Origin of the sequence: Piscicoccus intestinalis NBRC 104926 (assembly GCF_001515525.1) — a bacterium.
GTDB classification, from domain to species: domain Bacteria; phylum Actinomycetota; class Actinomycetes; order Actinomycetales; family Dermatophilaceae; genus Kineosphaera; species Kineosphaera intestinalis.
The window spans coordinates 1-57,134 of sequence record NZ_BCNQ01000010.1 but is presented as its reverse complement, the minus strand read 5'-3'; the positions used below and the strand labels follow the sequence as shown (position 1 = coordinate 57,134).

Sequence of the window (57,134 nt, the reverse complement as noted above, 5' to 3'; positions counted from 1 at the left end):
CTGGGTGAGGGCATCACCGTTGAGGGCCGCATCGACCTCATCCGGAGGCTCGATACAGACGAAGTTTCCGTCGTCGACTTCAAATCCACCGGCCGTGCCCAGGTCGAGGACGTCACCCGGGACCAGCTGCACATCTACGCCGTCGGCTACGAAGAACTCAGCGGCGAGAACGCTGACCTCATCGAAGTTCTCAATCTCGATGAAGAAGGAAAGACCACGCGCGAGACCGTCGATGCTGAACTATTGGCGGCCACGCGGAAGAGCGTCCTGGCAGCCGGCGACGCGCTCCGCACTAATCATTTGCCCAGGCATAAATCCTGGTGCGACGCTTGCGCGAGCTGTGACTTCGTCGCCCTCTGCGCAACGGCTGACACAAGACCATGACTCATCCTCGGGCTTAGTGCCCGGTCAATCGGCCAAGTGACTCAGGCTGAGGTCCGAGCGGGAGGGTGCTGAATAGCCAGGTGTTGAGGAGCGGCATCCCACGCGTCATGGGCGGGGATGCATCGGCCCGGATCCTGTGCAGTCACCGTGGCGTACAAGAGAATCTCTCCCCGCCGCGCCTTCAGCTCCTCCAAGCGGCGCGCTGCCTGCGTGGCATCATCGGTTCCTCGAGATCAAGGCCGTCGAGAATGCCGGCAGCGAGACCCAGAGCAGGGAGAGAAGACAAGTTCTGACTCTACAGGCCGACGCGCCAGATGCTTGCTTCGGGTCACGCGGAATGGTCTCAAATCAGCTACATGATCTATGCGATTGTTTATGCGAAGCCCGCTACATCTCGACGCGAGCTGCCGGAATTTACGATCCTTTGCGTGCCTCCGTGCGGTGCACTTTACATCAGAGGTCTCCTACGGGAGGTCGTGCAAGGCTGGCCGGTTCCGGGTGTCAATTTGGTACGGTTAAGGATCGCGAGCTTCGGATGCCCCACTAATGCTGCACCTGGCACCGCCACCACGAAAGTCAGTGGAGTCTATGCAACGAAGGCATTGCATTTATGTTCGCAACATCTCCGAACAGGTCTTTACGCGTTCGTGGAGGAGCTGAATGCGCTCAACGCCGCCGCCCGCCGGACGGGCGCGGAGATACCTGCCGATGTCTCTTACGTCATGTTTATCGCGTTTCAGTGGGTCATTGACCTCGCCCGCGAGGCCGAAACCCTGGTCTCTAGCTTTGGCTCGGCACGCCTCATTGAACCTGGTCCCACTCCCGTCCGAGCCGTGGGCCAAAACGTTCCTCAGTGCGGTAAGAAGCCGCAGAAACGACGTCGCCTCGGTAGACTCGGCAAGTCGCATAGCAGCCTGTTTATATGGGTCGCTTAAGTGGGCGACGGCAGAAGCGCGCCATGCATCGAAATCTTTAAATGTGATGTTGTATCCATTTGGGTCGAGGAATGTTTCGATATCAGCCATGCGCAGATTACCCTTTACTTCGGGTGCGCCGCCCATGAACAGATCGATAGCGGTCCTGATATTGCTCGGCAAACCCGTCATGGCGCACCTGACCTCGTCCTCGCGGTTCTGGATAAAGCGATTCGGCGCTTTCGAAACGGCCGCGATGAACCAACGCCCCTGAAACATTTCCCATAGTGCGCCCAGATGGAAGGCCGAATCCTCCGCGGTCTGTTTGAGGAGCCGGGCGTGGGCGCCAGCTGTTGTCAGGGCGGTTTCGACCTCCAAGTACTGCCCAAGAGATTCGTTCAACTGTAGCTGAAAAGCTGACAGTACTTTATCAGGATCACCGCGTCGGGCCATGATTCTCGTCTCTGGTCACAGGCGACGGCTGCCGCCTGTGTTTCTGATCGTCTCGAACTCGCTTGTTGTGAGGCATACGAGGCGGCCTTGCTGTGGCGTCGGCGGCAGTGCTCCCGCGTGGCCGCTGCGGTAATGAGATCCTCACCCCCCAGGAGGCGGAGGCCTAACGGGGCTCTTCCCAGATGAGGGTGTAGCGCACGTCGCGCGGCGGGCCGGCGCGTCGGTGGCCGGATAGAGGTCGAGGTCTCCCGAGGATGAGAGCTCCTACACACTCAGCCCGAAAGACCTCGACGTGCACGACGCTACCGTCGGCGGGCGCGCTGATGCGTTCGCCAGCCCCGACCTGACTGCCTTCTGCCGCCTCGACGAACTCGGCCTCGTTGTCACCGGGCAGCGACTCGAGCCGGATCGTGCCGTATTGGCCTGCCAGGTGGTCGAGCCCGACCAGTGGTGCCGGCGCTGCGGCTGCGAAGGGAGACCACGTGACACCGTGGTCCGACGGCTTGCCCACGAACCACTGGGCTGGCGGCCCACGACGCTGGAGGTCGTCGTGCGCCGTTACCGCTGCAGCGGCTGCGGGTATGTGTGGCGCCAGGACACCACCGCCGCGGCCGAGCCCCGGGCCAAGTTGTCTCGGCGCGCTCTGCGGTGGGCGCTGGAAGGGATCGTGGTCCAGCACCTCTGACCGTGGCTCGGGTCGCCGAGGGGCTCGGGGTGGCCTGGGACACCGCCAACGACGCCGTTCTGGCCGAGGGCAAGCGGGTGCTGATCGACGAGGAGCACCGCTTCGAGGGGGTGAAGGTCGTCGGGGTCGATGAGCACGTGTGGAGGCACACCCGTCGCGGCGACAGGTACGTCACCGTGATCATCGACCTCACCCCAGTGCGAGATGGCACCGGCCCGGCACGGCTGCTGGACATGGTCGAAGGACGCTCCAAGCAGGCGTTCAAGACCTGGCTGGCCGACCGCCCGCAGGAGTGGCGCGACGGCGTGGAGGTGGTCGCGATGGACGGCTTCACCGGGTTCAAGACCGCCGCCGTCGAGGAACTGCCCGACGTGGTGACCGTGCTAGATCCCTTCCACGTCACGCGCCTCGCTGGCGAGGCGCTCGATGAGTGCCGACGGCGAGTTCAGCAGGCCATCTGTGGGCACCGCGGCCGCAAGGGCGACCCGCTCTATGCCGCCCGCCGGACCCTGTCCACCGGCGCCGACCTGCTCAACGACAAGCAGAAGGACCGACTGGACACCCTGTTCGCCGACGACGCCCACGTCGAGGTCGAGGTCACCTGGAGCGTCTACCAGCGCATGATCGCCGCCTACCGCCACGAGAACCGGCGCCACGGCCGCGAGCTGATGGCCCGGCTCATCGACTCGATCAGCACCGGCGTCCCCAAGGCCCTGGTCGAGATCACCAAGCTCGGCAGGACGCTGAAGAAGCGCGCCGCCGACGTCCTGGCCTACTTCGACCGGCCCAGCACCTCCAACGGGCCCACCGAGGCGATCAACGGCAGGCTCGAGCACCTGCGCGGCTCGGCGCTGGGGTTCCGCAACCTGACCAACTACATCGCCAGATCCCTGCTCGAGACCGGCGGGTTCAGACCCCGACTACACCCTGGATTCGGATGAGCCCCTAACGGTCGACAAGACTTCCGCTCGCCCTAGTGAAGCACTGTCGCCCGGACCGAGGTCCCCAGAGCGGCCTGGTCGAGCCCGCCGTCCCCGCCTTTCCCCGGCCGAAAGAACTGCCGCTTGTTTGATGCGGAACGCCCAGACCGCTTCAGAGACAGGGTCGTTCGCCGAAGAGGAGGCGCGCCGCCTCCGTCGTCACGGTCACCGGGTAATTCGGTCGTTCTTAGTTCGCGGCGAGGCTATCGTTCCTGGCTGTGGCCGACCTCTACGTGATTCGCCCCGGCGGGGACGACGAGCGCGCTCGCCGTCTCGCGGAGCGCGAGGCCGGTCGCGCCCGCGTCCGGGCGCGCTACGCGGCGCACCTGGCGGACCACGCCGGCCTTGATGACGCGACGGCCGACCTCGTGATGGCCGTCCTCTTCGACCATGTCGACGAGGACGGTGAGCCGTGCCGGCTTGGCAATCACCCCACGCTGCCCGACGACGGCGAGCACAGCCACGACGCGGGCTTCGACTGCCCGTGCACCTGGGACGCGCAGCGGCGCGAGCAGGAGCGGATCCGGCGGCGGAGGGTCTGGGACGAGTGGCTGTCCAGTCCGGCGGCGCAGGCGCTGCACGACGGGCAGGAGCGGGAGATGGACGCCGTGGACGACTGGATCGCCGCGCATCCCGGCGTCGAGGCGAAGCGGACCGTCATGGCGGCCCCTGAGGTGTGGGAGGGCACGATCGACGGCCGTTCGTTCTACTTCCGCGAGCGGCATGACACGTGGCACATCGAGATCGACCTCGTGCCCGACGGGACGTTCGCCGAACGCTACGTCGGCCGCTCCGACGACGGCGAGATGATCACCGAACCGGTCGAACTGACCTCCGGTGTCACCATCGCCGAGGGGAGCGAGACCGCTCTGGGAGAGCGCCCCGTCGAGCACCTGAACTTCATCGTCGACACCGTTCGAGCCCACCTGCAGCGCACGACGTGTGCGCACCCGAGGGCCGAGCAGTATCGCCCCGCCTGCGGAGCGCGCATCGAGAGGGCCCAAGAGCCAGAGCGCCGATAACGCGAAGGTCGGTAAGCGCGACGCCGACCGACATGCGCTTCTCTGGAAATAGCATTTGCAGTATTGATGGCGTGGAGCAAGAACTGGCAGAGATCGCGGCGAAGAGCGACCGAGACGTGCACGCTGCGCGTGCCCGCCTGGTCGCGGCTGTTCGACAGGTGGCGGCCGGCGGCGTGACCCAACAACAGATCGCGGCGCAGATCGGCCGGAGCTAACCCGAGGTGTCGCGTCTGCTGCGCTTCCACGCCGCGACTCTGCTGGGGCGGCGCCTGCGCGCAGCGCGGACGCCCATGTTGCGCGCCATCGCCGACGCAGGAGGATCCCAGGTTCGCGTGTTCGGTTCGGTCGCCACTGAGCAAGAGGGCCCGCACTCGGACATCGACCTGGTGTTCACGATGGGCACCCCCTGGAGCCTCATGGAACTCGAACGCCTGCAGCGCCGGCTCAGCGACATCCTCGGCGCCGACGTCGACCTCGTGCCCGACACCGCCGTGCGTCCCGACCTTCGTGACCGGGTGCGCGGAGGCGATGCCCTTGTGACGGACGCCCGGCGCCGCGGAACCCCGCTGCGGACTTGCTCACCAGCCACGACGAACGATTCTTCGCGAGCCGAGCCGCGCCGCCTCCGTAGCATGGTCGCCATGTCTGCCGTGCAGACCGCGTTGGCGCGCCTCCGGTCGGCCGAGGCCGACGGGTCGCTGCGGCGTCTCTGCGACGAGCTGGGCGTCGACCTCCTGACGATCTTCGGCAGCGCCGTGCGGGATCCGGCGACGGCCCGAGACCTCGACGTCGCGTACTCGCGACCGATCGCGGGAGCCCGTCTCCCACCTAGGCGTCGTCAACGCTCTGGGGGAGCGTTTCGGCGACGCTCTCGATGTCATGGACCTCGACGCCGCCGGTTCCGTGGCCCGGTACGCGGGTTTGCACGGGGTGGAGTTGCTCGTCGAGGGTGCGCCGGGGCGCTATGCGAACGCGCAGATCGCGGCGTTCGGCGCCTTCTGCGACACCCAACGATTCCGCGACCGCGTCCTGGAGGTGCTGGCCCAATGAGCCCGCGCGCGTTCTCCGCCCAGGTCGTGTCCACCCGTCTCACGCTCATGCGGGAGTTGCTCGAAGACCTCGATGCCGTCGGTCCGGTGGATGCCGACCGGCTCCTGCGGGACCGGCTGACGCGGCGCGCGGTCGAACGCGTACTGACTCAACTCATCGACCTGGCCGTCGACATCAACATCCACGTCGCCACCAGCCTCGGCGGCGCGATGGTGACGGAGTATCGGGAGTCGTTCGACGAGGCGGCGAGGGCCGGGTTGGTGAGCACGACGTTGGCGGACGGGCTCAAGGCGTCCGTGGGTCTTCGTGACGTGCTGATCCACGAGTACGTGAAGACCGATCTGGCGCTCGTCGCGACGGCGGTGCCGTTGGCGCGCGTCGAATACGGCGAGTACGTCCGCGACGTTGCGCGGTGGCTGCGCGATCGGGCCTGACGCTGAAGCGCTGTCCCCTCAGCCCGAAGGCCGTTGGCGACGAGACGCAGGACGCGCAACATGGAAACCGTGTAGCGCAACCGCGCCCGAGCACACCAGCAGCAGCGTGCTGAGCACGGTGGACACCCCGAGGTCGGGCGCGGCCGACCACAGTTGGTGCAGCGGCAGCCCGGCGGCCTGGGCGGGTGCGAGGACGTAGCCGAAGCACGCTGCCGCCGCGCCGAGCAGCAGCGCTGCGGCGGCGCCGATCCCGGCGCGACGTCGCGACGCCCGGATGGCGAAGAGTTGCGCGACCAGTGCCGCCAGTTGCAGCAGCGGCAGGCCGACGAGCAGCGTGGGCGCGACCCGGGTCAGCAGGGGACGGGTGGCGTCGAGGGGCTGCGTCCCGAGGGCGGCGTGCACCAGGCCGCTGCGAAAGTGCCACCACAACACCGGGTCCGGGCCCTCGCCGCTGTTGGCCAGGGCGACCACACCGAAGCCCGTGGCGGGGCAGAACAGCAGGTAGCTGCGGGAGCGGTCTGTGGAGCCGTCGTGCTCCAGGCACCTCGGCAGGCCCGAATTGTCGGGGTCCTCGTTGCGGTCGTGAAGCTCCCACAAGCGCCGGATGAACCAGCCGCTGGCCGAGTCCGCGGACTCGCTCTGCCGGGCCAGCGGCTCACGGAAGGCCGTCAGCGTCGCGGCCAGCGGCGTCCCCTGCGCCGACAGGTGAGCCTGCAGCACCCGGGTGAGGTCGTCGGCGGTGGACACGATCATCGCACCGCACCCTGGCCGAGCTGCGACGCGTTGCGCGCGGGGTCCATCCGCTCGCCCTCGGTCACGACGGGCTCGCCGGGGCGCTCGCCGCGCTACCGGACACCTGGCCGCAGGTCAGCGTCGACGTCGACGGGCTGGACGACGCGGACCTCGACGACGCCGCGCGCACGACCGCCTACCTGCTCGCCGCCGAGTCGGTCGTCAACGCCCCGGCCTGTCCGCCGCGATCGCCGCCGATGCACTGCACGTGCTCGTCTCGCCACACACGTTCCATGTGTTGCGACGTGTTCTGGGGTGGAGTGCGGAACAGTACCGCCGCTGGCTGCACGAGATCGCGAAACAACAACTGTTGCGTGCACGAGTATCTGGCTGACCCAGTTCATGCCGAAAGGTGAACGGGAGTAGATGTCCATCAACGACGCTGGCCGTCTCGGCGCAGGGCAGCCCGTCACATCGCATCTGTCAGGCCCGCCATCACGCCGCGCAACCGCAGCAGCATGTGTGTCTCGACGGCCGGTCCGGGCTGCCGCCACTGCGCGCTGATCAACCGGTCAATTGTGTCAATGCGTTGGTACACGGTGTTGACGTGCACCCCGAGCGCCCCGGCCGCGGCGCGGGGGCTGCGGCCGTGGTCGAGGAAGACCCGCATCGTCTCCAGCAGCGGTACGCCGCTGCGCCGCTGCGCGTCGGTGACCGGCCCGAGCGTGCGCGTGAACGCCGCCTCGACGTCGGTGCGGCCCGCGTGGCTGAGCAGCACGCGGTACACCCCGAGACGATCGGAGGTGAGCACCCGGTCGGAGGCGTCCCAGGAGGTCGCCACGCCGAGCGTGTCGACGGCCTCTCGCAGGCACGCCCGCAGGGAGCCCGTGATCGCCACCGGCCCTGCGACACCGCCGGCGAGATCGGACTCCCGACGCAGCAGGCCCGCGGCCTCATCGGGGCTGTCGTGCGGAGCCAGCACGACGACCCGACCCTCGTGCACGACGACCCCGGCGCTCCGCGGCCACGGCAGCGCGGCGACCCGGGCCCGCGTCGCCGCCACGTCCTCGCCCGCCGAGGCGACCACCGCCAGGCAGTAGACCCTGCTCGGGTCGAGGCCGGCCAGCCGCGCCTGGCGACGCCGCTGCGCGTCATCCGTCGCCGTCGTCGTGAGCAGTTCGAGCAGGCCGAGGTGGCGGGCCCGGGCGCTCGCCTCGGCCTCCGCACGCTCGGCCAGCACCGCGAGCGCGACCACCGGGGCCGCCCGGTCGAGCACGAGCAGGTCCGCCGGTCCTGGGCGGTGGTCTGCGCTCATCGTCAGCGTCCCCAGCCGCCGGCTCCCGGCGGCCACCGGCGCTGCGGGTCCGTCATGCGCGGGCGCATCCCCGGCGGCGAACCGCACGTCGCCTCCGACCGCCGAGGAGGCCTCGGCGAGGATGTCGTCGACGCTGCCTCCGGCCAGCACGACGTCGGTCAGCCGCCGGTCCCACTCGAGGATCTGTTCCAACTCCGCTGTCCGGTGGGCCAGCTCGTCTTTCGCCGACTCCAGGGACGCGAGCCGGTCGGCGTTGTCGAGGGCGATCCCCGCGTGTGCCGCGAAGGCACACAACAGTGTGACTTCATCCTCTTCGAACTCCCGCGGAGACCGTTCCGAGGCGAACAGCGCGCCCAACATCCGCCCGCGCACCGTCAACGGCGCCGCCAGCAGCCCGTGCATGTTCTCGGCGGTCGCCGCCGCGTCCGCGACCCCGTCGTGCCGGAACGTCGAATCGGTGAGGTAGTCGGTGCACCACAACGGCTTGGCCTGCGTGAGCACCACGCCGGCCAGGCCGCGGTCCATCGGCACCCGCAGCCCGACCAGGTCCGGTGTCAGCGCACCGCTGGTCACCTCCAGCCGTAACACCTGCCCCACCTGCGGGTCGTCGTACACCAGACCCAGATAGGCCAGGTCTACGCGCAGCAGATGCCGCACCTGATCGACGATCTCGGGCAGCAGGTCGCCGGGCGAGCGAAGCGACAGCAGCCGGCCCGCAATTCCGTTGAGCGACGTGAGTGCCCGGGCACGTTGCGCGCGCTGCGCGAGCATCGCCTTGATGCGCAGCGCCTGCACCAGCTCCTCCGGATCCTGCTCGGAACGGCTCGCTCCGAACGCCGTGAGCTCCTCGATCGAGGCGTCGCGCAGGAGTAGCTCCAGCCATCCCACACGGGCCTCCTCGGCCTCCGGTCGCGTCAGACTCATGGCTGGATCATCCATAAGCCGCGGCCAGATGTGGGTGGTCCGACCGTTGTGATCGCGACGGCCGGAACCGTACATTTCCGCAATCGAGCCCGATCGGGCGGACCCAAAGGAGTGTCATGGCCCACCTCTCCGACGCGACGTCGCGCCCGGACCACAGCGCGACGCCGGACCTCGAGCGGCGCACCATGCGCAAGGTGACGTGGCGGCTCATGCCGTTTCTCATCGCGCTCTACTTCGTCAACTACCTCGACCGCACGAACATCGGCTTCGCCGGGCCCTACGGCCTCAACGACGAACTCGGCCTGACGGCAACGATGTTCGGGCTCGCCTCCGGCGTCTTCTTCATCGGCTACCTGCTGCTGGAGGTGCCGAGCAACCTCGCGCTGCACAAGTTCGGCGGCCGCCGCTGGCTGGCCCGGATCATCTTCTCGTGGGGCATCGTCGCCTCACTCATGGCGTTCGTGCCCAACGCCACCTGGCTCTACATCGCCCGGTTCTTCCTCGGCGTCGCGGAGGCAGGTTTCTTTCCCGGCATCATCCTGTACCTGACCTACTGGTTCCCCAAGCGCGAGCGTGCCAAGGCCACCGCGCTGTTCCTGCTGGCCATCCCCCTGTCGACCGTCATCGGCGCCCCGTTCTCGGCCTGGCTCATCGGCATTGGAGACGGTCACATCGGCGCGATGTCCGGCTGGCGGTTCATGTTCCTGGCCCAGGGTCTGCCGGCGATCGCGCTCGGCGTCATCTGCTGGTTCTACCTCACCGACCGCCCGCAGCAGGCGTCGTGGCTCAGCGACGAGGAACGCGCCTGGCTCGTCGACGAAATGGATCACGAGCACGGACAGACCGCCCAGCGCTACCACTACCCGCTCAAGCGCGCGCTGACCAACCCCCGCGTGCTCGCCCTGTCGTTCGTCTACTTCGGCACCGTCTACGGCCTGTACGCGCTGAGCTTCTTCCTGCCGACGATCATCCGCGGCTTCGCGACGACCTTCGAGACCACCTACTCCGTCATGCAGGTCGGGCTCATCACCGCGATCCCGTTCGCGTTCGGTGCCGCCGCGATGGTGCTGTGGTCGCGGCACAGCGACCGCACTCGCGAGCGGGTCTGGCACGTGGCGCTGCCGCTGTTCGTCGGCGGAGTGACCATCCCGATCGCCCTGTATCTCGGCTCGCCGTTCCTGACGATGGCCGCGGTCACGGTGTGCTGCATGTGCATCTGCTCGACGTTGCCGACCTTCTGGCCGCTGCCGACGATGTTCCTCTCCGGCGCCGCGGCGGCCGGCGGGATCGCGCTCGTCAACACGATCGGCAACTCCGCGGGCTTCGCCGCGCCGTACATCACCGGCTGGCTCAAGGACCTCACCGGCAGCCAGAACGCCGGCATGTGGGTGATCGGCGTGATCATGGTGCTCGCCGGGTTCACGGTGCTCGCGCTCAAGGCGGCGCCGGTGCCGGACGACGCCGAGGCCGTCGAGACCGACCACGTGCGCCGATGACCCACGACCCCGCCTTCGACGCCGCTGACGAGTCGCGGCCGCTCGATCACGCGCCGCCGGAGCTCGCGCAGGTGCCCGTCGATCTGGACCGGCTCCGCCACCTCGTGGAGACCGACCTGGCCCCGACCCTCACCGCCGGTGCAGTGACGCTGGACCCCGACATCGTGGCGACGTACTCCAGTGACCAGGCCCTCTTCTGCCCGGCCGCGGGTGCGGTCGCGCTCGTGCGGGCCGCGTGCGTCGAGGACGTGCAGGCCACGATGCGGTTCGCCACCACCCACCGCGTGCCGGTCGTCCCGCAGGGCGCCCGGTCGGGAATCTCGGGTGGCGCCAACGCGATTCCCGGCTGTCTCCTGCTGTCGGTGGAGCGGATGGCGCGAATCCTGTCGATCGATCCGGGGGAGCGGACCGTCACCGTCGAGCCCGGCATCCTCAACCAGGACCTCAAGGACGCCCTGCGTGAGCACGGCTTGGCGTACCCACCCGACCCGGGTTCGGTGGCGATCTCCTCGATCGGCGGCAACGTCGCGACCAACGCCGGGGGGCTGTGCTGCGTCAAGTACGGCGTGACCAAGGACTACGTGCGGCGCCTCGAAGTCGTCCTCGCCGACGGCACCCGCGCCACGCTGGGCACGGGCACCGCCAAGGGTGTGGCCGGGCTCGACCTGCGGGGCCTGTTCGTCGGTTCCGAGGGAACCCTGGGCGTCATCGTCGAGGTGACGTTGCGGCTCGTGCCGGCGCTCCCGCCTCCGCTGACGGCCGTGGCGACCTTTCCGGACGAGCGAGCGGCGGCCGCGACCGTCTCCGACTTCATGGCCGCAGGGGCGCAGCCCTCGATGCTTGAGTCACTCGACGCGGTGTCGCTGCGCCTGCTCAACGAGTTCGGCGACTTCGGCCTCGACGACGCCGCCGGGGCGATGCTGCTCGTGCAGTCCGACGGCTCTGGCAACGCCGACGCGGCTCTCGCCGAGGTGGAGGCGTTCACGGCGTGCGCGCAGACGAACGGGGCTCTCGACGTGGGTCTGAGCGACGACGCCGCCGACAGCGAGGCCCTGGTCGCGACCCGGCGCATGGCCCAGCCCGCCTACGAGCGCTACGCCCAACGGCACGGAGGCGGTCAGCTGCTCGACGACATCTGCCTGCCCCGCACGCGGATGGCCGAGTTCTACGAGCGGCTCGCGCAGGTGCGCGCGACCTCGGGGCTGACCATCGCCGTGGTGGCGCACGCGGGAGACGGGAACATCCACCCCTCGGTGTTCTTCGACGCCGGCGACCCTGCGGACGTGGCCCGGGCGGAGCGGGCGTTCGAGGAGATCATGCAGCTCGGCCTGGAACTCGGCGGCACCATCACCGGCGAGCACGGCGTCGGGTTTCTCAAGCGCGCCTGGCTCGCGCGGGAACTCGACGAAGGGAGCAAGCACATTCACCGCGTCGTCAAACACGCCCTTGATCCGCTGGGCATCCTCAACCCCGGGAAGATGTTCGCCGAGTTGTGAGGGGGCGGGGTGCCACGCCCGTCCCGCCGCCCGATCGGGGTTCGTTGCGACCTGGGCGCGGCAGGTCGGCCAAGCGAGCGTCGATGGCGGCGACCTCCGCGGGCGTCAGGGGCTCTCGAACGACAGCCCTTCACCTCGTGGAGCCACGGAGTGGGGAGTGACCCTAATCGGCTTGGGTTTCTTCCTCCTGTTCTTCGATGCAGGCGAAGACGTGGTCCGTCAGGTGGAAGTCGTGGAAGCGCGCGAACATGCCGCTGCCCTTGCGCATGAGGCCCATCGCGAAGCGGCGAGCGGCCGCGAGCACGGCGGGCTCTGCGAGGAGGTCGGGCACCACGTGTGGGTCGTCGAAGTAGAGGCGACGCACGGGGCCGGTGGCTTTGTAACCGCGTTCGATCTCCACATCGACTCCGAAATCCTCCGGCACATCGACATCGCCAGTCGTCGCGAGATTGAGAAAGCCGCCAGAGTGGCGTTGGCCATCGTTGGTCTCGTCGTCGAAGAAGACCAAGACCTCCACGTTGTTGATGCTGATGGCTGCGAGCCGCTGATGCTGCTTCGACCTATTCGTGGACGGCATGCTCGTCATCGACCAGTAGATCTGCTCGGTCTCGTGAGCGGCGGGGATGACGAAGTAGACGTAGTGCGCCAGCGCCTCGCGGATGTCCTCGTAGGCGGGGTGGGCGGCCAGCTTCTCGAAGCGGGGGCGCGTGCGAACGCGTTGGCGGGCCAGGGTGCCGCGTGCGCCGATGCCGAGTTCGGGTTCTCCGTCGAGCCAGGCCTTCTGCTCCGCGGGACTGATGATGACGTCGAGTTTGCTGTCGCCCTGCGGCAGCCCGACGAGGTCGATGTTGCGCAATCGGTGACCAGCTTCCTCGTAGGACCGGACGGTGCGTCGCTCGATGTCGTTCAGCGCCTGCTTGGGCACCGGCCCGTAGCTGATGCCGACGATCGGCCGGGGTTGGTGCCGCCGGTGCCAGGTGAAGCGGCGGACGACATCCGTGGCCTGGCCGACGTAGTAGAGGCCGTCGTCGAAGTGCAGGACGTACACGCCGCAGCGGTCCAACGTCGGAGGCAGGTATGCGGCCAGTGACAGCCCGGGCTGCACCGGGTAGTGCGTCAAGCGAAGAGCGTTGGCCACGAAGCGAATTTACTCGCGAGCGGGTGGTCCGGCATGTTGTCGACGAGACCTGAGCTGGCTGGCGCTGCTACCCGGGCTGGCGTATGAGCAGCCCGAGGGTCCCCGAGGTCACCGCGGCCGGTCGGTCTCGGCTCGGAGCCAGTTGCGCAGCCAGGGGTAGGGATCAACGAGTGGTTGCCGCCCAGACCGCACCTGTGCAGACACCTCTGCCAGCACCGGCCCGGTGAGGTAGTGCCGGGCGCGGGTCTTGCCCACGGCCGTCAGCAGGCCGAGTTCGGTGAGGCGGACGAGGTCTCGCGTGCCGGTCCGGTCCTCGATCTCGGCCCGCCGGACGTAGGACGGGCGCTGTACCCGGCCTCCCTGGAGTGCGTCGAACAGGGCGTCCCCGACGCGCTCCGGCAGGCGGTGCTCGGCGATGAGATCGTCGATACGTCGCCACAGCACGTCGGCCTCGGCGAACCGCCGCCGCAGCGTCTGGGCCTGCATGTGGTGTGCCCGCAGCGCGAACTTCACCCACGGATGCGCGTCGTTCTGCGGGTTCCACGATCCCTGTCCCGTCGCGGCGAGCACACGGTAGTAGTCCGTCGTGTTGTGCCCCAGCCACTCCTCGATGCTGGAGAACGTCGGCTCGAGCACGGTGTCTTGCGCCAGCGCTGCCGTCTGCAGCACACGCGCCATGCGGCCGTTCCCATCGCGGAACGGGTGGATCATGACGAGATTCAGGTGAGCCATGGCGCCACGGATCATGGGCTCGACGTCTCGCTCCGCCTCGAGCCGCCCCGCCATCGTCCCCAGCAACCCCGAGACCGCATCGGCGTCCGGCCCCTCGTAGACCTGGGAGCCGTCGCTATCGTCGGTCACGTAGATGCTTCCCGGCCGGTAGCGGCCCGGCCCCTTGGCCAGGTCGTGTTCGAGGAGCATGAAGTGCAGCGACCGCACCAGCTGGGTGTCGATGCGGAAGTGCGGGTCCGGGGCCGCGGTGAGCACATACGTCAGGGCACGCCGGTAGCCGGTGATCTCCGCCCAGGTTCGTTCGTCGGCACCCAGCGGCTCTTCGTTGTCTACGGCCGCGATGGCGTCCTGCTCCGAGACCTCGTATCCCTCGATGCTGTTGGAGCCGCGGATGGCGCGGGCCTGCGTCGTCCGCCGCAGTGCTCCCGTCCAGCGTCGGGGCACGCGAAGGTGCGACGAGAGCTCCTCGCGCAACGCGTGGATCTCGTCGAGGGTGCGGCGGTCCTCGAGGTCAGGCTCCGGGGTGTCGTAGATCGTCATGAGTCGGGGGTCTGGCGTGGCTCAATGTCTCTTACCAAGTGACAGAGTGACAGGGAGTTGTCCTTATGTCACTTACTAAGAGACATGGACGCAGCCTGTGGAGCGAATCTGGCCCCCGACGTCGGACGACTGGATCGCCGCGGATCCCGGTGTCAACGCGCCGACAACGCGAAGGTCGGTAAGCGCGACGCCGGCGGACATGGGCTGGTGATATAGCAGTTGCTATATTGAATGGTATGGAGCTAGATCTGGCGGAGATCGCGGCGCAGAGCGACCGAGACGTGCGCGCTGCGCGTGCCCGCCTGATCGCGGCTGTCCGACAGGCGTCGGCCGGCGGCATGACTCAACAGCAGATCGCGGCGCAGATCGGCCGGAGCCAACCCGAGGTGTCGCGCCTGCTGCGCTTCCACGGCGCGACGCCGCTGGGGCGGCGCCTGCGCGCGGCGCGGACACCGGTGTTGCGCGCCATCGCCGACGCGGGTGGATTCCAGGTGCGCGTTTTCGGTTCGGTCGCCACTGAGCAAGAGGGCCCGCACTCGGACATCGACCTGGTGTTCACGATGGGCGCCCCGTTGAGCCTCATGGAACTCGAGCGAATGCAGCGCCGGCTCAGCGACATCCTCGGCGCCGACGTCGACCTCGTGCCCGACACTGCCCTGCGTCCCGACCTTCGTGACCGGGTGCTCGCGGAGGCGGTGCCCCTGTGACCGCCGCCCGGCGCCGCGGAGCCTCTGCACACCTCGACGAGGCTGTCGCCCATCTCGAACTCGCTCAGCGGTACGCCGCGGGCGACTTGAGCGATCAACTCGTAATCGACGCGATCTGCATGCGGCTCTCGGCCGCCATCGAGGCCCTCTCTCAAGTGGACGACCAGACACGGGACGCGCTGTTCGGGTCGGACTGGCCGTCTCCACGCTCGACGCTGAGTCGATCCTGACCGAGCGAGACGCCGGCCGCCGGTGAGCGACCTAGTAACTCGCCGCTCGACCGCGGGGCTACTTGGCGGGCCTGCCCTTGGTGGCCAGGTGCGTGAGCTCGTCGAGGTCGACGGCGTTCGCCATGGCCGTGAAGCCTGCCCGGCCGGGGTGCAGCTTGTCGCCGGGTCCGCCAGTCGTCGAGTTCGTCGCGTACTCGGGCTTGAGGCGGGACGGGTCCCTCGGGTCCTCGACGGCGGCCGCGAAGTCGGCGACGTCGTCGAACGTGCCGCTGGTTCGGATGAAGTGGTTCACCTGTCGTCGCTTGGCGTCGGTGGCGGCGGTTCCGTAGCCGTCATCGGCGCCGCCCGAAGGTGTGATCGTCGCGCCGATCATCGGGATTCCGTGTGCGTGGAGCCGATTGACGGCGCGCTTCATGCCGGCGATGACCGATTCTGCGCTCGCATCGCCGCCCCCCAAGTCGTTGATGCCTTCGAGCAGGATCACGGCGCGGACGCCCGGCTGGGAGATGACGTCGCGTTGCAGCCGGTCGCCCAGGGGAGGGCCATCGCATGGCGTGCACCCGCCGGCCGGGCGACCGATCCCCGTGACCATGTTGCCGCCGATGCCCTGGTTGACCACCGACAACGTCGGTCCGCCGCGAGCGCGCAGCCGCCGTTCGAGCTGGTCCGGCCAGCGGTCGTCGCCGTTGAGCGTCGAGAACCACCCGTCGGTGATGGAGTCGCCCAGGGCGACGACCGTCCCCACGTCCCGAGATCGGACGTCGAGGCCGGCCACGTAGAACCAGGACGTCGTCGACCCGGTGAAGGACGCACCCGACGTCTCACGCGTGTGATCGCCCGAGTCACGTGCCGCGACATACGAGGTCGCGAACGACGCCGCGTGCCACGTCATCGGTCCCGATCGGCCCTCGACACTCAGGCTCACCGCAACGTGGTCGTCACCGCCTCCGCGCACCCGGAACGAGATCGGATCGCTGGCCCTGACCTCCCCGGGGGCAAGGGTGACCTGTCGATCGCCCCCGAACGTCACCCGAGTGCGGGTATCCGGCTTGATGCTCGACCCGCTGTCCTGCTCGGCGAGTGAGACGGCGCCGAAGGTGACGGGTGTGGTCCCGAAGGCGTTGCTCAGGCGCAGCCGCCACACGTCGCCGTCCAGCGTCGGGCGCACGATCATGCGCAGGGTCTGGTCGCGGGCCTCGTCGTTCGGCAGCTCGGGGATGCGGGTCAAGCCCTTCGCGTCCGTGCTGCCGGGTTGACCGACCGCCCAACCGACGGGGTACACGCCCTGGGGAGCGGTCGCCCACGCGGCTACCCACGTGTCGCGCGGTGTCTGGGTTGAGGTGTGGGTCGGAGCCGGGGCCGCTTGCTCGACGGCCGGCGCGGGGATCGCCGTGGTGCAGAGCACCGGCACGACCAGAAGCCCACCGGCAAGCGCCCTCGTCGTGACGTGACGCATCGCGTACTCCTTCATTGGAGAGCCGAATCCCCAGTCGACGAGACGAATTCGAATGGCGGTCATCCTTGCGCCTGGTGGTCACGCGTGCAAGCGGCGGAACGCGCTAGGTCCGATCACCGACTCCCTTGCGCACCCAGTCGCGCTCCAAGGCGATGCGCAAACGCTTGTTGGCGATCAGCAGCGCCGGGTCGCCGATGGTGAAGAACATCCCGTGCGTCTCGGGGGAGTAGCCGCAGGCCTCCAGCAGGGCGCGGGCGCGCGGCTGGATGGACGGGCCGACTCCCAGGTGGGCGACGAGGTTCTTGACGACCAGCCCCGGGGGCAGGTCGGCCTCCGGGGGCGAGTTCGGGCCGTACCGGAAGTGCTGCATCAAGGGCGGCTCGTCGCCGTCTCCGATGAGGTCGTTGGCGCGGGCCACGGCCCAGATCAGGGCCGCCGCCGTGACGGCCGGCTTGCCGCGGGCCGCCTTCGCGGGGTCGCGGTCGGCCAGGCGGGCCAGCAGCGCGTGGAACGCCGCGCGCACCTCCTCGCGCACCGACGCGTCGATGAGGTGGTCGATGGCGTCGCACGCCAGCGTGTCGGCCTCGCGCAGACGCTGCTCGGCCCCCTTCGGCACTAGCGAAAGCGCGGCCTCCACGGGCACGTCGACCAGCGGGGTGATGCGGGCGGTGTCGAGCGCGTCCAACGCCACTGGTCCGCCCATGCCGGCCCGCAGCGTCCGCAGCATCGATTCGGCGCGCTCGCCGGTCGGCGGGTCGAGGATCTCCGCGAGGGGCGACCCGAAGCCGCCCGACAGGTCGAGGTCGAAGTCCTCGGTCAGGTCCTCCAGGGCCTCGCGGGTCGCGCCGATCGTCTCCGCCGACAAGCCTTCGTGGTCGCCGGCCACCCGCACGACCACGTCCAGCAGCCCGGGCAGGGCGTCCACCTCGGTGTCGTCGAGCCCCCACTCGAGGCTGTCGCCCAGCAGCTCCTCGAGCCGCCGCGGCGACCACCGCCACGGCTCCGTGAATCCCGCCGTCCCCGCGAAGTCGACGACGCGCGCCAGCAGGGTCTGGTCCGTCGATCCCGGCTCGGTCGCGAATCCGCCCTGCTCGTAGAACCGGTGCGCGGTGATCTGCGCGCACACCGCAGCCCGCTGCTCGGCCGTGAAGGGCTGCGTCGGATAGCCGGTGCCGCCCGTCGGCAGCGTGCGGCACACTCTCCGAGCCAGGGGGCGGAAGACCGGCCAGGTATCGGTCGGCTCGGTGCACCCGCACGGCCGGACCGTGGGAGGCGGGTCGGCCATCGCGCTCTCCAGCAGCGCCCGCGCGTCCGCCGGGTTCAACTCGACCGGCGCAGCGCCGCCTGAGACGGTGGCCACGAAGTCGGCGCGCAACTCATCGACGTCGGCCGGCACCACCGACGCGTCGGTCACCGCGGCCGCGTGCCGGTGGACCAGGACCGCCAGCGACGCCGTCTCGGGCAGCCCCCCGATGCCGAACAGGTAGTTGTCCGCGTCCCCCAGGTCGTCGGTCAACAGCCAGGCCTGCGTGACGTGCAGCTGCGGCAGCGACGTCAGCAGCGGCGGCACCGGCTGGCGCCGCCCGGCCAGCTCGCGGCGGATGCGCGCCACGAGCAGCTCGTCGGTCGTGAACTCCGCCAGCACATGCAGCGCGGCCGTCGTCTCCGCGACGTTGACGTCGATGAACGTCTCGGCGAACTCTGGGAGGCTCAGCGGCCGCTCGTCCACCGACTCCACCGACTCGAGCGACTCAAGGATCGCCCCGATCACCCCGAGGAAGTCGATCCCCGAGGGTGCCCGCAGCGCTTGACGCAGCGCCTGGATCAGCGGTTGGTCTTCGACCGGCACGACTGGAGCCGGTGGCGAGCCCTGGTGCGCGGGCCGACGGGTCGCGCCACGGTTGGGCGTGCGACGTTTGCGAGGCGATCGGGCCATGGCCCGTCAGGCTACCGAGCCCACCCGCGATCGGCGCGGCCCCGCCTGGTTGACGGGCCCCATCCGATACGTGAGCCTGAACTCGTGACCAGCGCAGACGGATTGGCCGAGGGGCTGCACGAATCCGTCGTCACCTCCGAGCTGCTCCGGCGACTGGCGCAGCGCGACGGCCTCGTCGCGCAGATCGCCGACGTCGACCACGCCGACCAACCGGTCGTGCTGGCGCGACACCTCGGCCGCGCCGTTCTGCGGGCGCTGCGGGAACCGTCCGGAGCCGACGAGACCCGTCGGCTCCAGATCGTGCAGAGCGTGCTGGAGGCGATCGGGGCCCTGGGGGAGGAGCCCGACGACGGGGTTCGGCGGCTGCTGAGCCTCACTCGGCCCACCGGTCTCGGGCGGGCGGCCACGTATCCCGAGGGCGTGCGCCCCAGCACGCCGCTGGCCGACGTCGCGCTGCTCACCAACGCGCACGGCGACCCGAGCCTGGGGTCCGAGCTCAAGGCCGAACTCGACACCAGCGACGGCGTCGACCTCATCTGCGCGTTCGTCAAGTGGCACGGCATGCGCACCCTCGAGGAGCAGCTGAGCCGGCTCCGCGAGCGCGACGTGCCGTTTCGGATCATCACGACCACGTATCTCGGCAGCACCGAGGTCAAGGCGCTCGACCGGCTCGCCCGCGACTTCGGCGCCTCCATCCGGGTGCAATACGACCCCCGTCGGACGCGACTTCACGCCAAGGGCTGGCTGTTTCGCCGTCGAACCGGCTTCGACACCGCCTACGTCGGGTCCTCGAATCTCACCGTCAGCGCGCTGCTCGACGGCGCCGAATGGAACGTCCGGCTCTCGGCGAAGGCCACACCCAGCCTCCTGCAGAAGTTCGCCGCGACCTTCGAAACCTACTGGCACTCCGACGAATACGCGCCCTACGACCCCGACGACGACGCCGATCGTGACCGCCTCGAACGGGCCATTCGCGGTGCCACGGGCCGGACCCCGACCAGCCTGCTCGTCTCCGGGCTCGACGTGCGGCCCTACCCGCATCAGCAGCAGATCCTCGAATCCCTCACCGCCGAGCGCGAACTCCACGACAGGCATCGCAACCTCGTCGTCGCCGCCACCGGAACCGGCAAGACCGTCGTCGCTGCGCTCGACTACCGTCGGCTGGCCCGCGCGGCCGGAGACCGGCCTCGCCTGCTGTTCGTCGCCCACCGCCGGGAGATCCTCGAGCAGTCGCTGCGCACCTACCGCGAGGTGCTCGCCGACGGCGCGTTCGGCGAGCTGTACGTCGGCGGGCAGGTGCCCGAACGGTGGCGGCACGTGTTCGCCAGCGTGCAGTCGCTGAGCAACCGCGTCGACGAACTGCCGCCCGACGCCTACGACGTCGTCGTCATCGACGAGTTCCACCACGCGCAGGCCGCCACCTACCGGCGCGTGCTCGACCGGCTCCGGCCCGCCGAACTGCTCGGCCTCACCGCCACCCCCGAACGCGGCGACGGCGTCGACGTCCGCGGCTTCTTCGACGGGCGCACCGCCGCCGAGCTGCGCGTCTGGGACGCCATCAACGCCGACCTCCTGAGCCCGTTTCACTACTTCGGGATCGCCGACGGCACCGACCTGTCCACCATCACCTGGCGCGCCGGACGCTACGACGACACCCAGCTCGCGAACCTGTTCACCGGCAACGACGCCCGCGCCCGGCTCGTGCTGGCTCAGGTCGACGACAAGATCAGCGACCCCGCGTCGATGAAGGCCCTCGGGTTCTGCGCCGGTGTGTCACACGCTCAGTACATGGCGCGGGTGTTCGAGGCGGCCGGGTTGCCGGCGCGCGCGGTGACCGGTCAGACTCCGGCCGCCGAACGGGCCGAGTCGCTCGCGGCGCTGCGAGCCGGCGAGCTCACGACCCTGTTCACCGCCGACCTGTTCAACGAGGGCGTCGACATCCCCGAGGTCGACACCGTCCTCTTCCTGCGCCCCACCGAGAGCCCGACCCTGTTCCTGCAGCAGTTGGGGCGCGGATTGCGGCTCGCCGAGAGCAAAGCCGTGCTCACCGCGCTCGACTTCGTCGGCCACCACCGCGCCGAGTTCCGCAGCGACCTGCGGTTCCGGGCGCTCACCGGTGCCACGCGCAGCGGGCTCGTGCGCGACATCGAAAAGGGCTTTCCGTTCCTGCCCTCCGGCTGCCAGATCGTGCTCGACCGCGTCGTGCAGGCACAGGTTCTCGACAACGTCCGCCGCCATCTGTCGATGAACTGGCGCGCGCTGACGAACGAGCTGCGCGCACATCCGACCGACGATCTGCGCACGTTCCTCACCGACACCGGCATCGAGCTGCCCACCGTGCTGCGGGCGGACAAGTCCTGGACCACCCTGCGCCGCGACGCCGGGCTCCTCGTCGGCGAACCGTCTCCGCTGGAGACGGCGCTGGCCCGGCGAGCCCGTGCGGTCGCCCACGTCGACGATTCGGGTCGCGGCCTGGCGTATCGCCGGCTGCTCGACACCGGCGCTGACTACGACGCGCTCAGTCAGCTCGAGCAGCGCCTGGCGCGGATGCTGTTCTTCACGCTGTGGCCCGATGGCGGCGGGTTCGGCTCGTATGCAGAGGGGTTCGACCGACTCCGCGCGGAGACGGTCACGCGCGAGAGCCTGAGCGCGGTCGTTGAACTGGGCTTCGACAACACCCGCCACGCGACCACCCCGCTGGCGGGGCCGCTCGCCCGCGTGCCCCTGCAGGTGCACGCGCGCTACACGCGCGAGGAGGTGTTGGCCGCCCTCGACCGCGGCACCCTCGAGCGCAAACCCGCGCACTTCCGGGAGGGCGTGTTGTTCACGACCGTCGACGGGCAGCCGATCGACGCCTTCTTCGTCACCCTGCGCAAGTCGGAGGCCGACTACTCTCCGACCACGCTGTACCGCGACTATCCGTTGAGCCCGACGCGCTTTCACTGGGAGAGCCAGTCGACGACGTCGCTCGACTCCCCGACCGGCCGGCGCTACCGCGACGGCACCAGCACGGTCCTGCTGTTCGTGCGGCGCGAGCGGTCCGGAGAGTTCGGCACCGAGCCGTACACGTTCCTCGGCCCCGCCCGCTACGAGAGCCACACCGGAGACCGTCCGATCGCCATCACCTGGCGCCTCGAGCAGGCCATGCCCGCCGACCTGTACGCCGACTCGGCCGTCGCGATCTGAGGCGATAGGGCCGGGTCAGGAGAGCCCGTCGTCGTCGACGCTCGTGCGAGTGGCAGTCGACCCGGGCGCCCCTTCGGCGCGAACGTCAGGCGTCGCTGCGAGGCGACATGGCGTGGGGATCCGTGGCTTCGGCCAACAGGGTCGCGACGGCGGTGCGTTGCTGGTCGGCCGGCCAGAACTCCGGGTAGATGGCGGCCTGGATGCTGAGGCCGTCGATTCCCAGGTGCACGCGCGCGGCCGCCTCCTCGAGCTGCGGGGCGAGCTGCGCCTCCAGCGAGGCGGGCAGGGGCACCCCGGTGGTATCCGCGACGGCCAGACGGCAGATGAACCGCTCTCCCCGCCAACCCTCGAGCCGGATCTCGTCGAGATCGGGGTCGATGCGCGCGCGGGTCATGAAACCCAGCCACACCAGCACCTCGACCGTCCGGTCCGAATCGATCGGGAGAAGTTGTTCCAGGGCCAGCCGCGCACGATCGGCGTCCCCCGATCGGTGGTCGGAGTACAGCGCCAGCACCCGCTCGCTGATCCGCCTCGTCATGACCTCCAGCGCGAACCGGAGGAGTTCGTCGTGGGTTGAGAAGTAGTGCCTGATCGCCCCCATCGACCAGCCGGACTCGGCGGCGACTCCGCGCACGGAGGCACCGGCGATACCCTCGCGCCCCACCAGGCGCCAGACAGCCCCCGCGAGTTCCTCACGGCGAGCGGCGTGATCGACGATCTTGGGCACCCCTCCTTTTTAGCACACTTGCTCTGAATCGGTTTTCATGCGACTGTTCTAAAAAGCCATCATGATCGGAGACCCGCATGGACACCGTCGTCGCCACCGCTGCAGCCCTCGCGGCACTGGCCCTCGTCGACAGCACGAGCTTCGGCACGCTCGGAATCCCCGTGTACATGCTGGTCCAGCCGCGGGTGCGGGTCGCCGCTCTCTTGGGTTACCTCGCGACCATCGCCGGGTTCTACTGGCTCCTCGGGGTCGTCCTCGTCCTCGGAGCGGCGGGCCTGCAGCGGGCCTTCGCCGGCCTCGACGACGGGGGACTGCTCACCTACGGGCAGTTGGCTGTGGGTGTCGGCCTGTTCGCGTGGAGCTTCCGCTTCGACAAGAAGCGCGCGGCACGGCGACGGGCGGTGGCCGGGACGTCGCGGCGTGAGCGCTGGACGCAGGCGCTGGTCGGCGACAAGCCGCGGGCAGGAGTCGTGATGGCGGTGGCGCTCGCGGCCGGCCTGGTCGAGGTCGCCTCGATGCTGCCCTACCTCGGCGCCATCGGGATCATCACCCAGGCGAAGCTCGGCCCGCTCGCCGTCGGCGGGACCCTCGCGGGCTACGTCCTCGTGATGACCGGTCCCGCGTTGGTGCTGCTCGTTCTCCGGCTCGTGGCACATCGGGCGATCGAGCCCGTGCTCGTGCGACTCGGGGACTGGTTTTCCCGCAACGCAGACGAGCTGCTCGGTTGGGTCCTCGGCATCGTCGGATTCCTCCTCGTCGCCGACGCGGCGCAGCGGCTCGAGCTGCTGCACTTCTTCTGAGCCAGCCGGGGGCGCTCGGCGGTGGGGTGCGGGTCTGCGGCCGCGCTCGGTCGTCGTCAGCTGGTTCGCAGCTGGGCCTCTGAGCCGTCGCCGTCGCTCACATCGAGTGGCCGAACGGTCCCGGCGGACCCGTCGACCTCGATGTACGCGCCGGTGGTCAGCCTCGTCGTCGCGTCGGCGAGGCAGATGACGGCGGGGATGCCGTATTCGCGGGCGACGGTGGGGCCGTGGGCCATCGGTGAGCCGGTCTCGGTGACCAGGGCGGCGGCGGTCAGGAACAGCGGGGTCCAGCCTGGGTCGGTGGTGCGGGCCACGAGGATCTCGCCGGGTAGCACGGTGGCCGTGCGGGGATCGTGGACGACCCGAACCCGGCCCCTGGCCACGCCGGGTGCGGCGGCCAGTCCCGCCAGGACGCCCTCGTCGACGAGCGCGGGCAGCGTGGCTTCCACGTCGGTGCCGTCCGAGAGCAGCAGCGCGGGCACGTGGACCCGACGCCGTTCGCGGTCGTGTGCGCGGCGGCGCTCGGCGACCAGGGCACGCAGGTCGGCGCCGGCCGCGGCCTGTTCGGCCTCCGGCCAGAACAGCATCATGATGTCGTCGGGCCGGTCGAGGAGCCCGCGTTCGACGAGCTGTTCGCCGGTGCGCAGCAGCTGCGTGCGCACCTGGTCGAGCGGGTAGAGCCAGCTGAATTTCGGCAGTTCGCGCAGGCCGCCCAGCTCGCGATTGCGGTGGAGCAGGAACATGGCGACCCGGCCTCGCAGCGGGCGCTGCCTGATCGCTCGCTCGCCGAGCCTGCTCAGGGACCGCTCGGCCTGCGCCATGGCGCGCGCGTACCGCTGGTCGGGTGCGGCCTCGGGGTCGGTGACCTGCACGTATCCGGCGAGGGCGGCGAAGACGGCCGTGGGGTCCTCGTGCCAGCGCGGCACGCCCACGTCGATCTCGGCGGCGCCCCGGTGACCGTACCGCCGCAGGAACTCCGCCAGGCCGATGTCGGGCAGTGCACCGGCGCGGTACCGGCGGGCGAGCTCCTCCGGCGGGGTGTCGGTGAGCAGCGCCGCGTGTCCGTGCCCCCGGGCGCGCTGGGCCACCTCCCAGAGCGCGAGGTCCATGTCGACGGTGACGTTGTAGGGCATGCCCCGCTGGGTCTGATCGACCTCGTCGCGGGTGGCGATGCCGGCCAGCAATCCCGTCGCGACCTCGCGCGCCAGGAGTGCGCCGTAGAGGGCGCCGAGCTGCTCGGAGACCGCGTACATGAGGGGCCGCTGGAGGCGGGACGCCAGACGCAGCCGGGTCGAGGCGTCGAGGTCGTCGGGCACGACGGAGCACTGCCGCAGGGTCTGGGCGGCGGCGAAGGCCCGCTCCCGCGCGGCGCGGGGGTCGGCGAGCGCGACGACGCAGCGGGCCAGCATGGGTGCGAGCACCCGCACGAGGAGGCGGGCGAGCGTCCGCGGCCGGAGCGGCAGGGACTGCGTCGGGTTGAACCGCGGGTCGTCGAGCAGGCTGAGCACCGCCCGTTTGACCCGCGGACCGTACACGTCCAGGGACGCGTCCAGGTGCGAGCGCGTGGTGGAACTGCACAGATAGGCGGTCAGGTCCACGTACATCCGGTGGGCGACGTAGGTCAACCACGCCCCCGGTCGGACGTCGGTGAACCCGAACGGCTCGAGCCAGTCCTGCAGGGCCTGATCCAGCACGGCCTGGCCCATCGGCGTGGCCGGTCCGTGCATCCCCTGCATGTGGCCGACCTCCATGAAGGCGCGAGGCTCGCCCCCGGGGTTCTCGACGAGGGGGAAGAGGCTCGTGATGGCCCGCGACTGCAGCAGCCACAGGGTGCCGTCATGGTCGATGGCCCACTCGATGTCCTGAGGGCGACCGAAGGTCTCCTCGACGTGCCGACCGATCCTGGCCAGCTCGCGAACCTCGGCGATGCGCAGGCATCCGCCGCTCGGGCCGGTGATCGTCCCGTTCGCGTCGATCGTGTAGTGATCGGAGCCGACGACGCCGTCGACGACCTGGGTGCCCAGACCCTCGGCGGCGTCGATCGCCGCCCGTCCGCGCGTCTGGGTGAGCGGGTCGACGGTGAACAGCACGCCCGCGGCGCGCGGCTGGACCATGCGCTGGACCACGACGGCCATGGCCGGATCCGCGGTGATGCCCCGGGCCTGGCGGTAGGAGACCGCTCGCGGCGTGTGCAGCGACGCCCAGATCCGGCGGATGGCGGTGGCCACGGCCTGCAGGCCGCGCACGTTGAGCACGGTGTCCTGCTGGCCGGCGAAGCTCGCGTCCGGCAGGTCTTCGGTGGTCGCGCTGGAGCGGACCGCCACGGGGCCATCGCCCAGCGCGGTCAGGGCCGACGCCAATGCGTCCAGGTCGAGGACGCCGTCGCGGTGGGCGGCCGTGGTGACGCAGAAGCCTTCCGGAACTGGGAAGCCCGCGCTCATGAGGCCGGCCAGGCCCGCCGCTTTGCCGCCGACGTCCGAGAGCCAGGCCGGTCGGACATCACGTAGGTCGAGGATCGTCGGCAGACCTCGATCGACGGCCTCGTCGCGGTCGGTGTCGATCTGGTTGTTCATCGCTCTCCCGTCGCGCCGGGTGCGCTCGCGTGCAGGCCGCCCCCGGCGAGCAGCTGGTGTGGGCCTCAGCGGCATCGTCCTGGTTCGACTCGGCGAACGGCCTTCTCGTCCGTGACCAATCGGCCCGTCCCCGGCTGCCCCGAGGTCGCGGCCGATCCTCAAACGAGCGTATAACCGATGTCGGTGCCGAGAACGACGCGCCGGCCGCCTCGGGGGTGCGACCGTCGGCTCCCGCGCGAGCGACTCACGCGGCGTGCGCTCGAGCGTGTGCTGACCCAGCTCATCGATCTCGCCGTCGGACATCAACATCCACGTCGCGACCAGGCTCGGCAGCGCGGCGGTGACCGGGTATCGCGGTCGTTCGACGCGGTCCTGAGCGGTCGCGGGTGCTTCGTCGGAGGCGGGCCTCACGCCGGAACCACCTCGTCGACGAGCCGGGCCACGGCCTGCGCGACGACCGGGCCGAACATCACCGCGTCGTTGTGACCGACTCCGTCGAGGCGTAGTTCCTCGCGCAGGTCCCGGGCGGCCCGCGCGACCTGCGCGCTCATCACGGAGGGCACGACGTCGTCGGCCGTGCCGTGGATGACCGTGACGGTCACATCGAGATCGGCGAGGTAGTCCAGGAGCGGGAAGGCGTCGACGTCTCGACGCTCCGGCGGCAGGAATCCCGGGTGAACCTCGCCGACCTCGACGATGCTCGTGTATGGCGACCGCAGGGCCAGCCCGGCCGGGCGATCGGTGGTCGCGAGACGGGTCACCACGCCCGTACCCAGGGACTCCCCGAGATAGATCGTGCGCTCGGGAGCGAAGCCGACCTCGCGCAGGTACTCCGCGCCCGCCCGGGCGTCGGCGGCGAGCCCGTCTTCGGACGGGTCGCCGGGGTTGCCGCCGTAGCCGCGGTAGTCGAGCGCGAGCACGGTCAGGCCCAGGTCGGCCAGCGCCGCGAAGAGCGGCACCCGCCCCTCCCGGCTACCGCCGTTGCCTGGCGCGAACAGCACGGCCACGTCACGTTTTTCGCCGACGGGCTCGACGAGCCAGGCGCCCAGCCGCAGCCCGTCCTGCGTCGTCAACTCCACGTCATGGCCGCCCGGGAACCACGTGGCCGCCGGCGAGACGGGGAACGGGTCGGGGAAGTAGATGCCCATTCACCGACGCTAGCCACCGAACGGTCTCGGTGCAGGGCCGCACGCCACATCCCGTGGCTCAGGCACGTCATGACGCCGCGCAACCGCAGCGACAGATGCGTCTCGACCGCCGGCCCGGGCTCTCGCCACTGCGTGCCGACACTTCCGTTCATTGTCTCAATACATCGATACATGCTGTTCCCGTCCGTCTCGAGCGGGCCATCGTGACGAAACTCGGCCGGACCCGGTGGGCGCAGTGAACAGCAGCCGCAATCGCCCTGATACCGAAGTGACTCCCATGTCGGTATCGTGACGAGATGACGACTCAGATCACCGTGCGGATCGCCGATGACCTCGTCGCGTTCGCCGATGCGGAGGTCGGAGCCGGGCGTGCGCGCAGCAGGGCCTCGCTCGTCGAGCGCGCGCTTCGCCGAGAGCGCCGGCGGGCCTGCGCCGAACGGGATGCGGCGATTTACGCTGCGATGTCGCCGGACGACGACGAGCTGGCGGGAATCGCCGAGCTGGGGCGACGCAGCGACCTCTCCGACCTCGACTGATGCGCCCGATCCTGCTGGCGCGACTCGACAAGGTGCGGCCGGTCCTGATGTTGACGCGGGAGACCTCCCGCCCACGGATGACCCGCGTGAGCGTCGCGCCCATCACGAGCCGCGTCCGGGGCCTGTCGGTCGAGGTGCCGGTCGGGGTGAGGAACGGCCTCGACGGAGCGTGTGTCGTCAATCTCGACAATGTCGTCACCGTGCCCCAGCGCGACCTGGAGCGACAGATCGGCTGGTTCTTCTCCGACCAGGAACCGGTGCTGACCGAGGCGCTGCACTCGGCCTACGACCTCGAGGACGTTCTCTAGCGCACTGGGGTGCCCTCGAGTGCCACTGACCCGATCGGCGCAGATCGCGTCTCCGGGCTGCCCCGGCGAGGCCGCGCCGTCATACTCACGCACATGGCTGACAAGAGCGTCGAGGTCGAGGTGGACGGCTACGTGCAGGGCGTAGGCTTCCGCTACTCCTGCCAGGACCAGGCCCGCCGACTGGGCGTCAACGGTTGGGTGCGCAACAACGACGACGAGGGCACCGTCTCGGCGCACTTCGAGGGCGACGCCGACGCCGTCGGCGCGCTCGTCGACTGGTGTCGCCAGGGCCCGCGTGGGTCGCGTGTCACCTCGGTGTCGGTGCATCCGGCCAGCCCGAAGGGTCACACCCGCTTCTCGATCACCGGGTGACCACCCGCTCCGGCTGCCGTCACACTCCGCGCGCGAGCAGCGTCAAAGATCCATGAGCGAAACGGACACGACGGCCGCCTTCGAAGCGCAACGACCGCGTCTCGTCGGCCTGGCCACCCGCATGCTCGGCGACGCCGCCGAGGCGCAGGACGTGGTTCAGCAGGCCTGGCTGCGGCTGCACGCCACGACCGCCGACATCGAGAGCCTGCCCGCGTGGTTGACGACGGTCACCTCGCGCCTGTGCCTGGACCGGTTGCGCGCCCGCATCCCCGAGCCCGTCGACGACATCGACCCGGCCGTCGACGCCGGCGACCCGACGGACGATGTCGTGCTCGCCGAGTCCGTCGGCTTGGCGCTGCAGGTCGTGCTCGACCGGCTCACGCCCCGCGAGCGGGTGGCGTTCGTGCTGCACGACAGCTTCGGCCTCGACTTCGACCTCACCGCGCGCGTGCTCGACGCCAGCCCCGCGGCGGCGCGCAAGCTCGCCTCCCGGGCGAGGGGAAAGGTCTCGCTCGCCGCGGGCCCTGACGACGACGGGGGTCGGCCCGCCGATTGGCAGGTGGTCGACGCCTTCCTCGCCGCCGCCAAGGGCGGCGAGCTGGCCCGGCTCCTGGAGCTACTGGCTCCCGACGCCGTGATCGCCGGCGACGAGGCCGCGGTCGCGATCGGCACGCCGACGCGGATCGCCGGGCGCGCGCAGGTGGCCGACTTCTTCGACGGCGCCGCCGCGACCGCCTTCCCCGTGTTCGTCGCCGGCCGGCCCGGCGCCGCCTGGTTCGACCGCGGCGTGGCCCGGGTCGCCTTCGATTTCACCGTGACCGACGGTCTCGTGCGCCGCATCGACTTCCGCGCGGAGCCGGGTCTGCTGGCTCAGCTCGTCAAGCGCGCCGACGGCGCCGTGAAGCCGACCCGCTGAGCCGGTCACATCGGCCGCCCGCCGCCCGTCAACTCGGTGTAGGCACCTCATCCACCGCCACGGAAGGACCCGACATGAAGACCATGACCTGCCGACAGCTCGGCGGACCCTGCGACCTGGCCCACCGGGGCGAGAGCGCCGACGACGTCATCCAGGCCCAGGACCGGCACCTCAAAGAGCGCGAGGACGCCGGCGACACCGCGCACCAGCCCGCCCGCGAGGACATGAAGGGCCGGTGGAAGCGGCCGAAGAAGTCGCTGGACTGGTACTTCGGTGTGAAGAAGGCGTTCGCCGAGCTTCCGGCCGAGTGAGCGTCGTTCGCGGCCGACCCGCCCCTCGCGGGGTCGCTCAGCCGAGCAGCCCCGCGAGGCCGACCGCCGTGACCGCGACGCCGCTGGCCAGCGACAGCGCGATGACCCCGAGCCGGGCCACCCGCGGCGGCACGCGGCGAGCGACGGGCTCCGCGGTCAGGCTCCCCGCGGTCGTCGCGACGGCGGCGACGACCCAGCCCCACCACGGCCAGGCCGGCGCCCCGCCCGGCGCGACGAGCTGCCGTTGCGCGAGTGTGACCAGGCACAACACCACCCAGAACGGCTGCATCGTCGCGGTGAACGACGGGTTGTTCCAGCGGCTGACCATGGCGTACACCGCGATCGGCGGGGCGCCGAGCGCCACCGAGGAGTTCAGCAGGCCGATCGTCGCGCCCGCCGCCGTGCGCGTGCCCGGGCCGTCGACGCGATGGTCCGTGCGGGCGAAGCGCACCGAGACGACGACCGACGCGAGGGCGGCCACCCCGACTCCGACCCGCAGCACGTCGGCGTCGGTGGCGCGCGCGATCAACAGACCGGCGACGCTGCCGACGGTCGCGGGGACGACGAGCCAGCGCCACCGGCTCCAGTCGATGTGGCGCCACAGGCCCGGCACCATGAGCGCGCACGCGAGCGCCGCGTACACGTTGACGACGAGCACCGCGGCGAGCGGCCCGTCGATGATCGCCACGAGCGGCGCCATGATGATGCCGAAGCCCATGCCCACGACGCGCTGCGCCACCGTGGCCGCGGCGAGCGCGGCGCACGTGACGAGCAGGGACAGTTCCGGTGGCACCCGCACATCTTTCAGGGCGGCTCGGCTCGAGGCAATCCGTCGCCCGGGCGCGCCGGCACAGCGGGGTTCTGCCACGGTTGGCTCATGTCCGCGTCGCCGTTTCGTGAGATCAACGCCGTCACCCTCGTGACCGCCGACATGGCCCGATCGGCGGCGTTCTACGAGTCGCTGGGCTTCGAGACCGCCTACCGCAGCGACGAATTCACGACGTTCCGGTGCGGGCGCAGCTTCCTCAACGTGCAGCTCGACCCCGCGTGGCGCCCGGCGGAGCCGGTGTGGGGGAGGGCGATCATCTGGGTCGCCGACGTCGATGCCGTGCACCGCCGGGCCGTCGCCGCCGGGCATTCTCCGGAGACGGAGCCGGCCGACGCGCCGTGGGGCGAGCGGTACTTCCACCTGCGCGACCCCGACGGGCATGAGCTCAGCTTCGCGAAGCCGCTGGGGTGACGCGTCGGGGTACTCGTCGGGTCGCGTCGGACGGCGTCGGCTGGCGCGTCGGGTGGCGGCGGGTGGCGTTACTTGGGGCCGCTCGCCGCGCCCACCTTTTCGCACGTGAGCCTGAGCCGTCGGACCGGGCCGGTCGGGCTCCGCGAAACCGGCTCCGCGGACGTGGTTCCGTGCGACCCGCCCGGTCCCGTATCACCGGCCGAGATCGCCGTTTCGACCAGTGAACTCGACGGTCAGACCCCGAGGCCGGCGGCCTCGTTGAGGGGCGTCATGATCACCTCGGCGCGCCGCTGAAGGGCGCGAAGCTGGTCTCTGACCGCCTTCTCCACGAGCACGGGAACGAAGTCGCGGATCGGGCCGGTCAGCGCCGCATGCTCGCGGCGCACCCACTCCTCGATGATCTCGCTGGGAACGGCATCGAACGCCTCCTGCAGGCGTCGGAGCACCTCCCTGAGCCCCTCCTGCTCGGATCGTGAACCGGACATGGACTCATGATGGCGGACGATCGTCCGACAGGCATCGGCCCATTGGTCCTATGTGGGCATTTTTACAGGTCAGATCCTTTGGTCGCTTTTGCGCACTTATCCTCGGGAGCAGCGGAAGCTCTCGGCGCGGTTCACGTCGCCGGAGTCGTAACGCGGCCACGTGGGGAACTCGCACAGCGGACGCGTGCGGCCGTCCGGCTCGCCAGCCCGGTCGGTGACGACCTGCGCCCGCGGCGCCCGATCGCGCTCGACCCAGTCGGTCAGCGCGCGCAACGAGTCCCACTCGGCGTTGAACACCGTGCTGGCCGCGTGCCCGTAGCCGGGGATCTCGTAGTAGCGGATCAGGTCGTGAGATCGCTTGGTGCCCACCTCGTCTCGGACACGCTGCAGGTAGTCCTGCGAGGCGCGATTGCTCACCAGACCGTCGTGCACGCCGTGCGCCACGAGGATCTTGCCGCCTCGGCGGGCGAACGCGCGCAGGCCGCGGGTGTCGGCCTCCTGGAGCCGGCTCAGCTCGACGATCCGCTGGCGCCACGTGCCGGGGTGGGTCGGGTCCAGGGACAGCGAGTCGAATCCGGCGTCGCGGGTGACGCCGTAGCGCACCCATTCGTCCCAGAACGTCGCCCCGTACGGCGGGCTGGCGGTCGCGGTCACCGGCGGCATCGGCGACGCGGGCGCGACGAGGCCGAGCGTGAGGTTGACGACCGTCGCCTGCAGCGGGTGGTCGGACAGCCGCCCGAAGTCCGTGCCCCAGGTCGTGAAGCCCGGGTAGCCGCGGGCCCCGTTGGCCAGCCGGTAGCCGAGCCGCATCGGGTCGTCGAGCACCCGGAACGAGCGGATCTGCTCGTCCGACAGGCAGTTCGGGCCGGTGTCCTTGCCGGCGGGGCAGCGCAAGGGCACGCCGTCCAGCCTCGCGGTCGCCGGGTCGAACCGTTGATCGCAGGCCTTCTGGTTCGAGATCACGCCGTCGGCGAGGCCGTCGAGTGTGTCGCAGGCCTGGGTCGCCGCGGTGAGCAGCGCGGTGCGTTTGGCCTGGCTGGGGTAGGCGCCCGGCCGAGCGAGTTGCCGCGCCATCGCGCCGAACTGCAGGTTGAGCGCGACCGCGTTCCAGGCCGGGTACAGCGCGATCGCCCCGTCGAAGTCGCGCGGCCACCGGCTCACGGCGATGAGCGCCTCCCGGCCGCCGGTCGAGCCACCCGCGACGTAACGGAATGTCGGTGCCGCGCCGTAGCGCTCACGGACGAGGCGCATCGCCACGTCGTGGGTCTTCTTCAGCGCGTCACCGGCGAAGTTGGCCAGCGCCCCGTCATTGGCGAGGAACCGTCCGTCGCGGCTCGTGGCCGGGCCCGCCTGATGGCCCGAGTCGCTGCCGTAGGTGACGTACCCCTGCTGCAGCGGAGTCGGTCCGGTCACCGGGCCCGCGGGCACCTGCCCGACACCGGCGGCGATCGTGCCGTTGTACCCGCCTCCGCCGAACAGCATCGTGCGCCGGTTCCAGTCGCGAGGGAGGTTGACCTGGAAGCGGATCGGCGGCGCGGACCGGTCGACCGGGTGGATCTCGCCGAGTACCTGGCAGAAGGAGGCGGGAGAGTCCTGCGGGTTCGTCGCCGTGATCGTGGCCCCTCGCGTACGTAGACCGATGTCTTTGGCGGGGACCCGCAGTCCCTCCAGGGCTGCGCAACTGGCCTGCGTGTCGTCGGACCGGTTGGCCGGGCCGGAGGCGGCGGTCGGGCCGGCCGACGCGGACGGGTTGGACCGGTCGGCCGACGCGGCGGAGGGTGTGGCCAGGCCGGTCGCCACCAGGGCCGCACAGGCCGCGGCGGTGGTGACTCGCAGCAACGATCGGGGCATCTTCGCCTCCCGGTGCTCTGGGGTGCTCGTGGTGCTCAGGTAGGGCACGTCGCGGTCACTGTACGGGCGAACGGCCTCGGGGGCAGGCGAACCTGGAGCGGACACCGAGTCTGCGACCGAGTGGGCACCCGAACCCGCACCGCTCCGCGCGGCATCGAGCGTCTCGTGCGTCAGGCCGCTGCTGAGGGGATTCGGTAGGGCGCGAGGATGGCCGCGTGACTCTCGCCTTCCTCGCCGCCCTCGGCGGCATGGTGCTGTACGGGCTCGCGTCGGTGTCGCAGGGATACGCCGCCGCGCGCGCCAGCGGGCCGGCCGTGCTGCGTCACCCCGGCTACCTCGCCGGTCTCGCCGGAGACGGGTTGGCCTGGCTGTGCTCGCTGCTCGCCCTGACGCGGCTGCCGCTGTTCGCCGTGCAGTCGCTGCTCGCCGGGTCGCTCGCCGTCACGGTGCTCGTCGCGGTGCCCGTGCTCAAGGTGCGCATGGTCCGGCGCGACGTGGCGGCGGTGGCCGTCGTCACCGTGGGTCTGGTGCTCGTGTCGGCCTCCGCCGCAGCCGAATCGACCCGCCCGGCTCCGGGGTGGTTCGATCCGGCGCTGGCGGTCGGTCTCGTGGTGCTCGGGCTCGTCAGCGCGCTGGCGTACCGCCGCGGGCGCTCGGTGCCGCTGGCCGTGCTCGCCGCGCTCGGCTTCTCCGGGGCCGCGATCGGAGCCCGAGTCGCCCGACTCGGCGAAGGGAGCCTCGCCGCCACGCTCTCCGACCCGATGACCTGGCTGGTCGTCGCCTACGGCGTCATCGGCGCGGTGATGTACGCCCGCTCGCTCGAGCGCGGACCCATCGGTCCGGCGACCGCCGCGCTGTGGGTCGTCGAGGTCGTCGTGCCGGGACTGCTCGGGGTGGCCGTGCTCGGCGACACCGTTCGGCCCGGCTGGGACCTCGCGGCACTCCTTGGCGTTGCGCTCGCCGTCGGAGCCAGTGTCGTGCTCGCCCACAGCCCGGCTCAGGCGGGTTGAGCACTCGCTCGCGGGTGAGGCGGGCGCGCCGGCCCCGCCGCGATACTCGTGCGGTGAGCGCGGTCGGCCGACCATAGCGGACGGGATCGGACCTGTTCATCGTCGACGGTGAGGGGACCAAGCCACCTGAGGACAGGAGCCGACCATGTACTTTCCCGCAGTCCACGACGAACGCACGACGCTCGTCAACTACCTGGAGCAGCAGCTGAACGCCGTCCGCGACGCCTCCCACGGACTGACCGAGGAGCAGGCGCGGTCTCGGCCGCTGCCCTCGGAGCTGAGCCTGGCCGGCTTGCTCAAGCACGTGGCCTGGTGCATGTCCGGCGCGCTCGCCGGCGCCGGCCACGAACCCGATCCGGACCTCGACCTGGGCGACTTCTACGGCACGTTCGCCCTCGCCGCGGACGAGTCCCTCGAGCGCATGCGTGAGATCTACGCCCGCCTGTGCGGGCGCTACCTCGACATGGTCGGATCCGCCGACCTCGACGCGACGATGCCGATGGGGCCGTTTCCCTGGTACGGGGTGACGCAGCCCCGCGAGGGCGCGCTGCGTTACCTCGTCGTGCACCACGTCGAGGAATTCGCCCGGCACGCCGGGCACGCCGACCTGCTGCGCGAAGCGATCGACGGCGCCAAGGCCGCCGAGCTCAACGCCGCCGTGGAAGGCCGCCCGGCGAACGACTTCGTCACGCCCTGGGCCCCGGCGACCTGAGGGGTGCAGCCGCCGGCCACTCACCGACGTCGCTGCTGAACCGCTCGGCTACTCAGCGGCGCCCCCGGCGATGTTGACGTGCCAGGAGATCCCGAACTTGTCGGTGACCAGGCCGTAGTCGTCGCCCCACATCTGGCGCTCCAGCGGCATGACGACCTGGCCGCCCTCGGCCAGCCTGCTCCAGAAGCCGCGCAGCGCGTCGGCCTCGTCGCCGGAGAGGCTGATCTGGATGTTGTTGCCGTGCACGAGATCCGGGCCCATGCGCTCGAACTGGTCGCTGGCGTACAGATGGAAGCCAGTGGGCGTCTCCAGGGCGGCGTGCATGATGCCGTCGATGTCGGTGTCGGCGTCTCGGAACGTCATGACGTTGAGCGTGCCGCCGAGCACGTCGGCGTAGAACTCCATTGCCTCCTTCGCCTGCCCGGAAAACGTCAGGTACGGGTTGAGCTGCAGGGCCATGAGATCTCCTTGATCGGTGGGTTTCCGGCACCGTACCCGCGACCGCCGACAAGACGGGAGAACGCGCCGTGAACAGCGGTTTTAGCCATACCCCTGGCGCCGGGAAACAGGCGCGGGTCGCCGTCGCCCGGTCGTCTCCGTAGCCTGGCCGGCATGGCTCGACCGCAGCGCACCCTGCCCGAACCGGCCGCGATGATCGTCGCGCCCCAGCCGGAGCCGGTCGACGTCGGCGCCACCGTGCTGCGGGCCGGCGGCAACGCCCTCGACGCGACGATCGCCGCGGCCCTCGTGCAGGGCGTCGTCGACCCGCTCATGTGCGGGCTCGGCGGCTTCGCCCTCCTGCATCTCGCCGCGCCCGACACCGAGCCGGTCGTGTACGACGGGCTCGGGCGCGTGCCCGGCTCCGCGACCCCGGACCTGTGGGCCGACCGCGTGCTCGGCGAGACCAGCGACGGATTCGGTTTCATTGTGCGCGATTTCGTCAACGAGTCCGGCCCCACGTCGGTGCTCGTGCCCGGCACCCTGCGCACGCTCGCCGACGCCCACGCCACCCACGGGCGCCTGCCGTGGGACGACCTCGTGCGGCCCGCGATCGCGCTCGCCCGCGCGGGCTGGCTCGTGCGCCCGCACGTCGCCACCGTCTTCACCCAGGACGAACGCCGCTACGGCCGCATGGACTTCGCCGAGAAGCTCGCCCTCACGCCCGACGGTCGCCGCCTCTACCTGCGCGACGACGGCACGCCCAAACGCCTCGGCGAACGCGTCGTCAACCCCGAGCTCGCCGAGGTCCTCGACCTCGTCGCCCGCGACCCCAACAGCCTCTACGAGGGCGAGCTCGCCGGGGTCGTCGCCGACGCCGTGACGCGCGACGGCGGGCTGCTCACCGTCTCCGACCTGCGGTCATTCCACACACAACAGTGTGCGGCGATGCGTGCCGGCTACCGCGGCTGGGGAGTCGGGGTGCCCGCCCCGCCCGGCGGCGGCACCTACCTGCTGCAGGCGCTCGCGCTGCTCGAACGGCTCATGCCCGCCCCGCCCGACGTGCGCCACAACGACGCCGAGCACCTGCGGCTGCTTGCGGAGGTCATGAAGACCGCGCTGCGGGATCGGGACCGGTACGCGGGCGACCCCGACTTTCCCGGTGACCCCGCCCATGCGGCGGGGACCGGCGAGGCGCCGCCCGACCTGCTCGATCCGGCCCGCCTCGACGCCCTCGCCGATGCCATCCGCTCCGGTCAGCGGGTGCGCATCGAACGGCTGCCCGCGGGTGACTCCCGGCACACCACCCACGTCTCGACGGTCGACGCCGACGGCATGACGGTCGCGCTGACGCACACACTCGGCAACCCGTCGGGCTACCTCCCGCCCGGCACCGGCTTCATGCTCAACGGCGGCATGAGCACCTTCGATCCGCGGCCGGGACGCGCGAATTCGCTCGCCCCCGGCAAGCGACGGCTGTCGACGATGAGCCCCACTCTCCTGTTCGACGCGGACGACCCCACTCGGCCCGTGGGCACCCTCGGCGCTCCCGGCGCCTCGTGGATCGGACCGGGCATCCTGCAGGTCGTCTCCAACCTCCTCGACTGGGGCATGGGCACCCAGGAGGCGGTCGCCGCCCCGCGCATCGCCGCCACCGGCGACGCGATCGACATCTCCAACCGCATTCCGACCTGCGTGGAGGACGCGCTCACCGCGGACGGCTACGAGGTGCGGCGCTCCCCGCTGAGCTACGCCTTCGCGGGCGTGCACGCGATCACGGCCTTCGATGGTCGGCTGCGCGGGGGCGCCGACCCGCAACGCGACGGTTACGCGGCCGGCGTGCCGGCCGACGAGCTGCCGTGAATGTGTCAAGCGATTGAGTGTCAGGTGCGTGGTACAAGCGACATCGCACCCGAGGCCGGGTCAGTGGCGCAGCAGGGCCGCCCGGGCGAGCCGACGCGCGGCCGGGGTCGGCACGCCCGCGTCGTCCAGCCCGCCGCCGCGCTCCATGACGGTCCACACCGGCAGGGCGCCGTCGCGGATCTCGTAGCGACTGACCGCGTCGACGTGCCAGCCGAGTGCCCCGAGCAGCCCAGCCGCCATGCCGTCGAAGGACACGTCCACCGGCTGCCGCCCGGCGAAGCAGAACAACGCGAGCGCGGTGGTCGAGCGCTCGCGGTCGCCGCGCGCTCGGGGCAGGCCGTCGGCCAGCAGGTGCCACAGCCGGATCGGGTCGTCCGCGGCCGCCAGCGCGGCCTTCGTCGGCACCAGCCGCCCCTTGGCCTTGCGAACCACCCCGAGCGCGGTCGCGCTCTCGCGCAGCTGCGCCACCGGCAGCGTCAGTTCCTCGCGGTTGCCCTTGCCGATCCAGTGCTCGTCGAGGTGCAACCCCGTGAACAGGGCGTGCACCACCGCCGGAGGCAGGTAGCCGGCGCCGGTGAGCCGCACGCCCTCGCGGCCGAGCAGCTGCAGCAGCAGTGCCCAGGGGGCGACGACGGCCTCGGCCTCCTGCGGCGTCAGGCCCTCGACGACCGCCGCGCGGGCCGTCTCCGGGGGCTCGGCGGTCAGCGGCAACTCGGCGTCGTCGACGAGCACCGCGAACGGCTGGAGCTGGTCGACCTGCGCGATCTGGTCGATGAGTTCGGCTGCGATCGGGGCGAATCGGGGGTTGCCGACGAGGTCTCCGGCGAGCTGCTGGGCCCGATCGATCGTGTCGAGCAGCTCGTCGAGGTCGAGGTCGCCGAGGCCGGCGTCGGCGGGATCGAAGTCCGGCGGCATCTGCGCGAGCAACTCGCCCAGCCAGTCCGCCGGGCCCGTCGCCGCCCGCCCGTCGAGCACGGCGACGAGGTCGTTGTACGCCCAGATGCCGCCGCAGTCCTCCGGCGGCGCGGCGCGATCGCCGCCGAGGAGCCGGGCCCGCGGGTCGCCGTCGGTGCGCGGCCGCACCGTCTCCACGGTGATCCTGTGGTCCCAGGAGTCGCCGAAGTCGTACTCGTAGAGCAGTTGGTCGCCGACGTCGGTGACGACCTGATCGAGGCGGACCTCGTGTTCCGGCGGCAGGTTGTCGGCGCAGAACTCGGCCGTGCCGGGGTTCGGGAACGGCCGCATGTGCGGGCCCGACCCCGGGATGACCGGGGCGAACGAGTGCAGGTGCGCGTCGAACCAGCCGAACGACGCCTGCAGCAGCGTGTGCACCTGGGACAGCGGCAGGTCGCCGGCCACCTCCAGCCGCCGCCAGATCGGCGGTTGCGCCCCGTCGAGGTCGACCCGGACGCCGAACACCACCGGCTCCGGCGGGGATTCGCGCAGTTCGAAGCGCGGTTCGTCCTCCCGGCGGCCGCGCGCGGCGGCGGGCCCGAACGCGATGCCCTCCGCCCCGGCGCTCGTCGCCAGCGACTGCAGGAGTTCGTCGTCCTGCAGCGCCCGCAGCGCGGCCTGCGCGTCACCGCCGTGTTCGGCCATGAGTTGGTCGGCGAGCCGGCGCAGCGCCTCGTCGAGGGAGGGCTCGTAGCGGTCGGCGTGCGGGCTGTCTCCGGCGCTCATGACTCCACCCTGACACCCCGCCCCGATCTGAACCACCGGCACCGCCACCCGGTGCGCGGGGTTTCACCGGCCGAAGGCTGCCCTTTCGGTCGAGGGCTAGGGCTGTGGCCGGAGCCCTCGACCCATAGGGCAGCCTTCGGCCGAGATGGGAGCGGGATGGTCGGGGTGGGCGGGGTGGGTGGGCGCGTCAGCCGCGGATGCGCGGGGTGCCGGAGCCCCATTCGGCCTCGCGGAGGGCGAACTTCTGGATCTTGCCGGTGCTCGTCTTCGGCAGCTCGACGACGAAGTCCACCGCCTTGGGCGCCTTGTAACGCGCGATCTTGCCCTTGACGTGCTCGATGAGCTGCTCGGACGTCACGTGCGCGCCGTCCTTGAGCTTGACGAAACCCTTGGGCCGCTCGCCCCACTTCTCGTCGGGCACGCCGATGACCGCGACCTCGAGCACGTCGGGATGGCTCATCAGCGCCTGCTCGACCTCCACCGTCGAGATGTTCTCCCCGCCGGAGATGACGACGTCCTTGGCGCGGTCGCGCAGCTCGACGTACCCGTCGGGGTGCATGACGCCCAGGTCGCCGCTGTGGAACCAGCCGCCCTCGAACGCCGCCCGCGTACCCGCCTCGTCGCGGAAGTAGCCCGCCATGAGGTTGTTGCCGCGCATGACGATCTCGCCCATCGTCGACCCGTCGGCGGGCACGTCCGACATGTCGTTGTCGACCACGCGCATGCGGTCGGCCTGCACCATGCCGACGCCCTGCCGGGCCTGGCTGCGCGCGCGTTCCTCGTCGTCGAGGTCCGCCCACGAATCCTGCGGGGCGCACACCGAATACGGGCCGTACACCTCGGTGAGGCCGTAGACGTGCACGATCGTGAAGCCCAGCGCCTCCATGCCGAGGATCGTCGCCGGAGCCGGTGGCGCGCCGGCCGTCGTGATCGTCACCTCGCGGTCGAGCTCGGTGCGCTCGGGCGCGTTCGCGATCGTCGTCAGCACCGTCGGGGCGCCGTTGAGGTGGGTGATCCGCTCGTCGTGCAGCAGCTGCCAGACGGCGTCGCCGCGCACCTCGCGCAGGCACACGTGGGTGCCGCCGACGGCCGTGATCGCCCAGGTCGTGCACCAGCCGTTGCAGTGGAACATCGGCAGCGTCCACAGGTAGCGCGTGTCGCGGGTGAACCCGGAGTGGATGATCTCGCCGAAGCTGTTGAGGTAGGCGCCGCGGTGGGTGTACAGCACGCCCTTGGGCTTGCCGGTCGTGCCCGACGTGTAGTTCAGGGCGAGGTGCTGCTCCTCGTCGTGCACGCCCCATGTCGGTTCGACGTCGGAATCGGCTGCGCGCTCGCGGAACTCGGCCAGATCGACGAGGCGGTCGCCGACCCGCTCCCGGGCCTGTGGGGAGCCGAGCACACCGGCTCCCTCGTCGTCGACGAGCACGACGTCGGTGACGCCTGGGGCGCCCTCGCCGCGGCTGAGGGCGTCGGCGACCACGTCGAGCAGCGCGCCGTCGACGACGACGACCTTGGCGCCGGAATGCTCGAGGATGTAAGCGATCTCGTCGGCCGACAGCCGCGTGTTGACGGCCACGAGGATCGCGTCGAGCAGCGGCACCGCGTAGTGCGCGGCGAGCAGCTGCGGCACGTTCGGCATGAGGTAGGCCACCCGGTCGCCCGGCCCGACTCCGCTGGCCGAGAGCGCGCCCGCGATCGTCGCCACTTCGTCGGCGAACTCGCGGTAGCTCCACGAGCTCTGGCCGCAGACGACCGCCTCCTTGTCGGGCCAGACCGAGGCCGACCGCTCCAGGAACGACAGCGGTGACAGCGGGGTGTGGTTGACGCGCTCCATGGCCGGTCCTCTCATCGGTGAGCAGTGGCTCCCACCCCATCACGCCCGACCCCCTCAAACCGGCCGAAGGCTGCCTTTTCGGTCGAGGGCTCGTGTTACAGCAGGAGCCCTCGACCGAAAAGGCAGCCTTCGGCCAGATGGGGCGGCGGTGGCGCGGGGGTGCGAACAGGCGTTCTAGGATGAGCACTACGATGAGCCTCTTCGACGCCGACCTCCACGACATCCCGCTGCCCGGACTGACTCCCGCGCAGGCCAGCGGCGACGTGCCCGCGCGGGCCGGTGCCTCCGCCTCCGACGCAGGGGGCGTCGACGCCTCCGGCGTGCCGCTGTGGGCGCGCGGCCAGGGCGAGGCGCCGAGTGCCGACCCGCGCTGGAACCGCCGCGCCGAGGCGGGCCCACCCGATCCGGAGGAGCTGCTGCGCGGACTCAACGAGCAGCAGCGCGAGGCGGTCGTGCACGAGGGCTCGCCGCTGCTCATCGTCGCCGGAGCCGGTTCCGGCAAGACCCGCGTGCTGACCCACCGCATCGCCTACCTGCTCGGGCACCGCCACGTGCAGCCGGGTCAGATCATCGCGATCACGTTCACCAACAAGGCCGCCGGGGAGATGCGCGAGCGCGTCGAGGCGCTCGTCGGCCCGAAGGCCCGGGCCATGTGGGTGAGCACCTTCCACTCCGCGTGCGTGCGGATCCTGCGCCGCGAGGCCACCCGCGTCGGGCTACGCAGCAACTTCTCGATCTACGACGCCGCCGACTCCCAGCGCCTCATGGCGATGGTGCTGCGCGACCTCGACCTCGACCCCAAGCGCTACCCGCCGCGTAGCTTCTCCGCCCAGGTCAGCAACCTGAAGAACGAGCTCGTCGACGAGGAGACCTTCGCCTCCCAGGCGAACGCGGAGACGGCGAACCCGGCCGACCAGGTGCTGTCGCAGGCGTACACCGAGTACCAGCGGCGGCTGCGGGCCGCGAACGCCCTCGACTTCGACGACCTCATCATGACGACGGTCAACATCCTGCAGGCCTTCCCGGACGTCGCCGAGCACTACCGGCGCCGCTTCCGGCACGTGCTCGTCGACGAGTACCAGGACACCAACCACGCCCAGTACGTGCTGGTCCGGGAGCTGGCGGCGCCGATCGAGGTGCCGGAGGGTCAGGCTCCGGTGCCTCCGGCCGAGCTGTGCGTCGTCGGCGACGCCGACCAGTCGATCTATGCGTTCCGCGGCGCGACGATCCGCAACATCGTCGAGTTCGAGACCGACTACCCCAACGCGCGCACGATCCTGCTCGAGCAGAACTATCGCTCGACGCAGACGATCCTGCGCGCGGCCAACGCGGTCATCGCCAAGAACACCTCGCGGCGGCCGAAGAACCTGTGGTCGGCCGGCGGGGAGGGCGCCCAGATCGTCGGGTACGTGGCCGATTCCGAGCACGACGAGGCCGCGTTCGTCGCCCGCACCATCGACGACCTCACCGACAAGCACGGCGTCAAGCCCGGCGACGTCGCGGTCTTCTACCGCACGAACGCGATGTCGCGCGCGGTCGAGGAGGTGTTCGTGCGGGTCGGCCTGCCGTACAAGGTGGTCGGCGGCACGCGCTTCTACGAGCGCCGCGAGGTCAAGGACGCGCTGGCCTACCTGCGGGTCATCGCGAACCCCGCCGACACCGTCAACCTGCGGCGCATCCTCAACGTGCCCAAGCGCGGCATCGGCGACCGCGCCGAGGCGTGCATCGCCAATCTCGCCGAGCGCGAACGCATCTCGTTCGTGCAGGCGCTGGGCACGCCGGCCGACGCGCCGGGCATCGCGACCCGCTCGGTCAAGGCGATCCAGGGGTTCACCTCGCTGCTCGAGGCGCTGCGGACGGTGCACGAGGGCGGCAGCGGGGTCGCCGGTCTGCTCGAGGCGATCCTCGAGCAGACCGGGTACATCGCCGAGCTGCGCGCCAGCCACGACCCGCAGGACGAGACCCGTCTCGACAACCTCTCCGAGTTGCTGGCGGTCGCCAGGGAGTTCGACGCCGGGTTCGCCGACGCCGACGAACAACCCGACCCGGCGACGGCCCTGAACGACTTCCTCGAACGCGTCTCGCTCGTGGCCGACGCCGACGAGATCCCCGACGAGCCCGACGACGAGAGCCCCGCCGAAGACCAGGGCGTCGTCACGCTCATGACCCTGCACACCGCCAAGGGCCTGGAGTTTCCCGTCGTCTTCCTGCTCGGCCTCGAAGACGGCACGTTCCCGCACATGCGCGCGCTCGGCGACTCCGGCGAGCTGGAGGAGGAGCGGCGCCTGGCCTACGTCGGCATCACGCGTGCCCGGGAGCGGCTGCACATCTCCCGGGCTGTCGTCCGATCCGCCTGGGGCCAGCCGCAATACCCGCCGCCGTCGCGGTTCCTCGACGAGATCCCCGACGAACTCGTCGACTGGGAGCGCACCCAGGCCACCGGCATGCGCGGAGCCGGGCCGGTCACCACGACCCGCGCGCCCGCGGTGGCGACGCTCGCCGCGCGGCCGGGCGTTCGGTCTCCGGGAAACCGCCCGCCGATCAGCCTCAAGCCCGGGGACCGGGTGACCCACGACAGCTTCGGCATGGGCAAGGTCGTGCGCGTCGAGGGCGAGGGGGAGAAGGCGATGGCGCACGTCGACTTCGGCGGCGAGCAGATCAAGCGGCTCCTGCTGCGCTACGCCCCGCTGACGAAGCTGTAGACGTCAACGCCGAGACCGACCGCGAACGACCGCAATCGACGCTGAGAACTGCGTGTTGTGGTGAGGACTGCGACACGAACCGCAGTTCTCACCACTGACACGCAGTTCTCAGCGAAGTTCGGGGAAGTTCGGAGAAGCTCGGGGGAGTCAGGAGCGCGGGGTGTCGGCGGGGAGGATGCCGCGCTCGACGAGCCAGGGCCACGGGTCGACGGGGTCGCCGCCGCCGGGGCGCACCTCGAGGTGCAGGTGCGGTCCGGTGGAGCGGCCGGAGTTTCCCAGGCGCCCGATGAGCTGGCCGGGCATGACGACCTGGCCCTTCTTCACCGAGGTCGAGGCCATGTGGCCGTAGTAGACGAGCGAGCCGTCCCAGTGCTGGATCTCCACCTTGTTGCCGTAGCCGCCCTGGCGACCGGCGTAGGTGACGATTCCACCGGACATCGCCTTGAGCCGGGTGCCGACGGGTCCGCCGAAGTCGAGGCCGGCGTGCATCCGGCCCCAGCGCTGGCCGAAACCACTCGTCTGTCGGGTGCCGTGCACCGGCCCGGTCCAGGTGAACTTCGTCAGGCTCGGGAAGGCCTGGGCCGCCGCTCGGGTCGTCCGGGCGCTGCGCGCCGCGGGGGTGCGGGCCAGGGTCTGGCGCGGCCCGAGCGCCTTCGCCCGGGTAGCGCTGCGGGAGGCGGCGGCCTGGGAGCCCTTGAGCCCTCGCGACACCGCGGCCGTCTCGCCCCGCGGCTTCGGCTTCGGCGCCGGCTTCGGAGCGGCCGACGAAGGCGCCGGACGGGACGCGGCGACCGGGGCCATCGGCGGCGCGGCGGTCAACGCCACCGACGTCGCCTCCAACGCCGCCGAAACGTCGGCAACGGACCCGACGTGCGCCGCGGACCCGCTGTGCGCCGCGGAATCGCCGTGCGCAGCCTGGGCGCCCCCGGAGCTGCCGGTGAACAGCGCGAGCACGGCCACGGAGACGGTGAGAGCGGCGGCGGGCGTGCGGGCAGAGCGGCGCCGGCGGGCGCGATGGCGTCCGTGGTGAGCGGGCACAGGCACAACCTCGTTGCCTCGGGAATGGCCGCGCGCAGCCCGAGCCCGGTGCGAGGGCGGCCCTCGACGACATCGTCGGGACGCGCTCTGATCGGCGCCGGAGCGTCAAGCCCCGCACGACGAAGGGGCGGACGCGAGTTTATGTGACCGAGTTGTTATCGCCAAAATCGTGTGGGATGTGCGCGCGTCGGGAACTGCTTTCGGCGCTACGCGAGCACCCGCCTCCGGTTTGACGGCCCGGCCAGGCACATAGAGGTCCAAGAAGCCCGACGGGGAGCGCGGTGAGCGACCAGAGCCCGCTGAGTCGGCAGCAAGCAGGGGACCAAACTCCCGCCGTCTGCGCGCCGCCGACGGCTAGGGTGACCCCATGAGTGAATCCCCGCTGCGTATCGTCGTTGCCAAGCCCGGCCTGGACGGTCACGACCGAGGCGCGAAGGTGATTGCCCGAGCGCTGCGTGACGCCGGGATGGAGGTCGTGTACACCGGCCTGCACCAGACCCCCGAGCAGATCGTCGAAGCCTCGATCCAGGAGGACGCCGACGCGGTCGGCCTGTCCGTCCTCTCCGGTGCCCACATGACCCTGTTCGCCAAGACCATCGAGCTGCTCAAGGAGCGCGACGCCTCCGACATCGTCGTCTTCGGCGGCGGCATCATCCCCGAGGGCGACATTCCCCAGCTCGAGCAGATGGGTGTCGCCAAGGTCTTCACCCCTGGCGCCACCACCACCGACATCGTCGCCTGGGTCAAGAGCCACGTCGGCGAGGCCGCCCAGCCGGCCTGAGACACCGGCTCCTCCTTCGATAGCCATACTGACCGCACGTCAGGCTGCTCGACGGCCTGTCCGTGCGGTCAGTGGCATGTTCGGCCACCGGCCGTCGGAGAGCCCCCGTTCGCCGAGGCGGGTTCGCTGATCTGCCGCTTAGCGCGACAGACCGGCGGGTAGGATCGCCGCGGACATTCCGATTCGACGACGAGGAATCAGCCGTGGATCTTTTCGAGTATCAAGCCCGAGACCTGTTCGAGAAGCACGGCGTACCCGTGCTGGCCGGCAAGATCGCGACCACGCCGCAAGAGGCTCGCGCGGCGGCGGAGGAGATCGGTGCCAAGAGCGGCGGAGTGACCGTCGTCAAGGCGCAGGTGAAGACCGGAGGCCGCGGTAAGGCCGGCGGTGTCAAGGTCGCGAAGTCGCTCGACGAGGCCGAGCAGTACGCCGACCAGATCCTCGGAATGGACATCAAGGGCCACACGGTGCACCGCGTGATGATCGCCCAGGGCGCCCAGATCGCGCAGGAGTACTACTTCTCCCTGCTGCTCGACCGCGCCAACCGCAACTACCTCGCGATGTGCAGCACCGAGGGCGGCATGGACATCGAGACCCTCGCCAAGGAGCGGCCCGAGGCCCTCGCGCGCGTCGCGGTCGACCCCAACGTCGGCATCGACGAGGCGAAGGCGAAGGAGATCGTGCAGGCCGCGAAGTTCGACGAGGAGACGGGCGCCAAGGTCGCGCCCGTGCTGCAGAAGCTGTGGGAGGTCTACAACGGCGAGGACGCCTCGCTCGTCGAGGTCAACCCGCTGGTCAAGCTCGAGGACGGCAGCATCGTCGCCCTCGACGGCAAGGTCACCCTCGACGACAACGCCAAGTTCCGCCAGCCCGACCACGCCGGCCTCGTCGACGAGAAGTCGCAGGACCCGCTGGAGGCCAAGGCCAAGGCGATGCACCTCAACTACGTCAAGCTCGACGGCAACGTCGGCATCATCGGCAACGGCGCGGGCCTGGTCATGAGCACCCTCGACGTCGTCGCCTACGCCGGTGAGGAGTACACCGGCGGCGAGGCCAAGCCCGCGAACTTCCTCGACATCGGAGGCGGTGCCTCGGCCGAGGTGATGGCCAACGGTCTCGACGTCATCCTCAACGACGAGCAGGTCAAGTCGGTGTTCGTCAACGTGTTCGGCGGCATCACGGCCTGCGACGCGGTGGCCAACGGCATCGTCGGGGCCCTCGACAAGCTCGGTGACGAGGCGTCCAAGCCGCTCGTCGTGCGCATCGACGGCAACAACGTCGAGGAGGGCCGCCGGATCCTCGCCGAGCGCAACCACCCCCTCGTCACCATCGAGAAGACCATGGACGGCGGCGCCCGCAAGGCTGCCGAGCTCGCCGCGGCTGCGAAGTAAGGACTGAACAACTCATGGCTATCTTCCTCAACTCCGACAGCAAGATCGTCGTCCAGGGCATGACCGGCTCGGAGGGCATGAAGCACACGCAGCGCATGCTCGACTCCGGCTCCGCGATCGTCGGCGGCGTCAACCCCAAGAAGGCCGGTCAGGAGGTCGAGTTCGACGGCGGCGTCACGGTGCCGGTGTTCGGCACGGTCGCCGAGGCGATGGAGAAGACGGGAGCGAACGTCTCCGTCGTCTTCGTGCCGCCGAAGTTCGCCAAGGACGCGGTCATCGAGGCCGTCGACGCCGGCATGCCGCTGCTCGTCGTCATCACCGAGGGCATCGCGGTGCGCGACACCGCCGAGTTCTTCAACTACGCCAAGGACAAGGGCACGACGCGCATCATCGGCCCGAACTGCCCCGGCATCATCAGCCCCGGGCAGTCCAACGCCGGCATCACGCCCGCCAACGTCTCCGGCCCCGGCAAGCTCGGCCTCGTCAGCAAGTCGGGCACGCTGACCTACCAGATGATGTACGAGCTGCGTGACATCGGCTTCACCACCGGCCTCGGCATCGGCGGCGACCCGGTCATCGGCACCACCCACATCGACGCGCTCGAGGCGTTCGAGAAGGACCCCGACACCATCGGCATCGTCATGATCGGCGAGATCGGCGGCGACGCCGAGGAGCGGGCCGCGGCCTACATCCAGGAGAACATCACCAAGCCGGTCGTCGGCTACGTCGCGGGCTTCACCGCCCCCGAGGGCAAGACGATGGGCCACGCCGGCGCGATCGTCACCGGCTCCTCGGGCACCGCGTCCGCCAAGAAGGAGGCCCTCGAGGCCGCCGGCGTCAAGGTCGGCAAGACCCCGTCCGAGACCGCCAACCTCATGCGCGAGATCGTCAAGTCGCTGGGCTGAGCCTGGGCGAACGCACCGACGACGCCGGCCATCAGCGCGATGGCCGGCGTCGTCGTGTCTGACCGTGCGTGTCTGCTCTGTGCTGGCATGCCGCGCCGGTCGGGGTGCGCGGCCGGCGGTCAACCGGCGCGGCCGGCGAGGCGCAGGGCCGGCAGGAGCGGGTAGCGCTGTCGCCGCGGCGCCTGGGTGCGCGCGGAGCGGCGGCGCGCGGGCAGCGACTCGTACCCCAGCGGGTTCTGCCGCTGCCAGCGCCAGGCGTCGGTGCAGATGTCGTCGATGCCGTGGCGGGCGCGCCAACCGAGCACGTCGTTGGCCTTGCTGGAGTCGGCGTAGGAGACGGCGACGTCGCCGGCGCGGCGCGGCGCCACCCGCACGGGGATCCGGTGCCCGCTGGCCCGCTCGAAGGCGGTGACGAGTCCGCGCACGCTGGTGCCTTCCCCGGTGCCGAGATTGAACGTGCTCACGGGCTCGTCCGTGCGCCGCAGGTGAGCCAGGGCGTGGACGTGCCCGGACGCAAGGTCCTCGACGTGGATGAAGTCGCGCACTCCGGTGCCGTCGGCGGTGGGATAGTCGTCGCCGAACACGGTCAGTTCGTTCTGGCGCCCCACGGCGACCTGGGTGACGAACGGCAGCAGGTTGTTCGGCCGCCCGCGCGGGTCCTCCCCGATGAGGCCGGACGGATGCGCGCCGACCGGGTTGAAGTAGCGCAGGATCGCGATACGCCAGCGGTCGTCGGCGGCGGCGAGGTCGCGCAGCATCTGCTCGATCATCACCTTCGTCCAGCCGTAGGGGTTGGTGGCCGACGTCGGGTCGTCCTCCTGCGCGGGTGCCGCGGCGTCGGGTCCGTAGACGGTCGCCGAGGAGGAGAACACGAATCGTCGGATGCCGTGCCGGTCGAGCGCCTGCAACAGCGTCAGTGTCGACCCCAGGTTGTGGGAGTAGTACCGCAGCGGCTGCTCGACGCTCTCCCCGACGGCCTTGAGTCCCGCGAAGTGGATGACCTCGGTGACGTCGTAGCGCGTCAGCAACCGGTCGAGCGCCTGCGGGTCGCTGACGTCCACTTGCTCGAACGGCACCCGACGCCCGGTCAGTTCGGCGATGCGGTCCAGCACCACCGCCGAGGAGTTCTCCAGCGTGTCGGCGATCACCACATCGGCGCCGTCGTCGAGGAGCTGGATTACGGTGTGCGAGCCGATGTACCCGGCTCCGCCGGTGACGAGGATTGTCATTGCGTCGCTCCTTGCGCGCGGAGAACCAAACCTTCATGGGGTGCGAGCTCGACGGAACGCACCGGGCGTCCCGCCGCATCGACGTGCCCGGCGGGCGGGCGGAAGCGAAGCGGTTCGCTGCCCGCGGGACCGAGATGGATGGCGGCCCAGCCGTTCTCGAACCGGCGGTAGCGCCGGCCCGCGCGGCCGCGGACCGGGCCCTTCGGGCTCCCCAGGTCCCAGCCGAGTTCCTCGATCCACGGGGAGTCGGTGTAGCCGTCGTGGGCGGTGGCGGCGAACCCGCCGGGTCGGCCGGCGCCGGCGATCCACCACGACGCCAGGCCGTACCGGAACGAGGTGTGCGACTGCGAGCCGTCGGTGGCGATGCGGGCCACCACGACCTGCGGCGCGCCCGAGGATGACGGCGACACCTGGTCGAACTGCATGAGCTGGTGGTGCGGATCGAGGAAGTGCCCGTCGGCCCACGACAGCCAGCACTCCTCGAAGGCGCCGCCGAAGGCGCCGTGCCGGGCCCAGCGGCCCGGGTCGCGCCGCGACTCGGCGACGTTGGGCACGAGGATCTTGCCGATCGCGTTGAGCGCCGCGCCGACCTGCGGCACGAACTCGTCCAGGGTGGCGCGGATGTCCTCGATCGTCGTGCCGTCGCTCAGCGGGAGGTCCAGGGCGTAGTAGTCGTCGTAGACGTCGTTGTCGGCCATGACCCCGTCGAACGGCGATTCCGCGAACCGCTGCACGACGTTGGCGATCCACCGCGCCCGGTACGAGGGCTCCCAGTGACGCATCTGCCAGTGGCCGCCGTAGCCGGGCCACTGGATGCGCTCGCCGTTGGGGCGGGTCGCGAACCAGGCGTGCGGGCTGTCCGCGGGCAGGGCCGCGTCGTGGTCCTCGGCCTGCGCCGCGCTGACGCCGCTGGTGTAGACCGGGCCCGGCTCGTAGTCGCGCACCGACGACAGGCACTGGTAGGCCAGCACGGTCATCGCCGGGTTCAGCGACTTCAGCTGCCGCGCCGCCTCCGTCTCCCAGGGCTGCAGGATCGCCACGGAGTACCGCTGCGCGGCCTGCTCCACCTCGCCCTCGCGGATCGGTTCGCCGTAGCGGATCCACGCTCCGGCGCGTGGCGCGCTCATCGGTGCGAGACCGCCGCGACGGGACTGCGGGAGTCGGTGACGAAGCGCTGCACGTCGGTGATCCAGGCGCTCGGCCCCGTCTGCGCCGAGACGACCGAGGCGGTGTCCAGCAGCGCGGCCGCCAGCTCCTCCGAGCGCTCCGGCAGCCGGCCGAGCACCCGGTAGATCGTGTTGTACGTGGAGGTGACGTCGTGCAGCTGGAAGGTCGTGCGCACGCGCTCGCGGGCGTTGCGGGCCAGCGTGCGGTACAGCTGGCTGTCGCCGAGCACGTCCTGGATGCGGTCGGCCATCTGGGTGGCGTCGCCGGCGTCGGTGAGCAGGCCGCACGGGCCCCAGGTCTCGCCTCCGGCGGTGGTCAGCTCGTCGTGGATGAGCTGCTTCATGCCGCCCACCTGCGTGCCCACGGTCGGGATACCGGCGGTCATCGCCTCGAGCACGACGATCGGCTGGCCCTCGTTGTAGCTGGGCAGCACGAGCAGGTCGAACTGGTCGAGCATCGCGCGCACGTTGACGGTGCCGTGGAAGATGATGCGGTCTTCCAGGCCGAGCGCCGCCACCTTGGCCAGGCACTGCTCGTAGTACCAGGGGGTGTGCTCGGTGGGCCCGCAGACGTCGATGACGAAGTCGCTCACGCCGCGGTTGCGCAGGATGTCGACGGTGTCGATGAGGTCGAGCAGGCCCTTGATGGGCACGACGCGAGCGATGTAGGCGAGCCGGCGCGTGCGCCCGGAGCCCGTGACGTTCTCCACCTCGCGGGTGCGGGCCTCGTAGGCGTCGTCGAACTGGCTCATCGTCATCCCGTTGGGCACGACCACGGCGCGCTCGGTCGGCGAGCCCAGCTCGGCCGCATCCTCGATCGCCAGCGGGTACAGGTAGGAGATGAGGTCGGCGCTGGGGTAGCACAGGCGGCCCATCTCGATCCACCACGCCATCCACGCGCGCTGCTCCGGCTCGACGTCGAACGTGCGGTAGTCGGATTCGACGACCTGCAGGCTCATGTCGCGGTCGAGCAGGGTGTTGACGGTGTCACGCACGTAGAGGTTGTGCTCGGTGAGGAAGAACGAGGTGCCGTGTTCGCGGGCCGCCGCGGCCGCCAGCAGCGAGGCGTAGCCGGTGGTGTGCGCGTGGTAGACGCGGGCCCGCGGCATCGGCTCGGCGAGCACCCCGTAGGCCAGCGAGAAGAACTCCCTCAGCAGCCAGAACGCCTTGGCCAGCGGCACGCCCAGGTACTCGGCGCGCTGCTGAACGGCCTCCATGAACTCGCGCGACCCGAGCAGGGGCCACAGCGGTGCGCCGGTGGCGGTGGGGCTGATGTGCTCGTCGTAGAAGCTCCAGAACGGGTCGATCTCGCCGGCCGGGATCGACTCGAGCACGTCGAAGAGGCGGTGGGCCATCTCGCGACGGCCACGGGCGTCCAGGCGCAGGTCGGAGACCTTCGCGTCGAGGAAGCCCTCCTTGTACTCGCTCATCGCCAGGTAGCGGGGCTTGACCCACTTGACGTTCGAGGGCATCCCGTACAGTCTTCATGCGGGGAGTTGGAGTCCCACGCGAAGTGGATGATGCCGAACGTCAGGTCGGGGTTGCCCAGGATGATGTCGTGCACGACGGCGGAGACGCCGCCCTTGAGGTACGGGTAGGTCGACTCCATGACGATGGCGACGTCGACGTCGGGGTAGTTCGGGTCCCTGACCCCGCGCGGGGTGCGTGCGGGGGTGGGGCTGACGGCCTGGCCGACGTCGTGGCGAAGGTTGCTGTCCGGGGTGTCGTTGACGAGCAGAGACATGGGAAGTGCAGTCCTTGGATGTGAAGGGTTCGTCGGCAGATAAGTGGTGGACAGCGTCACCAGGAGGTGGCGTGGCGCCAGAAGAGCGTGTAGGCCGGTGAGGACCAGGAGTCGTAGGTGCTGCGGGCGGCCGCGGCGACCAGCACGACGCCGCCGACGATGAGCACCACGTAGGCCGCGATGACCGGCAGGAAGGCGAACGCGAGCACGGCCAGCGCCAGGTGCGCGGCGCCGTAGGCCATCGCGGTCTGGGTGCGGCCGACGTAGTCGAGCTTGTAGCCCAGCAGCGTGGCCGCCATGAACAGCCAGGAGGCGAGCGCGACGCCGACGACGAGCGCGGCGCTGGTCGGGAAGGCGACGACGATGAGCGCGCCGATGCCGGCGTTGAGCAGGGCCGCGACGGCGCCGGTGCGCATGAGCGCCTCCTTCGTGCCGCCGACCAGGTGGTTGGAGGCTCGGGTCAGGGCGGAGAAGCGCTCGTGCTCCAGGGCGTGGCGCACGGCCAGCACGTCGCGGTCGAAGCCGGGGGCCAGCCGCACGAAGTAGTAGTTGTAGGCGAGCACCACGGGCAGCATCGCCAGGTAGACGACGTCGACGGCGAACGCTCCGGCGGTGGCGGCGAACAGCAGCAGCTTGTCGGCCCACAGCACCGAGCCGAGCAGGAAGCCGCGGATGATGTCGAACCAGGTGGTCTTGGGGTCCAGGGCCATCGGGCTCAGGTGCTGGGCGCCCCGCGTGAACAGCGCGGCGATGCCGTGGCGCAACGACCACATCTGGATCAGGGTCGCCAGCGTCGCGGGCAGCGCCCACCAGCTGGGCACGACGAAGATCGCGACGGCGTAGGCCAGCCACGACAGGGCCCACAGGCCGCGGCGGCGGGCGACGTTGGTCAGCACGACCGACTGGGCGAACAGCAGGTGCAGCAACGCCAGCACGATGTAGACGCCCAGGGCTTGCATCGACCAGCCGAACACCAGCTGCAGCGGCACCGCGAACAGCAGCACGCTGGGGGCCGTCAGCAGCACGGTGCTCGGCCAGGCGGCGACCATGCGCCGCTCGATCTGCGCGGTGTCCGAGGTGTCCGTCAGCGGCAGCAGGTCGCCGACCGCGCGGTACAGCGGCAGGCACGCGGACTGGCTCAGCCAGGGCACGGTCACCGAGGAGGCGAGCAGGATCGTCAGCAGCGGGGTGCCGCCGACGGTGGTGTCGATCCGCTGGGCCGCGATCGGGTAGATGACCATGAGCAGCCCGACCGGAGCCAGATGCAACAGCAGTTCGCGGGCGGCGCCGAGCCGACCCTGGCGGCGGTGCCGGCCGAGGCGTTCGGCGGGCCGGTTGTCGGGGTCGGTCAGCATGAGGCCGACCGCCCACGCGATGGCGAGCACCGCGAACGGGATGAGGATGGCGGTGTCGGGCACCGCGGGCAGGGCCGCGGTGGCGGCCAGAGCACACAGACTGATGAGCCCGGCGAAGAGCACGCCGGGGCGGGTGAGCAGCACGACAGAATCCCCCCAAGGGATGACACACGGTGAGGGTGGATCCGCCTGTTCGCCCCCCTTGGCGGCAGGTCGTCGACGACCCGGCTGCGGACCCGTTCAAAAATTGGGCAGTCGTTCAAGACCCGCGTTCAACAGTAGGCCCGGAGGGGTAGATTCACGAAAATCCGACCTAAACTCCCGCTGAAGCAAGTGAATACGTCTGCTCGCGCTGGGATGTCCGGGCCATACTTGCAACCATGTTCGAGTCCATTATTTGGACATGGTGGCTTGCTGGCTTCTGTATGTGTCCGAAGATGTGGCATTTCGATACGGTCGAGGACCGCGCGGATCCGCCCCTGTCGAGCGGCGGCGCCCGGGGTGTTGGGTGGGCCGTTCGAGGGGTGCCCAAGAGCGTGGTAGATCTGCCGCGTCTGTCCGGCGGGATTTACCACCATCTTTGGGGGTGCGGTCTGGCGAGGGGTGAGCCCCGTCGGGGCGGCTGCGCCCGGCGCAGCGCGGGAGATGAGCGGGCGCCTGCGCTCGGCGCAGCGCGGGAGATGAGCGGGCGCCTGCGCTCGGCGCAGCGCGGGAGATGAGCGGGCGCCTGTCACAGCGCAGTCACCTGCGCGAGAGGGAGTGTCGACAGGCAGGTCTGCGACGTCGACGCGTGGAGTGCGAGCGTCGCGTCCCTCGCCGGGGCGCGCTCATCGGCGCCGCCGACGGCCGCTAACGGCCGTACTGCACCTCGGGGCGGCCGCGGCCGCCGTAGCGCACGCTGCGGGTGACGATGCCGTGGTCGGCGAGGTACTCCAGGTAGCGGCGGGCCGTGACCCGGGAGGCGCCGACCTGGCGCCGATCTCCCCGGCCGACAGCGGGTTGTCGGCTCTGGTCACCGCCTCTTCGACCTGCCGCAGGGTCTCCGGGCTCAGGCCCTTGGGGGTGCTGGCGACCGCCGGGCGCGACGGGCGGCGGTGGCCGAGGAGGTCGTCGACCTCGTCCTGGGCGATATCGCCTTCGGTGTCGCTCAGGCGGACCCGGTAGTCGGCGTACTGCTCGAGCTCGGCGAGATGCTCAAGCTGATGGGTGCCTTCTACCTGACGTGCGTGCTGTTCATCGTCTTCGTGCTCGGCGGTGTGCTGTGGATCGTCACCCGCACGAACATCCTCAAGCTGCTGAAGTACCTGGCCCGGGAGTATCTCCTCATCGTCGCGACCTCGAGCTCGGAGTCGGCCCTGCCGAACCTCATGGCCAAGATGGAGCACGTCGGCGTCGCCAAGCCCACCGTCGGCGTCGTCGTGCCGACCGGCTACTCGTTCAACCTGGACGGCACCGCGATCTACCTGACGATGGCCGCGATCTTCATCGCCGACGCGATGAACATGCCGATGTCGCTCGGCGAGCAGGTCGGCCTCCTCGTCTTCATGATCATCGCCAGCAAGGGCGCCGCCGGTGTCTCCGGAGCCGATCTGGCCACCCTTGCCGGGGGCCTGCAGGCCCACGCCCCGCAGCTGCTCGACGGCGTCGGCGTCATCGTCGGCATCGATCGGTTCATGTCCGAGGCCCGCGCGTTGACGAACTTCTCCGGTAACGCCGTGGCCACGCTGCTCGTCGGCAAGTGGACGAAGACCGTGGACCTGCAGCGAGTGCACTACGTGCTCGACGGCAACGACCCGTTCGACTACGCGTCGATGACCGACGAGCACGGCGCCCCCGCCCACGCCGAGGAGTCCGAGGTGCACGTTTCCGCGCACCCGCCGGCCCCGATCAACCCGGCCGACCGACTCCAGCCCACGCCGCAGGTCGATCTCGACAACTACGCCCGACGCGACGGCGACGGACGCTGAGCCCGCACGACCCCGAGAACTGCGTGTCATGGTCGGAACTGCTGTTCGAGCTGCAGTTCTCACCGTGACACGCAGTTCTCGTCGTCGTGGGGCGTCGCGGGTCATCGTGAGGCATGGCTTCGACGACGCGCGACGTCGGCGCGAGGCGTAGCTAGGTGAGGCAGAGGGCCAGCCAGGCGCCGAGGGCCATCGCGGGGGCGTGCGGCAGGTGCGAGCCGCGGGCCGCCGCGCCGGTCGCGAGCAGCGCGAGCGCGGCCAGCCCGCCGATCAGCAGGCCGAGGTAGCCGCCGAGCAGCAGCGTGCTCCAGCCGGGCCAGGCCAGCCAGGCGCCGAGCGCGGCGGCCAGCTTGACGTCGCCCAGGCCGAACGCCGAGCCGCTCCCGCGCCGGCACCCCACGGCGACGCCCGCCGCGAACAGCACCGCGTACAGCCCCGACAGGGCCACGATCCCGCCCATCGCCCGCGCGAACGCCGGAGGATCGCGCCCCGACAGCGCCAGGAGGGCGAAGACCGCCACGCTGACCGGGATCACGGGCAGCGTGACGACGTTCGGCAGGCGCCGCACGTCGAGGTCGACGGCCACCAACCACGCGAGCACCGTCGACGCCAGCAGATACGCCGGCAGAGCCGGGCCGAGACCGCCGGAGCCGAGACTCGCCCAGGCCGCCCCCAGCAGCGGCGCAACCCAGAGCGCGCGCGCCGTCGGCGCGCCAGTCTCCTCGGGGAGCCGGTGGCGCCCCCTCCGCACGAGAGCGCGCACCACCCACCCCGCGACACACCCGCACCCGGCGAGGACCAGTGATGTGACCATGCGGGCCAGGGTGCCCCCACGGAGCCGGCCGCCGCACCGGCTCCGCACCCGCCCTGTGGACAACCGCACACCCTGATCGGGCCTGTGGATCGATCCGGCGTGCCCGTTTGGGGTTGAGCCACGGCAGCGGGGACGATGGTCTCCTCATGCGACTGCGACTGCCACACCTGCCCACCACCCCGACCCGAGCCGTCGACGACCGCGAGCCCGACGGGCTCCTCGACGACGCCCCGGAATGGGTGCGCGTGGTCGCCTACGCGCTCGGCGCCGCGTTCTTCTCGGCGAGCATCATCGTCACGATCGTCTTCGCGGGGTGGCTCGCGAGCGCCAGTTCGTCGGTGCCCGCCGGGCAGGCCATCTCGCTCGGACTGCTCGGCTGGCTGTTCAGCCACGGCGTGCCGCTGAATCTCGGCCGGGGCAGCGTCGGGCTCATCCCGTGGCTGCTGTCGCTGCTGCCCCTGCTCACCCTGCGATGGTCGGCCCACCGCCTGCTCACTCCGGCCGCCGAGCGCCGCACGAAGGTCCGCCCCGAAGGCTGGGTGCGCAGCGACGTCGTCGGGCTCGGCCTGGGGTTCGCCGGCGTCTACACGCTCATCGCGTTTCTCACCGCCGTGCTGGCCCGGCTCCCCGGGGCGTCGGCGCAGCCGCTGCTCGCCGCCCTCTGCGCGTTCGTGTTCGCGGTGCTCGCGCTGGTCTGGGCGTGCGCCGACCTCTTCGAGGACCGCCTCGACCGGCTCTGCCCGCGGCTCGTCGAGGCGTGGCGCGATGTCGTGCCCGGCTGGCTGCGCCGGGGCCTGCTGCCCGCGGCGCGCGGCGCCGCCGCGCTCCTGGTCATGGGCGCCGTGGCCGTGATGGCGCTGATCGGCGGCAACGCCACCCGGGTGTGGAGCCTGTACGCCGACCTCGATCCCGGCTGGGTCGGCGGGGCCGTGCTCACCCTCGGCCAGCTCCTCTACCTGCCGACGGCGGCCGCCTGGGCGGTGTCGGTGGCGGCCGGGCCAGGATTCGCGATCGGCACCGGCCCCGGCGTCAGCGTGCGCGCCGCCGACGGCGGAGCGCTCCCGCTCATCCCGGTGTTCGGTGCCCTGCCCGACCCGGGCCCGCTGCCCGACTGGTTCGCGCTCGTCATGCTCGTGCCGGTGGCCGTCGGCGCGATCGTCGGCTGGTCGGCCGTGCGCACCACCGCGCGGCTGTCGTCGTGGCGCTACCGCGCCGTGACGATCGCCGCCGCCTGCGTGAGCACCGGACTGCTCATGACGGCGGTCTTCGCCCTGTGCTCCGGCGGGCTCGGCTACGAGCGCCTCGGCCGCCTCGGGGTCTCGCCGCTCGTCGCCGGGGCCGCCCTCACCGGTGAACTCCTCGCCGGAGCCCTGCTCGCGTGGTGCGCCAGCGCCGTGCGCGTGCGCCGCATCCCGCGTTCCGGGCGCTCCG

The 57,134-nt window shown here is 70.7% G+C and carries 47 protein-coding genes and 4 pseudogenes (1 of these 51 running past the window's edge); 28 read left to right on the top strand and 23 right to left on the bottom strand.

The genetic code is table 11. The annotated features are described in order from the left end of the window. Window positions 1-384, top strand: the end of a protein-coding gene (locus PINTE_RS23795; RefSeq protein WP_217996481.1) for a UrvD/REP family ATP-dependent DNA helicase. The gene continues 1,398 nt to the left of window position 1, outside the view; only the last 384 of its 1,782 coding nucleotides appear in the window; its start codon lies beyond the left edge, outside the window; it ends in the stop codon at window positions 382-384. A 608-nt stretch (window positions 385-992) separates the two neighbouring features. Here PINTE_RS23795 and PINTE_RS22510 read toward each other — a convergent pair. Then, a complete protein-coding gene (locus PINTE_RS22510) occupies window positions 993-1,751 on the bottom strand; it encodes a hypothetical protein (protein ID WP_157087054.1) in 759 nt (252 codons plus the stop codon). 292 nt (window positions 1,752-2,043) lie between these two features. Between PINTE_RS22510 and PINTE_RS03475 the strand changes: the two are divergent. The 6 genes and pseudogenes from PINTE_RS03475 (at window position 2,044) to hepT (ending at window position 5,922) form a co-directional block, all read left to right on the top strand. Beyond that, window positions 2,044-3,377, top strand: a pseudogene (locus tag PINTE_RS03475) (ISL3-like element ISPfr3 family transposase). Window positions 3,378-3,634: 257 nt separating this feature from the next. Further along, the gene (locus PINTE_RS03470) at window positions 3,635-4,438 is read left to right on the top strand and encodes a hypothetical protein (protein WP_068426288.1); all 804 of its coding nucleotides are present in this window, start codon (window positions 3,635-3,637) and stop codon (window positions 4,436-4,438) included. 71 nt (window positions 4,439-4,509) lie between these two features. Then, a complete protein-coding gene (locus PINTE_RS23790) occupies window positions 4,510-4,653 on the top strand; it encodes a hypothetical protein (RefSeq protein WP_217996480.1) in 144 nt (47 codons plus the stop codon). A 75-nt stretch (window positions 4,654-4,728) separates the two neighbouring features. Beyond that, window positions 4,729-4,944, top strand: a pseudogene (locus PINTE_RS24965) (nucleotidyltransferase family protein); the annotation flags it as partial. 373 nt (window positions 4,945-5,317) lie between these two features. Then, the gene (locus PINTE_RS24135; RefSeq protein WP_169798442.1) at window positions 5,318-5,488 is read left to right on the top strand and encodes a hypothetical protein; all 171 of its coding nucleotides are present in this window, start codon (window positions 5,318-5,320) and stop codon (window positions 5,486-5,488) included. Next, complete coding sequence (gene hepT / locus PINTE_RS24130) at window positions 5,485-5,922, top strand: type VII toxin-antitoxin system HepT family RNase toxin (RefSeq protein WP_169798441.1); 438 nt, start codon at window positions 5,485-5,487, stop codon at window positions 5,920-5,922. The genes PINTE_RS24135 and hepT overlap by 4 nt, the downstream gene beginning before the upstream one ends. 18 nt (window positions 5,923-5,940) lie before the next feature. Here hepT and PINTE_RS03460 read toward each other — a convergent pair. Further along, a pseudogene (locus PINTE_RS03460) lies at window positions 5,941-6,750 on the bottom strand (serine hydrolase); the annotation flags it as partial. Window positions 6,751-7,123: 373 nt separating this feature from the next. Continuing rightward, complete coding sequence (locus PINTE_RS03455; protein ID WP_068426283.1) at window positions 7,124-8,893, bottom strand: helix-turn-helix domain-containing protein; 1,770 nt, start codon at window positions 8,891-8,893, stop codon at window positions 7,124-7,126. A gap of 116 nt (window positions 8,894-9,009) precedes the next feature. On the opposite strand from PINTE_RS03455, the gene PINTE_RS03450 reads away from it, so the two are divergent. Together PINTE_RS03450 and PINTE_RS03445 are read left to right on the top strand one after the other, a co-directional pair. Next, window positions 9,010-10,389: an MFS transporter gene (locus PINTE_RS03450; protein WP_068426281.1), complete on the top strand. Its 1,380-nt coding sequence runs from the start codon at window positions 9,010-9,012 to the stop codon at window positions 10,387-10,389. Next, window positions 10,386-11,885: an FAD-binding oxidoreductase gene (locus tag PINTE_RS03445; RefSeq protein WP_084343182.1), complete on the top strand. Its 1,500-nt coding sequence runs from the start codon at window positions 10,386-10,388 to the stop codon at window positions 11,883-11,885. The genes PINTE_RS03450 and PINTE_RS03445 overlap by 4 nt, the downstream gene beginning before the upstream one ends. A gap of 163 nt (window positions 11,886-12,048) precedes the next feature. Here the strand turns inward: PINTE_RS03445 and PINTE_RS03440 are convergent, their stop codons facing one another. Beyond that, window positions 12,049-13,023 carry a GIY-YIG nuclease family protein gene (locus tag PINTE_RS03440; protein WP_157087053.1) on the bottom strand — a complete coding sequence of 325 codons (975 nt, stop codon included), beginning with the start codon at window positions 13,021-13,023 and terminating at the stop codon, window positions 12,049-12,051. A gap of 108 nt (window positions 13,024-13,131) precedes the next feature. After that, window positions 13,132-14,295, bottom strand: coding sequence for a Fic family protein (locus PINTE_RS03435; RefSeq protein WP_068426275.1), 1,164 nt, complete (start codon window positions 14,293-14,295; stop codon window positions 13,132-13,134). Between the two features lie 236 nt (window positions 14,296-14,531). Here PINTE_RS03435 and PINTE_RS03430 point away from each other — a divergent pair, with 236 nt between their 5' ends. Both PINTE_RS03430 and PINTE_RS03425 read left to right on the top strand, forming a co-directional pair. Beyond that, the gene (locus PINTE_RS03430) at window positions 14,532-15,002 is read left to right on the top strand and encodes a nucleotidyltransferase family protein (RefSeq protein ID WP_068426271.1); all 471 of its coding nucleotides are present in this window, start codon (window positions 14,532-14,534) and stop codon (window positions 15,000-15,002) included. Further along, complete coding sequence (locus PINTE_RS03425) at window positions 14,999-15,232, top strand: hypothetical protein (RefSeq protein ID WP_068426268.1); 234 nt, start codon at window positions 14,999-15,001, stop codon at window positions 15,230-15,232. The genes PINTE_RS03430 and PINTE_RS03425 overlap by 4 nt, the downstream gene beginning before the upstream one ends. Window positions 15,233-15,290: 58 nt before the next feature. Here PINTE_RS03425 and PINTE_RS03420 read toward each other — a convergent pair whose 3' ends face one another. Together PINTE_RS03420 and PINTE_RS03415 are read right to left on the bottom strand one after the other, a co-directional pair. Then, window positions 15,291-16,688 (bottom strand): SGNH/GDSL hydrolase family protein, encoded by a 1,398-nt coding sequence (locus PINTE_RS03420; RefSeq protein ID WP_169798444.1) that lies wholly within the window; start codon window positions 16,686-16,688, stop codon window positions 15,291-15,293. A 103-nt stretch (window positions 16,689-16,791) separates the two neighbouring features. Next, the gene (locus PINTE_RS03415) at window positions 16,792-18,537 is read right to left on the bottom strand and encodes a hypothetical protein (RefSeq protein WP_169798443.1); all 1,746 of its coding nucleotides are present in this window, start codon (window positions 18,535-18,537) and stop codon (window positions 16,792-16,794) included. 189 nt (window positions 18,538-18,726) lie between these two features. Between PINTE_RS03415 and PINTE_RS03410 the strand changes: the two genes are divergently transcribed. Beyond that, entirely contained in the window at window positions 18,727-21,810 is a 3,084-nt protein-coding gene (locus PINTE_RS03410; protein WP_068426304.1) for a DEAD/DEAH box helicase, read from the top strand. An 85-nt stretch (window positions 21,811-21,895) separates the two neighbouring features. Here the strand turns inward: PINTE_RS03410 and PINTE_RS03405 are convergent, their stop codons facing one another. Then, the gene (locus PINTE_RS03405; protein WP_068426257.1) at window positions 21,896-22,537 is read right to left on the bottom strand and encodes a TetR/AcrR family transcriptional regulator; all 642 of its coding nucleotides are present in this window, start codon (window positions 22,535-22,537) and stop codon (window positions 21,896-21,898) included. Window positions 22,538-22,614: 77 nt separating this feature from the next. Here PINTE_RS03405 and PINTE_RS03400 point away from each other — a divergent pair, with 77 nt between their 5' ends. Next, window positions 22,615-23,337 carry a GAP family protein gene (locus PINTE_RS03400; protein ID WP_068426254.1) on the top strand — a complete coding sequence of 241 codons (723 nt, stop codon included), beginning with the start codon at window positions 22,615-22,617 and terminating at the stop codon, window positions 23,335-23,337. Window positions 23,338-23,393: 56 nt separating this feature from the next. Here the strand turns inward: PINTE_RS03400 and PINTE_RS03395 are convergent, their stop codons facing one another. Continuing rightward, on the bottom strand, window positions 23,394-25,910 hold the full coding sequence (locus PINTE_RS03395; protein WP_084343178.1) for a PEP/pyruvate-binding domain-containing protein: 2,517 nt from the start codon (window positions 25,908-25,910) through the stop codon (window positions 23,394-23,396). 407 nt (window positions 25,911-26,317) lie between these two features. After that, entirely contained in the window at window positions 26,318-27,058 is a 741-nt protein-coding gene (locus PINTE_RS03390; RefSeq protein WP_068426251.1) for an alpha/beta hydrolase, read from the bottom strand. A 296-nt stretch (window positions 27,059-27,354) separates the two neighbouring features. On the opposite strand from PINTE_RS03390, the gene PINTE_RS03385 reads away from it, so the two are divergent. From PINTE_RS03385 to PINTE_RS03365, 5 genes are all read left to right on the top strand, one after another. Next, the gene (locus PINTE_RS03385; protein WP_068426248.1) at window positions 27,355-27,594 is read left to right on the top strand and encodes a hypothetical protein; all 240 of its coding nucleotides are present in this window, start codon (window positions 27,355-27,357) and stop codon (window positions 27,592-27,594) included. Beyond that, the gene (locus PINTE_RS03380) at window positions 27,594-27,902 is read left to right on the top strand and encodes a type II toxin-antitoxin system PemK/MazF family toxin (RefSeq protein WP_068426245.1); all 309 of its coding nucleotides are present in this window, start codon (window positions 27,594-27,596) and stop codon (window positions 27,900-27,902) included. Before PINTE_RS03385 ends, PINTE_RS03380 begins: the two co-directional genes overlap by 1 nt. A 93-nt stretch (window positions 27,903-27,995) precedes the next feature. Then, complete coding sequence (locus tag PINTE_RS03375) at window positions 27,996-28,274, top strand: acylphosphatase (RefSeq protein WP_068426244.1); 279 nt, start codon at window positions 27,996-27,998, stop codon at window positions 28,272-28,274. 52 nt (window positions 28,275-28,326) lie between these two features. Continuing rightward, window positions 28,327-29,190, top strand: a complete 864-nt coding sequence (locus PINTE_RS03370; RefSeq protein WP_068426243.1) for a sigma-70 family RNA polymerase sigma factor — start codon at window positions 28,327-28,329, stop codon at window positions 29,188-29,190. A gap of 74 nt (window positions 29,191-29,264) precedes the next feature. Beyond that, a complete protein-coding gene (locus PINTE_RS03365) occupies window positions 29,265-29,501 on the top strand; it encodes a hypothetical protein (protein ID WP_068426239.1) in 237 nt (78 codons plus the stop codon). A gap of 37 nt (window positions 29,502-29,538) precedes the next feature. On the opposite strand, the gene PINTE_RS03360 is transcribed toward PINTE_RS03365, so the two are convergent. Further along, window positions 29,539-30,294 (bottom strand): sulfite exporter TauE/SafE family protein, encoded by a 756-nt coding sequence (locus PINTE_RS03360; RefSeq protein ID WP_157087051.1) that lies wholly within the window; start codon window positions 30,292-30,294, stop codon window positions 29,539-29,541. 84 nt (window positions 30,295-30,378) lie between these two features. Between PINTE_RS03360 and PINTE_RS03355 the strand changes: the two genes are divergently transcribed. Then, the gene (locus PINTE_RS03355; RefSeq protein ID WP_068426233.1) at window positions 30,379-30,741 is read left to right on the top strand and encodes a VOC family protein; all 363 of its coding nucleotides are present in this window, start codon (window positions 30,379-30,381) and stop codon (window positions 30,739-30,741) included. A gap of 233 nt (window positions 30,742-30,974) precedes the next feature. Here PINTE_RS03355 and PINTE_RS03350 read toward each other — a convergent pair whose 3' ends face one another. Further along, on the bottom strand, window positions 30,975-31,226 hold the full coding sequence (locus PINTE_RS03350; protein WP_068426230.1) for a three-helix bundle dimerization domain-containing protein: 252 nt from the start codon (window positions 31,224-31,226) through the stop codon (window positions 30,975-30,977). 96 nt (window positions 31,227-31,322) lie between these two features. Then, window positions 31,323-33,125, bottom strand: coding sequence for a tannase/feruloyl esterase family alpha/beta hydrolase (locus PINTE_RS03345; protein WP_217996478.1), 1,803 nt, complete (start codon window positions 33,123-33,125; stop codon window positions 31,323-31,325). Window positions 33,126-33,292: 167 nt separating this feature from the next. Here PINTE_RS03345 and PINTE_RS03340 point away from each other — a divergent pair, with 167 nt between their 5' ends. Next, window positions 33,293-34,087, top strand: coding sequence for a hypothetical protein (locus tag PINTE_RS03340; RefSeq protein ID WP_068426226.1), 795 nt, complete (start codon window positions 33,293-33,295; stop codon window positions 34,085-34,087). A gap of 145 nt (window positions 34,088-34,232) precedes the next feature. Next, window positions 34,233-34,799 (top strand): DinB family protein, encoded by a 567-nt coding sequence (locus tag PINTE_RS03335; RefSeq protein WP_068426223.1) that lies wholly within the window; start codon window positions 34,233-34,235, stop codon window positions 34,797-34,799. 48 nt (window positions 34,800-34,847) lie between these two features. Here the strand turns inward: PINTE_RS03335 and PINTE_RS03330 are convergent, their stop codons facing one another. Continuing rightward, window positions 34,848-35,258: a VOC family protein gene (locus PINTE_RS03330; RefSeq protein ID WP_068426221.1), complete on the bottom strand. Its 411-nt coding sequence runs from the start codon at window positions 35,256-35,258 to the stop codon at window positions 34,848-34,850. Between the two features lie 153 nt (window positions 35,259-35,411). Here PINTE_RS03330 and PINTE_RS03325 point away from each other — a divergent pair, with 153 nt between their 5' ends. Next, entirely contained in the window at window positions 35,412-37,100 is a 1,689-nt protein-coding gene (locus PINTE_RS03325; protein ID WP_068426218.1) for a gamma-glutamyltransferase family protein, read from the top strand. A gap of 60 nt (window positions 37,101-37,160) precedes the next feature. Here PINTE_RS03325 and PINTE_RS03320 read toward each other — a convergent pair whose 3' ends face one another. Further along, entirely contained in the window at window positions 37,161-38,780 is a 1,620-nt protein-coding gene (locus tag PINTE_RS03320) for a plasmid pRiA4b ORF-3 family protein (RefSeq protein ID WP_068426215.1), read from the bottom strand. Window positions 38,781-38,967: 187 nt separating this feature from the next. Beyond that, entirely contained in the window at window positions 38,968-40,614 is a 1,647-nt protein-coding gene (locus tag PINTE_RS03315) for a long-chain-fatty-acid--CoA ligase (RefSeq protein WP_068426212.1), read from the bottom strand. A gap of 191 nt (window positions 40,615-40,805) precedes the next feature. Between PINTE_RS03315 and pcrA the strand changes: the two genes are divergently transcribed. Beyond that, entirely contained in the window at window positions 40,806-43,316 is a 2,511-nt protein-coding gene (pcrA, locus tag PINTE_RS03310) for a DNA helicase PcrA (RefSeq protein ID WP_084343177.1), read from the top strand. A 147-nt stretch (window positions 43,317-43,463) separates the two neighbouring features. On the opposite strand, the gene PINTE_RS03305 is transcribed toward pcrA, so the two are convergent. Then, window positions 43,464-44,354 carry a M23 family metallopeptidase gene (locus PINTE_RS03305; protein ID WP_068426208.1) on the bottom strand — a complete coding sequence of 297 codons (891 nt, stop codon included), beginning with the start codon at window positions 44,352-44,354 and terminating at the stop codon, window positions 43,464-43,466. Window positions 44,355-44,721: 367 nt separating this feature from the next. Between PINTE_RS03305 and icmB the strand changes: the two genes are divergently transcribed. The 3 genes from icmB to sucD all read left to right on the top strand — a co-directional run bounded on the left by icmB (window position 44,722) and on the right by sucD (window position 47,431). After that, window positions 44,722-45,135, top strand: a complete 414-nt coding sequence (icmB, locus tag PINTE_RS03300; protein WP_068426200.1) for a coenzyme B12-dependent isobutyryl CoA mutase small subunit — start codon at window positions 44,722-44,724, stop codon at window positions 45,133-45,135. 203 nt (window positions 45,136-45,338) lie between these two features. Continuing rightward, window positions 45,339-46,526, top strand: coding sequence for an ADP-forming succinate--CoA ligase subunit beta (gene sucC / locus PINTE_RS03295; RefSeq protein ID WP_068426199.1), 1,188 nt, complete (start codon window positions 45,339-45,341; stop codon window positions 46,524-46,526). A 14-nt stretch (window positions 46,527-46,540) separates the two neighbouring features. Then, on the top strand, window positions 46,541-47,431 hold the full coding sequence (gene sucD, locus PINTE_RS03290) for a succinate--CoA ligase subunit alpha (protein ID WP_068426197.1): 891 nt from the start codon (window positions 46,541-46,543) through the stop codon (window positions 47,429-47,431). 119 nt (window positions 47,432-47,550) lie between these two features. Here the strand turns inward: sucD and galE are convergent, their stop codons facing one another. The 5 genes from galE to PINTE_RS03270 are packed head-to-tail and all read right to left on the bottom strand — an operon-like array spanning window position 47,551 to window position 53,069. Beyond that, window positions 47,551-48,660 carry a UDP-glucose 4-epimerase GalE gene (galE, locus tag PINTE_RS03285; protein WP_084343176.1) on the bottom strand — a complete coding sequence of 370 codons (1,110 nt, stop codon included), beginning with the start codon at window positions 48,658-48,660 and terminating at the stop codon, window positions 47,551-47,553. Beyond that, a complete protein-coding gene (locus PINTE_RS03280; protein ID WP_068426193.1) occupies window positions 48,657-49,787 on the bottom strand; it encodes a putative glycoside hydrolase in 1,131 nt (376 codons plus the stop codon). Before PINTE_RS03280 ends, galE begins: the two co-directional genes overlap by 4 nt. Beyond that, a complete protein-coding gene (pelF, locus tag PINTE_RS03275) occupies window positions 49,784-51,298 on the bottom strand; it encodes a GT4 family glycosyltransferase PelF (RefSeq protein WP_281178820.1) in 1,515 nt (504 codons plus the stop codon). Before pelF ends, PINTE_RS03280 begins: the two co-directional genes overlap by 4 nt. Then, window positions 51,253-51,570 carry a DUF3492 domain-containing protein gene (locus PINTE_RS24715; protein ID WP_281178819.1) on the bottom strand — a complete coding sequence of 106 codons (318 nt, stop codon included), beginning with the start codon at window positions 51,568-51,570 and terminating at the stop codon, window positions 51,253-51,255. The genes pelF and PINTE_RS24715 overlap by 46 nt, the downstream gene beginning before the upstream one ends. Window positions 51,571-51,626: 56 nt before the next feature. Beyond that, window positions 51,627-53,069: a hypothetical protein gene (locus PINTE_RS03270; protein ID WP_068426189.1), complete on the bottom strand. Its 1,443-nt coding sequence runs from the start codon at window positions 53,067-53,069 to the stop codon at window positions 51,627-51,629. A gap of 1,037 nt (window positions 53,070-54,106) precedes the next feature. Here PINTE_RS03270 and PINTE_RS03265 point away from each other — a divergent pair. Further along, window positions 54,107-54,892: pseudogene (locus PINTE_RS03265) on the top strand (cation:dicarboxylate symporter family transporter); the annotation flags it as partial. A 151-nt stretch (window positions 54,893-55,043) separates the two neighbouring features. On the opposite strand, the gene PINTE_RS03260 reads toward PINTE_RS03265, so the two are convergent. Then, window positions 55,044-55,703, bottom strand: coding sequence for a prepilin peptidase (locus tag PINTE_RS03260; RefSeq protein WP_084343175.1), 660 nt, complete (start codon window positions 55,701-55,703; stop codon window positions 55,044-55,046). A 146-nt stretch (window positions 55,704-55,849) separates the two neighbouring features. Between PINTE_RS03260 and PINTE_RS03255 the strand changes: the two genes are divergently transcribed. After that, the coding region (locus PINTE_RS03255) for a cell division protein PerM (protein WP_068426184.1) at window positions 55,850-57,134 on the top strand (1,285 nt) is incomplete at its 3' end.

Excerpts from the sequence above, each read along its gene's own strand:
- PINTE_RS22510 (WP_157087054.1), bottom strand. The coding sequence starts at position 1,751 with ATGGCCCGACGCGGTGATCCTGATAAAGTACTGTCAGCTTTTCAGCTA.
- PINTE_RS24135 (WP_169798442.1), top strand. The coding sequence starts at position 5,318 with ATGGACCTCGACGCCGCCGGTTCCGTGGCCCGGTACGCGGGTTTGCAC.
- hepT (WP_169798441.1), top strand. The coding sequence starts at position 5,485 with ATGAGCCCGCGCGCGTTCTCCGCCCAGGTCGTGTCCACCCGTCTCACG.
- PINTE_RS03455 (WP_068426283.1), bottom strand. The coding sequence starts at position 8,893 with ATGAGTCTGACGCGACCGGAGGCCGAGGAGGCCCGTGTGGGATGGCTG.
- PINTE_RS03450 (WP_068426281.1), top strand. The coding sequence starts at position 9,010 with ATGGCCCACCTCTCCGACGCGACGTCGCGCCCGGACCACAGCGCGACG.
- PINTE_RS03445 (WP_084343182.1), top strand. The coding sequence starts at position 10,386 with ATGACCCACGACCCCGCCTTCGACGCCGCTGACGAGTCGCGGCCGCTC.
- PINTE_RS03435 (WP_068426275.1), bottom strand. The coding sequence starts at position 14,295 with ATGACGATCTACGACACCCCGGAGCCTGACCTCGAGGACCGCCGCACC.
- PINTE_RS03430 (WP_068426271.1), top strand. The coding sequence starts at position 14,532 with ATGGAGCTAGATCTGGCGGAGATCGCGGCGCAGAGCGACCGAGACGTG.
- PINTE_RS03420 (WP_169798444.1), bottom strand. The coding sequence starts at position 16,688 with ATGCGTCACGTCACGACGAGGGCGCTTGCCGGTGGGCTTCTGGTCGTG.
- PINTE_RS03400 (WP_068426254.1), top strand. The coding sequence starts at position 22,615 with ATGGACACCGTCGTCGCCACCGCTGCAGCCCTCGCGGCACTGGCCCTC.
- PINTE_RS03395 (WP_084343178.1), bottom strand. The coding sequence starts at position 25,910 with ATGAACAACCAGATCGACACCGACCGCGACGAGGCCGTCGATCGAGGT.
- PINTE_RS03390 (WP_068426251.1), bottom strand. The coding sequence starts at position 27,058 with ATGGGCATCTACTTCCCCGACCCGTTCCCCGTCTCGCCGGCGGCCACG.
- PINTE_RS03385 (WP_068426248.1), top strand. The coding sequence starts at position 27,355 with ATGACGACTCAGATCACCGTGCGGATCGCCGATGACCTCGTCGCGTTC.
- PINTE_RS03380 (WP_068426245.1), top strand. The coding sequence starts at position 27,594 with ATGCGCCCGATCCTGCTGGCGCGACTCGACAAGGTGCGGCCGGTCCTG.
- PINTE_RS03375 (WP_068426244.1), top strand. The coding sequence starts at position 27,996 with ATGGCTGACAAGAGCGTCGAGGTCGAGGTGGACGGCTACGTGCAGGGC.
- PINTE_RS03370 (WP_068426243.1), top strand. The coding sequence starts at position 28,327 with ATGAGCGAAACGGACACGACGGCCGCCTTCGAAGCGCAACGACCGCGT.
- PINTE_RS03365 (WP_068426239.1), top strand. The coding sequence starts at position 29,265 with ATGAAGACCATGACCTGCCGACAGCTCGGCGGACCCTGCGACCTGGCC.
- PINTE_RS03355 (WP_068426233.1), top strand. The coding sequence starts at position 30,379 with ATGTCCGCGTCGCCGTTTCGTGAGATCAACGCCGTCACCCTCGTGACC.
- PINTE_RS03350 (WP_068426230.1), bottom strand. The coding sequence starts at position 31,226 with ATGTCCGGTTCACGATCCGAGCAGGAGGGGCTCAGGGAGGTGCTCCGA.
- PINTE_RS03335 (WP_068426223.1), top strand. The coding sequence starts at position 34,233 with ATGTACTTTCCCGCAGTCCACGACGAACGCACGACGCTCGTCAACTAC.
- PINTE_RS03330 (WP_068426221.1), bottom strand. The coding sequence starts at position 35,258 with ATGGCCCTGCAGCTCAACCCGTACCTGACGTTTTCCGGGCAGGCGAAG.
- PINTE_RS03325 (WP_068426218.1), top strand. The coding sequence starts at position 35,412 with ATGGCTCGACCGCAGCGCACCCTGCCCGAACCGGCCGCGATGATCGTC.
- PINTE_RS03320 (WP_068426215.1), bottom strand. The coding sequence starts at position 38,780 with ATGAGCGCCGGAGACAGCCCGCACGCCGACCGCTACGAGCCCTCCCTC.
- PINTE_RS03315 (WP_068426212.1), bottom strand. The coding sequence starts at position 40,614 with ATGGAGCGCGTCAACCACACCCCGCTGTCACCGCTGTCGTTCCTGGAG.
- pcrA (WP_084343177.1), top strand. The coding sequence starts at position 40,806 with ATGAGCCTCTTCGACGCCGACCTCCACGACATCCCGCTGCCCGGACTG.
- icmB (WP_068426200.1), top strand. The coding sequence starts at position 44,722 with ATGAGTGAATCCCCGCTGCGTATCGTCGTTGCCAAGCCCGGCCTGGAC.
- sucD (WP_068426197.1), top strand. The coding sequence starts at position 46,541 with ATGGCTATCTTCCTCAACTCCGACAGCAAGATCGTCGTCCAGGGCATG.
- galE (WP_084343176.1), bottom strand. The coding sequence starts at position 48,660 with ATGACAATCCTCGTCACCGGCGGAGCCGGGTACATCGGCTCGCACACC.
- PINTE_RS03280 (WP_068426193.1), bottom strand. The coding sequence starts at position 49,787 with ATGAGCGCGCCACGCGCCGGAGCGTGGATCCGCTACGGCGAACCGATC.
- pelF (WP_281178820.1), bottom strand. The coding sequence starts at position 51,298 with ATGCCCTCGAACGTCAAGTGGGTCAAGCCCCGCTACCTGGCGATGAGC.
- PINTE_RS24715 (WP_281178819.1), bottom strand. The coding sequence starts at position 51,570 with ATGTCTCTGCTCGTCAACGACACCCCGGACAGCAACCTTCGCCACGAC.
- PINTE_RS03260 (WP_084343175.1), bottom strand. The coding sequence starts at position 55,703 with ATGGTCACATCACTGGTCCTCGCCGGGTGCGGGTGTGTCGCGGGGTGG.